The 54,943-nt window shown below is 70.4% G+C and carries 54 protein-coding genes (2 of these 54 only partly in view); 33 read left to right on the top strand and 21 right to left on the bottom strand.

Going from position 1 to position 54,943, the window contains the following annotated elements; genetic code table 11:
* Both ACOZ90_RS02080 and ACOZ90_RS02075 read right to left on the bottom strand, forming a co-directional pair.
* Positions 1-219, bottom strand: the 5' end (the start) of a protein-coding gene (locus ACOZ90_RS02080; protein ID WP_422891960.1) for an EAL domain-containing protein. It extends 1,479 nt beyond the left edge of the window; the window shows 219 of its 1,698 coding nt (coding positions 1-219); its start codon is at positions 217-219; the stop codon falls past the left edge of the window.
* A gap of 76 nt (positions 220-295) precedes the next feature.
* Positions 296-1,246 carry a PLP-dependent cysteine synthase family protein gene (locus ACOZ90_RS02075; RefSeq protein WP_422891959.1) on the bottom strand — a complete coding sequence of 317 codons (951 nt, stop codon included), beginning with the start codon at positions 1,244-1,246 and terminating at the stop codon, positions 296-298.
* A 136-nt stretch (positions 1,247-1,382) separates the two neighbouring features.
* On the opposite strand from ACOZ90_RS02075, the gene ACOZ90_RS02070 reads away from it, so the two are divergent.
* Positions 1,383-1,724, top strand: a complete 342-nt coding sequence (locus ACOZ90_RS02070; protein WP_422891958.1) for a DUF2249 domain-containing protein — start codon at positions 1,383-1,385, stop codon at positions 1,722-1,724.
* 45 nt (positions 1,725-1,769) lie between these two features.
* Here the strand turns inward: ACOZ90_RS02070 and ACOZ90_RS02065 are convergent, their stop codons facing one another.
* Positions 1,770-1,928, bottom strand: a complete 159-nt coding sequence (locus ACOZ90_RS02065; RefSeq protein WP_422891957.1) for a hypothetical protein — start codon at positions 1,926-1,928, stop codon at positions 1,770-1,772.
* Positions 1,929-2,014: 86 nt separating this feature from the next.
* Between ACOZ90_RS02065 and ACOZ90_RS02060 the strand changes: the two genes are divergently transcribed.
* Positions 2,015-2,965, top strand: coding sequence for an acyltransferase (locus ACOZ90_RS02060; protein ID WP_422891956.1), 951 nt, complete (start codon positions 2,015-2,017; stop codon positions 2,963-2,965).
* Here ACOZ90_RS02060 and ACOZ90_RS02055 read toward each other — a convergent pair.
* Positions 2,928-3,146 carry a DUF6522 family protein gene (locus ACOZ90_RS02055; RefSeq protein ID WP_422891955.1) on the bottom strand — a complete coding sequence of 73 codons (219 nt, stop codon included), beginning with the start codon at positions 3,144-3,146 and terminating at the stop codon, positions 2,928-2,930. The genes ACOZ90_RS02060 and ACOZ90_RS02055 overlap by 38 nt on opposite strands.
* 142 nt (positions 3,147-3,288) lie before the next feature.
* On the opposite strand from ACOZ90_RS02055, the gene ACOZ90_RS02050 reads away from it, so the two are divergent.
* Positions 3,289-3,528 (top strand): hypothetical protein, encoded by a 240-nt coding sequence (locus tag ACOZ90_RS02050; protein ID WP_422891954.1) that lies wholly within the window; start codon positions 3,289-3,291, stop codon positions 3,526-3,528.
* A gap of 2 nt (positions 3,529-3,530) precedes the next feature.
* Here ACOZ90_RS02050 and ACOZ90_RS02045 read toward each other — a convergent pair whose 3' ends face one another.
* On the bottom strand, positions 3,531-3,791 hold the full coding sequence (locus tag ACOZ90_RS02045) for a hypothetical protein (RefSeq protein WP_422891953.1): 261 nt from the start codon (positions 3,789-3,791) through the stop codon (positions 3,531-3,533).
* Between the two features lie 320 nt (positions 3,792-4,111).
* Between ACOZ90_RS02045 and ACOZ90_RS02040 the strand changes: the two genes are divergently transcribed.
* Genes ACOZ90_RS02040 through ACOZ90_RS02030 form a run of 3 tightly spaced genes read left to right on the top strand, consistent with a single transcriptional unit; the run spans position 4,112 to position 5,881 of the window.
* On the top strand, positions 4,112-4,663 hold the full coding sequence (locus ACOZ90_RS02040; RefSeq protein WP_422891952.1) for an RNA polymerase sigma factor: 552 nt from the start codon (positions 4,112-4,114) through the stop codon (positions 4,661-4,663).
* Complete coding sequence (locus tag ACOZ90_RS02035; RefSeq protein WP_422891951.1) at positions 4,650-5,060, top strand: hypothetical protein; 411 nt, start codon at positions 4,650-4,652, stop codon at positions 5,058-5,060. The genes ACOZ90_RS02040 and ACOZ90_RS02035 overlap by 14 nt, the downstream gene beginning before the upstream one ends.
* Before the next feature lie 5 nt (positions 5,061-5,065).
* Positions 5,066-5,881 (top strand): PDZ domain-containing protein, encoded by an 816-nt coding sequence (locus ACOZ90_RS02030; RefSeq protein WP_422891950.1) that lies wholly within the window; start codon positions 5,066-5,068, stop codon positions 5,879-5,881.
* A gap of 18 nt (positions 5,882-5,899) precedes the next feature.
* Here ACOZ90_RS02030 and ACOZ90_RS02025 read toward each other — a convergent pair whose 3' ends face one another.
* Positions 5,900-6,589: a YkgJ family cysteine cluster protein gene (locus ACOZ90_RS02025; protein ID WP_422891949.1), complete on the bottom strand. Its 690-nt coding sequence runs from the start codon at positions 6,587-6,589 to the stop codon at positions 5,900-5,902.
* Positions 6,590-6,726: 137 nt separating this feature from the next.
* Between ACOZ90_RS02025 and ACOZ90_RS02020 the strand changes: the two genes are divergently transcribed.
* Entirely contained in the window at positions 6,727-8,847 is a 2,121-nt protein-coding gene (locus ACOZ90_RS02020) for a M13 family metallopeptidase (RefSeq protein ID WP_422891948.1), read from the top strand.
* Between the two features lie 72 nt (positions 8,848-8,919).
* Here ACOZ90_RS02020 and ACOZ90_RS02015 read toward each other — a convergent pair whose 3' ends face one another.
* The 9 genes from ACOZ90_RS02015 to tssJ form a co-directional block, all read right to left on the bottom strand.
* A complete protein-coding gene (locus tag ACOZ90_RS02015; RefSeq protein WP_422891947.1) occupies positions 8,920-9,318 on the bottom strand; it encodes a hypothetical protein in 399 nt (132 codons plus the stop codon).
* A 51-nt stretch (positions 9,319-9,369) separates the two neighbouring features.
* Positions 9,370-11,202: a DUF885 domain-containing protein gene (locus tag ACOZ90_RS02010; protein WP_422891946.1), complete on the bottom strand. Its 1,833-nt coding sequence runs from the start codon at positions 11,200-11,202 to the stop codon at positions 9,370-9,372.
* A 41-nt stretch (positions 11,203-11,243) separates the two neighbouring features.
* A complete protein-coding gene (locus tag ACOZ90_RS02005; protein WP_422891945.1) occupies positions 11,244-13,025 on the bottom strand; it encodes a Mur ligase family protein in 1,782 nt (593 codons plus the stop codon).
* 9 nt (positions 13,026-13,034) lie between these two features.
* Positions 13,035-15,824: a cyanophycin synthetase gene (gene cphA, locus ACOZ90_RS02000; RefSeq protein WP_422891944.1), complete on the bottom strand. Its 2,790-nt coding sequence runs from the start codon at positions 15,822-15,824 to the stop codon at positions 13,035-13,037.
* 12 nt (positions 15,825-15,836) lie between these two features.
* Positions 15,837-16,676, bottom strand: a complete 840-nt coding sequence (locus ACOZ90_RS01995; RefSeq protein ID WP_422891943.1) for a cyanophycinase — start codon at positions 16,674-16,676, stop codon at positions 15,837-15,839.
* A 106-nt stretch (positions 16,677-16,782) separates the two neighbouring features.
* On the bottom strand, positions 16,783-17,958 hold the full coding sequence (gene iadA / locus ACOZ90_RS01990; protein ID WP_422891942.1) for a beta-aspartyl-peptidase: 1,176 nt from the start codon (positions 17,956-17,958) through the stop codon (positions 16,783-16,785).
* Positions 17,959-18,009: 51 nt separating this feature from the next.
* On the bottom strand, positions 18,010-18,798 hold the full coding sequence (locus ACOZ90_RS01985) for a DotU family type IV/VI secretion system protein (protein WP_422891941.1): 789 nt from the start codon (positions 18,796-18,798) through the stop codon (positions 18,010-18,012).
* A complete protein-coding gene (gene tssK, locus ACOZ90_RS01980) occupies positions 18,795-20,132 on the bottom strand; it encodes a type VI secretion system baseplate subunit TssK (protein ID WP_422892002.1) in 1,338 nt (445 codons plus the stop codon). The genes ACOZ90_RS01985 and tssK overlap by 4 nt, the downstream gene beginning before the upstream one ends.
* A gap of 99 nt (positions 20,133-20,231) precedes the next feature.
* The gene (gene tssJ, locus ACOZ90_RS01975) at positions 20,232-20,888 is read right to left on the bottom strand and encodes a type VI secretion system lipoprotein TssJ (RefSeq protein WP_422891940.1); all 657 of its coding nucleotides are present in this window, start codon (positions 20,886-20,888) and stop codon (positions 20,232-20,234) included.
* 414 nt (positions 20,889-21,302) lie between these two features.
* Here tssJ and ACOZ90_RS01970 point away from each other — a divergent pair, with 414 nt between their 5' ends.
* The 15 genes from ACOZ90_RS01970 (at position 21,303) to ACOZ90_RS01900 (ending at position 35,849) form a co-directional block, all read left to right on the top strand.
* Positions 21,303-21,845, top strand: a complete 543-nt coding sequence (locus tag ACOZ90_RS01970; RefSeq protein ID WP_422891939.1) for a hypothetical protein — start codon at positions 21,303-21,305, stop codon at positions 21,843-21,845.
* A 36-nt stretch (positions 21,846-21,881) separates the two neighbouring features.
* The gene (tssB, locus tag ACOZ90_RS01965) at positions 21,882-22,385 is read left to right on the top strand and encodes a type VI secretion system contractile sheath small subunit (RefSeq protein ID WP_422891938.1); all 504 of its coding nucleotides are present in this window, start codon (positions 21,882-21,884) and stop codon (positions 22,383-22,385) included.
* Between the two features lie 3 nt (positions 22,386-22,388).
* Positions 22,389-23,876, top strand: a complete 1,488-nt coding sequence (gene tssC / locus ACOZ90_RS01960) for a type VI secretion system contractile sheath large subunit (protein WP_422891937.1) — start codon at positions 22,389-22,391, stop codon at positions 23,874-23,876.
* Between the two features lie 139 nt (positions 23,877-24,015).
* A complete protein-coding gene (locus ACOZ90_RS01955; protein ID WP_422891936.1) occupies positions 24,016-24,513 on the top strand; it encodes an Hcp family type VI secretion system effector in 498 nt (165 codons plus the stop codon).
* A gap of 110 nt (positions 24,514-24,623) precedes the next feature.
* Positions 24,624-25,109 carry a type VI secretion system baseplate subunit TssE gene (gene tssE, locus ACOZ90_RS01950; protein ID WP_422891935.1) on the top strand — a complete coding sequence of 162 codons (486 nt, stop codon included), beginning with the start codon at positions 24,624-24,626 and terminating at the stop codon, positions 25,107-25,109.
* Positions 25,110-25,114: 5 nt separating this feature from the next.
* On the top strand, positions 25,115-26,950 hold the full coding sequence (tssF, locus tag ACOZ90_RS01945) for a type VI secretion system baseplate subunit TssF (protein ID WP_422891934.1): 1,836 nt from the start codon (positions 25,115-25,117) through the stop codon (positions 26,948-26,950).
* Positions 26,914-28,002, top strand: a complete 1,089-nt coding sequence (gene tssG / locus ACOZ90_RS01940) for a type VI secretion system baseplate subunit TssG (RefSeq protein ID WP_422891933.1) — start codon at positions 26,914-26,916, stop codon at positions 28,000-28,002. The genes tssF and tssG overlap by 37 nt, the downstream gene beginning before the upstream one ends.
* Before the next feature lie 23 nt (positions 28,003-28,025).
* The gene (gene tssH, locus ACOZ90_RS01935) at positions 28,026-30,677 is read left to right on the top strand and encodes a type VI secretion system ATPase TssH (RefSeq protein WP_422891932.1); all 2,652 of its coding nucleotides are present in this window, start codon (positions 28,026-28,028) and stop codon (positions 30,675-30,677) included.
* A gap of 38 nt (positions 30,678-30,715) precedes the next feature.
* A complete protein-coding gene (locus tag ACOZ90_RS01930) occupies positions 30,716-31,066 on the top strand; it encodes a hypothetical protein (RefSeq protein ID WP_422891931.1) in 351 nt (116 codons plus the stop codon).
* Positions 31,063-31,647 (top strand): GNAT family N-acetyltransferase, encoded by a 585-nt coding sequence (locus tag ACOZ90_RS01925; protein WP_422891930.1) that lies wholly within the window; start codon positions 31,063-31,065, stop codon positions 31,645-31,647. Before ACOZ90_RS01930 ends, ACOZ90_RS01925 begins: the two co-directional genes overlap by 4 nt.
* A 59-nt stretch (positions 31,648-31,706) precedes the next feature.
* Positions 31,707-32,522, top strand: coding sequence for an SAM-dependent methyltransferase (locus ACOZ90_RS01920; RefSeq protein WP_422891929.1), 816 nt, complete (start codon positions 31,707-31,709; stop codon positions 32,520-32,522).
* 13 nt (positions 32,523-32,535) lie between these two features.
* Positions 32,536-32,838, top strand: a complete 303-nt coding sequence (locus ACOZ90_RS01915) for a hypothetical protein (RefSeq protein ID WP_422891928.1) — start codon at positions 32,536-32,538, stop codon at positions 32,836-32,838.
* A 32-nt stretch (positions 32,839-32,870) separates the two neighbouring features.
* Entirely contained in the window at positions 32,871-34,676 is a 1,806-nt protein-coding gene (locus ACOZ90_RS01910; RefSeq protein WP_422891927.1) for a GGDEF domain-containing protein, read from the top strand.
* A 70-nt stretch (positions 34,677-34,746) separates the two neighbouring features.
* Entirely contained in the window at positions 34,747-35,208 is a 462-nt protein-coding gene (locus ACOZ90_RS01905) for a DMT family transporter (protein WP_422891926.1), read from the top strand.
* A complete protein-coding gene (locus ACOZ90_RS01900) occupies positions 35,208-35,849 on the top strand; it encodes an HD domain-containing protein (protein ID WP_422891925.1) in 642 nt (213 codons plus the stop codon). Before ACOZ90_RS01905 ends, ACOZ90_RS01900 begins: the two co-directional genes overlap by 1 nt.
* A 43-nt stretch (positions 35,850-35,892) precedes the next feature.
* Here the strand turns inward: ACOZ90_RS01900 and ACOZ90_RS01895 are convergent, their stop codons facing one another.
* Positions 35,893-36,354, bottom strand: a complete 462-nt coding sequence (locus tag ACOZ90_RS01895; RefSeq protein WP_422891924.1) for an FKBP-type peptidyl-prolyl cis-trans isomerase — start codon at positions 36,352-36,354, stop codon at positions 35,893-35,895.
* Positions 36,355-36,527: 173 nt separating this feature from the next.
* Here ACOZ90_RS01895 and ACOZ90_RS01890 point away from each other — a divergent pair, with 173 nt between their 5' ends.
* From ACOZ90_RS01890 to ACOZ90_RS01875, 4 genes are all read left to right on the top strand, one after another.
* Positions 36,528-38,567, top strand: a complete 2,040-nt coding sequence (locus ACOZ90_RS01890; RefSeq protein ID WP_422891923.1) for a S9 family peptidase — start codon at positions 36,528-36,530, stop codon at positions 38,565-38,567.
* Positions 38,567-38,932 carry a DUF6164 family protein gene (locus ACOZ90_RS01885; RefSeq protein WP_422891922.1) on the top strand — a complete coding sequence of 122 codons (366 nt, stop codon included), beginning with the start codon at positions 38,567-38,569 and terminating at the stop codon, positions 38,930-38,932. Before ACOZ90_RS01890 ends, ACOZ90_RS01885 begins: the two co-directional genes overlap by 1 nt.
* A gap of 137 nt (positions 38,933-39,069) precedes the next feature.
* Positions 39,070-40,629: a leucyl aminopeptidase gene (locus ACOZ90_RS01880; protein WP_422891921.1), complete on the top strand. Its 1,560-nt coding sequence runs from the start codon at positions 39,070-39,072 to the stop codon at positions 40,627-40,629.
* A 48-nt stretch (positions 40,630-40,677) separates the two neighbouring features.
* The gene (locus ACOZ90_RS01875) at positions 40,678-41,073 is read left to right on the top strand and encodes a hypothetical protein (RefSeq protein WP_422891920.1); all 396 of its coding nucleotides are present in this window, start codon (positions 40,678-40,680) and stop codon (positions 41,071-41,073) included.
* Positions 41,074-41,124: 51 nt separating this feature from the next.
* On the opposite strand, the gene ACOZ90_RS01870 is transcribed toward ACOZ90_RS01875, so the two are convergent.
* Entirely contained in the window at positions 41,125-42,894 is a 1,770-nt protein-coding gene (locus ACOZ90_RS01870) for a DEAD/DEAH box helicase (protein WP_422891919.1), read from the bottom strand.
* A gap of 150 nt (positions 42,895-43,044) precedes the next feature.
* Between ACOZ90_RS01870 and ACOZ90_RS01865 the strand changes: the two genes are divergently transcribed.
* A complete protein-coding gene (locus ACOZ90_RS01865; protein ID WP_422891918.1) occupies positions 43,045-44,607 on the top strand; it encodes a protein adenylyltransferase SelO in 1,563 nt (520 codons plus the stop codon).
* A gap of 48 nt (positions 44,608-44,655) precedes the next feature.
* Here the strand turns inward: ACOZ90_RS01865 and safA are convergent, their stop codons facing one another.
* Positions 44,656-45,477, bottom strand: coding sequence for a SafA/ExsA family spore coat assembly protein (safA, locus tag ACOZ90_RS01860; RefSeq protein WP_422891917.1), 822 nt, complete (start codon positions 45,475-45,477; stop codon positions 44,656-44,658).
* Between the two features lie 127 nt (positions 45,478-45,604).
* Here safA and ACOZ90_RS01855 point away from each other — a divergent pair, with 127 nt between their 5' ends.
* Positions 45,605-47,518: an ATP-binding cassette domain-containing protein gene (locus ACOZ90_RS01855; RefSeq protein WP_422891916.1), complete on the top strand. Its 1,914-nt coding sequence runs from the start codon at positions 45,605-45,607 to the stop codon at positions 47,516-47,518.
* On the opposite strand, the gene ACOZ90_RS01850 is transcribed toward ACOZ90_RS01855, so the two are convergent.
* The gene (locus tag ACOZ90_RS01850) at positions 47,519-48,268 is read right to left on the bottom strand and encodes an MliC family protein (RefSeq protein ID WP_422891915.1); all 750 of its coding nucleotides are present in this window, start codon (positions 48,266-48,268) and stop codon (positions 47,519-47,521) included. It abuts the gene before it with no gap.
* A 70-nt stretch (positions 48,269-48,338) separates the two neighbouring features.
* Positions 48,339-50,126 carry a M14 family metallopeptidase gene (locus ACOZ90_RS01845; RefSeq protein WP_422891914.1) on the bottom strand — a complete coding sequence of 596 codons (1,788 nt, stop codon included), beginning with the start codon at positions 50,124-50,126 and terminating at the stop codon, positions 48,339-48,341.
* A 137-nt stretch (positions 50,127-50,263) separates the two neighbouring features.
* Here ACOZ90_RS01845 and ACOZ90_RS01840 point away from each other — a divergent pair, with 137 nt between their 5' ends.
* The 5 genes from ACOZ90_RS01840 to cfa all read left to right on the top strand — a co-directional run bounded on the left by ACOZ90_RS01840 (position 50,264) and on the right by cfa (position 54,478).
* Positions 50,264-50,866: a rhomboid family intramembrane serine protease gene (locus ACOZ90_RS01840; RefSeq protein ID WP_422892001.1), complete on the top strand. Its 603-nt coding sequence runs from the start codon at positions 50,264-50,266 to the stop codon at positions 50,864-50,866.
* Positions 50,867-50,956: 90 nt separating this feature from the next.
* Entirely contained in the window at positions 50,957-51,802 is an 846-nt protein-coding gene (locus tag ACOZ90_RS01835) for a hypothetical protein (protein ID WP_422891913.1), read from the top strand.
* A gap of 295 nt (positions 51,803-52,097) precedes the next feature.
* A complete protein-coding gene (locus ACOZ90_RS01830) occupies positions 52,098-52,307 on the top strand; it encodes a cold-shock protein (protein ID WP_422891912.1) in 210 nt (69 codons plus the stop codon).
* 166 nt (positions 52,308-52,473) lie between these two features.
* Positions 52,474-53,292, top strand: a complete 819-nt coding sequence (locus tag ACOZ90_RS01825; protein WP_422891911.1) for a DUF3298 and DUF4163 domain-containing protein — start codon at positions 52,474-52,476, stop codon at positions 53,290-53,292.
* A gap of 64 nt (positions 53,293-53,356) precedes the next feature.
* A complete protein-coding gene (cfa, locus tag ACOZ90_RS01820; protein ID WP_422891910.1) occupies positions 53,357-54,478 on the top strand; it encodes a cyclopropane fatty acyl phospholipid synthase in 1,122 nt (373 codons plus the stop codon).
* Here cfa and ACOZ90_RS01815 read toward each other — a convergent pair.
* Positions 54,460-54,943: the 3' portion of an NAD-dependent protein deacetylase gene (locus ACOZ90_RS01815; RefSeq protein ID WP_422891909.1), read on the bottom strand. The gene runs 407 nt beyond the window's last position; only the last 484 of its 891 coding nucleotides appear in the window; its start codon lies beyond the right edge, outside the window — the gene reads right to left on this strand; it ends in the stop codon at positions 54,460-54,462. The two genes, cfa and ACOZ90_RS01815, sit on opposite strands and share 19 nt — an antisense overlap.

The following is a 54,943-nucleotide window of genomic DNA, read 5'->3' as shown; positions in this document are numbered from 1 at the left end:
TGCCAGGGCCACGTCGAAGCCGTCGGCCTCGCCGTCCGCATTGATGAAGTGGTAGGGCGGGTAGCCGGCGTCGCCGCCCATCCGCAGGGCCTGTCCGGACTGGGCTTGCGCGGCCGCGGGAAACGCCAGCAGCAACAGCAGCCATGCGGCGGACACGCGACCCGGCCAGCGTCGCGCGCAGCTGCGCATGAAGCCCTCGTGCATCCCCTGCCAAACCATGGAGCCATCCCTCCCGGCCGCAGGGATATCTTTAGCACGAACCCCGGGGCTTGTCCCCGGGCCGGCTCCATGGCGCTCAGTGGAGCGGGGGAGCCTGGGCGTCGCCGGACGGCTGCATGTAGAAATCGTGCAGGTATTTCTCGCCCTTGTCGGCGAGCACGGTGACCACCGTCTCCAGCTCGGGGAAGCGCTCGCGGATGCGGCGGGCGGCGATCAGGTGGGCGCCGGAGCTGGGGCCGCAGAGCAGGCCGCGCCTGCTGGCCAACCTGCGCATTTCCTCCACCGCATCCGTGCTCGACACGCTGAGGAAGTCGCTGACCATCTCCCGGTGGCGGGCGAAGATGCCGGGCACGAAGCCGTCGGAAATGCCCTCGATGCCGTGCAGGTCGACCTCCCCGCACAGCAGCGTCTTGGATTCGGACGGCTCCATCGCGAACAGGCGCACGTCCGGGTTGGCCGCGCGGAAGGCCTGGCCGACCCCGATCAGGGTGCCGCCGGTGCCCACCCCGTGGACGAAGGCGTCGGGCGTGCGGCCGTCGGGAAGCTGGGCCAGGATCTCTGGGCCGAGGATCTCGCGGTTCTCCTGCACGTTCCATTCCGACTCGAACTGGCCGGGGAAGAAGAACCCCGGCTGTTGGCCCAGTTCGCGCGCCCGGTCGAGTGCCTCGTTGACGTGGAAGTTGCCGCTCAGCAGCACCTCGGCGCCGTAGGCGCGCGAGATCGCCACCCGCTCGCTGGTCAGCCCCTCGGGCATGACCACGATCATGCGGTAGCCCTTGACCGCGGCCACCATGGAGAACGCGTTGCCGGTGTTGCCGCTGGTGGCCTCCACGATGGTGTCGCCGGGCTTGAGCAGGCCTTCCTTCTCCGCGCGATCGATGATGTAGCTGGCGATGCGCGCCTTGATCGAGCCGGAGGGGTTGAGGAACTCGCACTTGGCGAAGATGCCGTCCTCCAGCTCCAGCAGGGGCGTGTCGTGGACGGCGTCGAGGATGGATCGGGACACGCCGGTGTAGCGGGTCGGCATGGTGCGGCTCCTTCGGCAAGGGCGGGCGCCGGCAGCGGGCGCGGCGCGGCTGCGGTGGCAGCGTGCGTGGATGGCGTGCGGGGATTATGGGCGGCGTGAAGTGCCGTCCGGGTGATCCAGGTCAAGGAGGCGGGCGTTGGCACCGGCCATCCTTGCCGGGTCATCCACCAGCAGGAACACCATGGGCGCCATCGACACGCTTTCCATCCAGCTTCATCCCTTCGACGCGCGCGGCATCGCCAGGCGTTTCCGCCACGCGGCCATCTTCGGCGCCCTGGATGCGCTGCAGCCGGGCGAGGGCATGCGCTTCGTCAACGACCACGACCCGCTGCCGCTGCTGGCCCAGCTGCAGGATCGCTACGGCGAGGGGCTGGTGATCGAGTACCGGCAGAAGGAGCCGGGCGCGGTGGTGATCGACTTCGGCAAGGCCGAGGTGCATGTCTCCGGCGGCAGCACCTGCTGCGGCGGCTGCACCTGAGCCGCGCCTGCGGCGCGGCAGGCGGGGTGGCCGCACTGGCCGGGTTCAGTGCGATGGTTCGGCAGTGCCGGTGTCCGGGCCGCTTGCGGCTTCCCTGTCGGCGCGCTTGCGGGCGGCTTTTTCTTCCTTTTTCTTCTTCTTGGCGAGTTCGCGCTGGCGTTTTTCGAACGAGTAGTTTGGTTTGGCCAAGGGATTCCTGTGCATGTGGGAGTGGCTGACAGTGTAGCCCTCCCGGTGCCCTGACGCGGCGCGGCGTGCGGTAACCTTTGCGCCTTCCAGGAAACAGGGGTGTGCGGGTGTCCTTGCCGGGCTGGTTGCGCATAGCGCTGGTGCTGTCGCTGGTGGTGCTCAATACGCTTGTCCATGCGCTGCCGCTGTTCGTGGTGGCGCTGGTCAAGCTGCTGCTGCCGTTCAACGGCGCCAGGCGGGCCTGCAACGCCGCGCTGACCTGGCTGGCCGAGCGCTGGATCAGCGTCAACAGCCTCATGATCGAGCGCTTCACCTCCACCCGCTTCGAGGTCGAAGTGCCGGACGGGCTGCAGGTGGACGGTCACTACCTGGTGCTGGCCAACCACCAGAGCTGGGTGGACATCCTGGTGCTGCAGAAGGTGTTCAACCGGCGCATTCCGCTGCTGCGGTTCTTCCTCAAGCGGCAGCTGTTCTGGGTACCGGTGCTGGGGCTGGCCTGGTGGGCGCTGGATTTCCCCTTCATGGGCCGCTACACCCACCGCCAGATCGCCCGCAACCCGGAGCTGGGCAAGCGCGACATGGAGGCCACGCGGCGGGCCTGCATGAAGTTCCACGACATCCCGGTGTCGATCATGAACTTCGTCGAAGGCACGCGGTTCACCGCCGGAAAGCACGCGCGCCAGGATTCGTCGTACCGGCACCTGCTCAAGCCGCGCTCGGGCGGGGTGGCGTTCGTGCTCGACGCCATGGGCGCCGGGCTGCAGGGACTGCTGGACGTGACAATCGCCTATCCCGGCGGCCGGCCGACCATGGCCGACCTGATGGCGGGCAGGGTGCCGGAGATCCGGGTGCTGGTGCGCGAGCGGCCGATCCCCGCCGAGATGGCGGAGGGTGATTACCAGCAGGATCGCCCGTTCCGGGCCCGCTTCCAGCAGTGGATGAACGGGCTGTGGGAGCAGAAGGACGAGGACATGGCGCGCCTGCTGGACGGGGCCGCGGGGCGCGGGCAGGCGCTCAGACCCGGTTCGCCCGGCCGAAACGGTCGACGATGAAGCGCGCCTTGCGGTCTTCGTAGTAGAAGGTCGCGCGATGGCTGCCGGCGTCCTCGCCGGTGCCGCGTTCGCACAGCACCTTGACCTTGCGGATCTCCATCAGCCGCCGAAACTCGTCGGTGGCAAGGCCCAGTTCGCGCGCAACCAGCGCGCCGTCGATTTCAACGGAAGGATCGGACATGGCACGGATGGTGCCGCGGTGGGCGGCGGGGCGCCCTGACCTGGGTCAACCGGCGGGCGATCCGCGGCGGGCCTGATCCAGGTCATGGCGGGCCCGCGGGGCGGGGCGTACGATCAGGGATCATCCCTGCCGGGGCATGCCCATGGAATTCCACATCGCAAAAGACCCGCACATGCCCGACATCGGCGTGATCGAAGGTGCGATCCTCGACCAGGATCCCGCCGCGGTGGTGGATCTGGACGCGGCCGGGGGCACCGTGCGCCTGTCGACCTGGCTGGAGTCCCGGCAGCTGCTGGAAGTGCTGGAGGGGGCCGGCTGGAGCCTGCAGCCGGCCCGTATCGAACAGCAGCCCTCGGTCTGTTGCGGGGGCTGCGGCGGCTGAGGTCAGGCGCGCTTCTTGACCGGCGCCTTCTTGGTGGCGGCCTTGGCCTTCGACGCCGTGGCCATCGGGCCCATGCTCTGGAACACCTTGGTATTGCCCAGGACTTCGATCTTGCCCCCGCCCTTGCGGAAGGCGGCGAGGTCGGCGGCGATGCGCTCGCTGGTCAGCGCGTTGGCGCTTTCGGCCTTCCTGGACGACGAGCGCGTGCGGGCGCGCTTGGCGGAGGGCTGGCGGGTCTGGGGCTTGGCGTTCGTGCTGGACATTGCGTCTCCTGTCGGTGGCGTGCGTGGGGGCATGCCTCGGTGAAGGCCCTTCGGGCGCCACGCACGTTGCGTGCGCGGCGTTGCGCCGTCGCCGGGAAGGGCGCGGCCGGGCCGGTGGTGCGTGAGCAGCCGCCCGGGATGACCCACCGGGCGGAGCAGCCTTCGCGCTGCATGGTGATCCCTCACCGCATGCAGCGGGCTATTGTAGCATTTTTAGCCGGATTATGCGCGCATCGGGCGCCAGAGTTCCGCAGATGTGCAAAATCGGGCCCGTCAGCCGATGCTGCGACCTTCCCGTACTGCCGGCCGTAACCACTCCCATGGACGACACCACCCGGGTGGACATCGCCGAGGAAGCCCGCCTGGTGCGCAGGGCCCGCTGGGGCAGCCGCGAGGCGTTCGAAACCCTGTACTCGCGCCACGCGGGGGCGATCCACGCGCTTGCGCTGCGGCTGACCGGCAACCCGGCCACCGCCGAGGACGTGACCCAGGAGACCTTCCTCCAGCTGCTGCGGTTCATGGACGCCATGGCCCCGGATCGGCCGCTGCGGCCGTGGCTGAAGCGGGTCGCGGCCAATGCCGCCATTGACCGGCTGCGCCGCGAGCGCAGGATGGTGGAGTTCGATGACGCCATCGCCGCCGATTCCGCTGCGGAGGAGGCCGGCCAGCCGGACGATGGTTCGCTGGGGCTGCTGCAACGCTTTCCGCCCGAGGTGCGTACCGTTGTATGGCTGCGGGTGGTGGAAGGCTGGACGCACCGCGAACTGGCCGGGCGGTTCGGCCACAGCGAGAGCTGGTCGAAATCACTGGTGTCCCGCGCGCTGGCGCGGATGCGCGAAATGATCGAGGTCGAGGACGATGGACGAGCTTGAAAAACAGGCGAAGCGGTACCTGCAGACGCTGGGCGAGCCTACGTTGCCGGACGGCCTCTGGCAGCGGGTGGATGGCGCGCGCCGGCAGCGGATGCGGCGCCGGCTCGGCGGCGTGGCCATGGCCTCGGTGGCGGCCGCTGCGCTCGGGTTCGCGCTTGTGGTTCCCGGCGGGCCGGCGGCGGATGGCCCGCTGCTCGCCGAAGGCGCTCCGGAGGCCGCGGAGCAAGCCGCGCCCGGCGTTGACGCCGACAGTATCCGCACCGTGCACGTGATCGACCGGGCCCTGCAGGCGGCCTACGAACGCAACGCCACGGATGATGAAATCGAGCCGCTTTGGCGGGCCCGGCAGGCACTGATGGCCGCCGCCACGCCGACGGCTGCCAAGGGCAAAGGGTGAACACCATGAAAACCATTCAAGTACTGATCCTCGCCGGCCTGGTGGCGCTGTGCATGCCCGGTGCCAGGGCTGCGCCGGGCGTGGTGGCACCAGCGCCGGCGCTGGCGGGCGTGACGGCCGTGCCGGCCGTCTCGCAGTGGAGCCTGGGGCTGGTGATCGACGGGCGCCGCGGCACGCAGGATGGCGTACAGGTGCTGGCGCTGTCGCCGGGTGGCGCTGCCGAGCGGGCCGGCGTGCAGGTGGGCGACCGCCTGCTGGCGGTCAACGGCAAGTCCCTGGTGGGCGCGCGGGTCTCGAACGATCTGTTCGAAAACGCCGTGGCCAACGGTGGCGGCGAGATCCGGCTGGAGGTCGAGCGCGACGGGACGCCGCTGACCCTGTCCGGCCGTATGGATGAAGTCACGGCCGTGACCAGGAGCGAGGTGGCGGCGCAGGCCGGCTGCGGCTACCTGAGTACGATCGGCGCCCCGCCGCGGGTCAGCAGGAACATCTTCCGCGCGGAAATCACCCAGATCAACGGCGACAGCACGCCGCTGGATCCGCAGAACCGCTACCGGGTTCCGGCCGGACGCCATGTGGTGGTGGTGCGCGAGTTCATCGACCGGCACCTCATTTCGGCCGGTGATGCCCAGCGGATCCGGCGCGTGCAGAGCCGCGAGGGTGCGCGTGCTTACAAGGTGCTGGTGGTCGACGTCGAGCCGGGCATGCGCTACTCGGTGGGCGCCGAACTGCTGCCCGAACGGATGAGTCCGGACGGGATCCGTGCCCACGAATGGTGGCAGCCGGTGGTCTGGGAATCGCGCCCGGAAGCGTGCCGCTGAGGGCCGCGGGCCAGGCGCTCAGCCGCGCAGGGCGCTGCGGAACGCCGCCTCGCCGCGCAGGAAGCGGGTTTCGGCCCCGGGGTCGGACAGGGCCTCGTCCAGGGCGGTGACCAGTTCGTACTGGCTCCGATCCAGCCCGGCCTGGCCAAGCACGTCGGCCAGGCCCTGCTGCACGCCTTCGTTGATGCGGGCCACCATCGCGCTTTGCGGATGGGTGAGGCCGGCATCGCCCGGGTTGTTGAACGAGGCCGTGCAGGCGTCCACGTCGAGGGAGTGGTAGGCGCGGCAGTTGAACGGCCGCGCCGCGTACATGCTGCAGGCGCCGTCGACGAGCAGCGGGCAGGGGACGTTGGTGGCCAGCAGGCGTTCACGCGGGATCGCGTGCAGGCGGGCTGCGGTTGCCGAGACCTGGCCAGCGAGCTCCTCCAGCGCCGCCGGGGCCAGCTGCCGGCGGATGTAGCGGGCCAGGCCGAACACCTCGGCCGGCGTGGCCATCACCCGCAGGTGGCAGCACATCGCGCAGCCGCGGGCACAGGCCGGCGTTGCGTGCAGGCGGCGCACCCGGGCCAGCTGTTCGTCCAGGGTGCGGCGGGCGTGGCGCTGCAGCCGCTCCATCCCGGCAGCGTCCGCAGCCGAGGCGTCCGCCGAACGCACCGCCTGGCGGGCCCGTTCACGCAGCGCGGCTTCACCCTGCGGTTCGTTTTGCACGCGTTGATCCCGGCACGGGGGGCGTTTGATGGTAGTCGCGGGGATTCGCAGCCGTCCAGCGCAGGGGTTACCTTAGGCAGTTGTGCTGGCGCCGCATGCGGCGGCACCTTCCCGTATCCACACCGGAGAACCCGATCTTGAAGAAGACCCTGCTTTTCGCCGCCACCGGCCTGGCCCTGTCGATGGCCGCCCCGGTTGCGGCCCATGATGCCCGCTGCCTCGACCAGGCCTGCAGCGCCCAGGTGCTGTTCGCCGACGGTGCCGACGGCTCCGCCAGCGCGGGCCAGGTGGTTGCCGCGCCCCGCATGGGCACCTGGGGCATCGACACCGCCGGCATGGATACCAGCGTGTCCCCGGGCGAGGATTTCTTCGCCTACGTGAGCGGCAACTGGGCCGAGAACACCGAGATCCCGTCCGACCGCTCCAGCTACGGCTCGTTCCTGGCGCTGCGCGACCTGTCCGAGGCGCGGGTGCGGCAGCTGGTGGAAGGCTATGAGCTGGGCGACCCGGCCACCGACGGCGACGCGGCCAAGATCGCGGCGCTGTACCAAGGCTTCATGGACGAGGCGGCGATCGAGGCGCGCGGCGCGCAGCCGCTGCAGCCGTACCTGGAGGCGATCCGCTCGGTCTCCAGCAAGGAGGAGATGGCGCACCTGATGGGCGCGCAGAACGGCGGCCTGACCCGTAGCTTCTTCAGCGTCGGCGTGTCCGACGACCAGCGCAACCCCGACGTCTACGCCCTGTACATGAGCCAGTCAGGCCTGGGCCTGGGCGACCGCGAGATGTACCTGCGCGACAACTTCGCGCCCCAGCGCGAGCGCTACGTGGCCTACATCGCGCAGCTGCTGGAGCTGGCCGGCTGGGACGCGCCGCAGGCCAGCGCCGAGGCCGTCATGGCGATGGAGACCCGGATCGCCGAGGCCCACTGGACGCGCGCCGAGAGCCGCGACCGCGACAAGACCTACAACCCGCTGGAGATGGGTGGGTTCGAGGCCCAGGCCCCGGGCTTCCCGTGGCAGCGCTTCTTCGCTGCCGCCGGCGTCACCCACGCGCCGGTGGTGGTGATGCGCCAGGACACCGCGATTCCGAAGCTGGCGGAGATCTTCGCCGATACCGACCTGGACACGCTGAAGGCCTGGCAGGCGTTCCACACCACCGACCGCGCCGCCTCGCTGCTGTCGAGCGACTTCGTCGACGCCCAGTTCGAGTTCCGCGAGAAGTTCCTGTCGGGCACCCCCGAGCAGCGCGAGCGCTGGAAGCGCGGCGTGTCGTTTGCCGAATCGACCATGGGCGAAGCCATCGGCCGTGACTACGTCGGGCTGTACTTCCCGCCCGACGCCAAGGCCAAGATGGACGACCTGGTGGCCAACGTGAAGGCGGCCATGGGCGCGCGCCTGGATCAGCTGGAGTGGATGGGCGACGACACCAAGGCCGAGGCCCACGCCAAGCTGGAGAACTTCGGCCTGAAGATCGGCCATCCGGACGAGTGGCGCGACTACAGCGAGCTGGAAGTGCGCAACGGCGACCTGTTCGGCAATGCCGAGCGTTCGCGCCGGTTCGAGTGGGACTACCGCCGCGCGCGCATCGGCCAGCCGGTGGACAAGGCCGAGTGGGCGATGACCCCGCAGACCGTCAACGCCTACTACAGCTCGGTCAAGAACGAGATCGTGTTCCCGGCCGCGATCCTGCAGCCGCCGTTCTTCGACCCGGACGCCGATCCGGCGGTGAACTACGGCGGCATCGGCGGCGTGATCGGCCACGAGATCATCCACGGCTTCGACGACCAGGGGCGCAAGTCCGACGGCGCCGGGCTGCTGCGTGACTGGTGGACGGCCGAGGACGCGGCCAAGTTCGAGGAGCAGGCGACCAGGCTGGGCGCGCAGTACGAGGCCTACGAGTTCCCGCAGCTGCCGGGCATGCACATCAACGGCCGCACCTCGATGGGCGAGAACATCGGCGACCTGGGTGGCCTGACCATCTCGCTGGAAGCCTACCGTCGCTCGCTGGACGGTGAAGAGGCACCGGTGATCGATGGCTTCACCGGCGAACAGCGCTTCTTCATGGGCTGGGCGCAGGTGTGGCGGATCCTGTGGCGTGACGATGCGCTGCGCCAGCAGCTGGTCAACGGCACCCACTCGCCGGGCCACATCCGCGCGTTCGCGCCGCTGCGCAACATCGATGCGTGGTACGAGGCATTCGGCGTCACCGAGTCCGATCCGCTGTGGATCGCGCCGGAGGAGCGCGTGCGGATCTGGTGATCCCCTGCGCCATGCGTTGAAAGGGAAGGGCGGCCATTGGCCGCCCTTTCTGTTTCCGTACTTGCCGCGGCGTTACGGCTGGTAGCACTCGCCGGAAGCGTCGTGCTCGATCTGGATCAGCTCGCCGCCGGCGCCGCCCCAGACGTTGCCGCCGGTGAAGATCAGGCAGCCGTGGCCGCGATAGAGCACCTGCAAGCGGCGAGCGTCGTTGCCGAAGTAGAACGGGATCCAGCGCTTGCCGCTCTCATAGCTGTGGAAGCGGTCGGGGGTGCCGTCCATGAGGTCCTGCACCTCGGACTGGTCCATGCCGATCTGGAGCTGCGCGAACGGGCTGCCTTCCACCGCAGTGCCGACGACCTCGCCGGTGAACGAGCCGTCCCTGGATTCGACTTCGCGGACTTCCTGGGCGGTGGTGCTTGCGGGCCAGGCCAGGCAGGCGGCGAGGGCGGTGGCAAGAGCGATCCTGTGCATGTTGATCTCCTTCTTGATGGTGGTTGGGTGGTTGGGTGCTGCTGCGGCCGGTCAGCCGCCTGATGCTTCGATATAGGCGTCGATCTCGCGTTCGAGCAGGCTCAGCGGCACGGTGCCGGTGAGCAGCACGCGGTTGTGGAAGCGGCGCGGGTCGAAGTCTTCGCCCAGCGCGTCGCGGGCCTTGTCGCGCAGGCGGATCATCTCCAGCTGGCCGATCTTGTACGAAGTCGCCTGGCCGGGCATGACCACGTAGCGGTCGACTTCCGAGGGCGGGATGCCGTAGTCGATCGCCTGCTGGCGGCTCCAGCCCTTGGCGTGCAGGCCGGTATCGACCACCAGCCGGCGAGCGCGGAACAGCTCGGCGTCCAGCTGGCCAAGCAGGCCCTGCGGATCGCCCTCGTACCAGCCTTCCTCGGCGGCCAGGCGCTCGGCGTACAGCGCCCAGCCCTCGCTGAAGGCGGAAATGCCGCCCAGGGCCCGGGTCTGGCGGAACTTCGGCAGGGCGCTGTTCTCCACCGACAGCGCGACCTGGAAGTGATGGCCGGGCACGGCCTCGTGGTAGACCAGCGTGCGCAGGCCGAACCTGGTCAGGCGGTTTTCGCGCAGCGGCATCTGGTAGACGCCCGGGCGCGAGCCGTCCAGTGGCGGCGCGGTGTAGCTGGCCGCGGCGCTTTCCCAGCGGAACTCGGGGTAGGGCTGGGCGATCACCGGCGTCTGCGGGCGGATGTCGAACAGTTCGTCGGCGCGGCGCTCGGCATCGCGCATCATGGTCTCGATGTCGGCCATGATCTGTGCCCGGCCCTCGTCGTTGACGGGGTAGGCCAGATCCTGCCGCAGCTGGGCGATGCGTTCGCTGACGCTGCCTTCGGTGCGGCCGATCGAGCGCAGGATTTCGTCCATCTCGCCCTCGATGCGCTCGACCTCGGACAGGCCCAGGGCGTGGATCTGTTCTGCGTCCAGGCTGGTCGAGGTGAAGCGGGCCAGGTGGTAGGCGTAAGCGTCCGCACCGTCCTCGAAGCGCGACAGGCCGGGCTCGTCCGTCGACTGCGGCAGCTGTGATTCCAGCACCGCGATGGCCTCGCGCCAGGCCGGATAGACCTCGTCGGCCACCAGCGCGGTGGCCTGCTCGACAAAGCCGGCGCGCCGCGCTTCATCCAGCGACTCGACCCCCTCCAGGCGCGTGGCGAAGGTGGTGACCAGCGGGTTGTCCGCCGGCTCGGGCGCGATGAACCGCGTCATCTGGGCGATGGTGGCCTCCAGGATGAAGCGCGGTGGCAGGGTGCCGCGCCCGGCCAGGTCGGCGGCGCGCTGCGCGGCCTCGCCCATGCGCTCGTCGAACAGGCCCAGGCGGGCGATGTAGTTGTCGGCATCCTGCGCGCTGGTGACCGGATGCACCACGGTCATCAGGTTGGGCAGGCCGACGTTGGCGCCGCCGAACTGGTTGAGCGGGAACTGCAGGTGGCTGAACTTCTCGCCGTCCACGATCACCTGCAGCTGCCAGGCCATCAGCTCGGCGGACACGCGCTCGGTATCGTCCATGGCGGCCAGGTCGAAGCGGGCCAGCTGCTCCAGGCCGCGGCGCGCCATCTCCACCGATTCGCGCTGGAACGCTTCGGTCACCGGGGTCAGCTGGCGATCCATCTGCGCCTGGCGTTCGTCGTCGAAGTAGCGGCTGGCGGTGGCCGAGGAGGGCCGGCGCAGCATCCATTCGTCGCTGAAGGATTCGAAGAATGCGCCGATGTCGTTGGTCTCGGCGGTTTCCGTGTCCGAACGCGCCTGGGCGGCGTCACCCGGGCCGGACGGCGCGGGCGCGCAGCCGCCGAGCAGGGCCGCGGCGATGGCGGCGGTGAGCAGGAGGGTCGGGAGCTTGCGGTGGGTGGCCAATGCGGTCTCCAGTGCGGGCGGGCTTGGGCGCCGCCGGGTCATCATTCGGGAAGGGGGTGTCCGGGCATCCAGCCCTGGGCCTGCAGCCGATCCAGCAGGTCGCAGACCCGGCCGCGGTTGGCGGCGTTGTGCACGGGCAGCACCAGGCTGTCGCCCGGGCCGGCGCCGGCCAGGATCAGCCGCGCCGCGTCGGTTTCATCCAGGCATTCGACGACGGCCCCGTCGGCGACCCCGTGGCTGGCCAGCGATGCGCGCAGCAGCCTGGCCACGGCGCCGCTTTCACGGCCGCGCATGTAGCCCTCCATGTCCTTGAGCACGACGCGGTCGGGGCGGTAGGCGGCGGCAGTGGCGGCGAGGTCGGCGATCGCCTCGTCGGTGCGGTTGCCGGCCTGGCCCAGCAGCAGGTGGAGCCGGCCGCCCGGATCGTGGGCCTGGCGGGCCAGCGCCAGCAGCTGGCCCAGACCATCGGGGTTGTGGGCGTAGTCCACGTAGGCCTGGACGCCGCCGCCCAGCGTCCAGCGCTGCAGGCGGCCCGGATTGTCGGCATGCGAGCCGCCGAAGCCGGCGAGCACGCTGCGGATGGTATCCGGGTCGACTCCCAGGCAGCTTGCGGCGAGCGCGGCGGCCGCGCTGTTCTGCACGTTGTGCGTGGCCAGCCCGCCCAGGGTCAGCGGCATGTCCGCGACCGCGCCCAGGTCATGCGCCTGGCGACCGTCGAACAGCCGCAGCCGCCCGCCGGCCACGCCCGCGCTGCGCCGGCCGTCGGCGCGGGCCTGGCGCAGCAGGGCGTGTTCGTCATCCAGCGAGAACCACGCCAGCGGCGCATCCATCGCCGCGGCGTGGCTGCGCAGCAGCGCGTTGTCGGCGTTGAGCACCAGCGTGCCGCCCGGATCGATGGCGCGCGCCACGGTCAGCTTCACCCGTGCCAGCGCGTCCAGGTCGTGGATGCCGTATTCGCCGAAATGGTCCGGGCTGACGTTGGTGACCACGGCCACGTCGGCGCGTGGCACGCCCAGCCCGCGGCGCAGCAGGCCGCCGCGGGCGGTCTCCAGGATCGCCGCCTGCGCCTGGCGGTTGCGCAGCAGGCTGCGCGCGCCGCCGGGGCCCGACCAGTCACCCTCGTCGATCAGGGCGCCGTCCAGGTAGATGCCGTCGGTGCAGCTGTGGGCGGTCGACCAGCCGTGGGCGCGGGCCATGGCGGTCAGCAGGCGCACCGTGGTGGTCTTGCCGTTGGAGCCGGTGACCAGCGCCACGGGAATGGCGTGCAGGTCGTCCCAGGGCACCTCGCCAACCCGCGGCAGGGCGGGGTTGTCCCAGGTCAGGCTGCCGGTGCCGGTGCCGATGGACAGCTGCTCGTCGTCCAGCAGCAGCGGCAGGCCGCGCGCCTGCGCGGCCTCGCGCAGCGCGGGCAGGCGCGGCAGGGCCTCGGCCGCCGCGGCGAGCCGGTGCACGCGCAGGGCGGCGCCTTCATCGCCCGGCGGCGCGTGGCCGGGCTGGCTCATGGGCGCGCCGGTCGGCATGCCGGCCTCCGCCAGCGTGGCCAGCCAGGCCCATTCGTTGATTTCGGTCGCGGTGTACAGCTGGTCGCCCGGGGCGGCAAAGGCCAGGCTGGCGCCGCTGAGGTGCCCGCGCACCACGACCGGCCCGCCGGGCCAGCCGAGCGCGGCGCGCGCGCGTTCGATGCGCTGCTTCCAGCCTTCCAGCAGGGCCTGTGGAACCGGCGCGCCGATCCCCGTCTCCAGCGCCGCGCCCGGCTCGGCGAAGTACACGCTGGGGCCGGTCAGCCGGCGCGAATCGTCAAGAGGCGGTTCGGGAGTGGCCATCGGGGCGGCTCAATCGCTTTCCTCGTCGGGCACGAACACCAGCCCGCGTTCCTCGCGCACCAGCCCTTCCATGGTGAAGTCCGGCTCCTCCATGTCCGCCGTCCGCGGCGGTGGCGGCTCCGCCGGCCGCTCCGGCGCGGCCGCGCCGCCCTCCGCCCTGAACTTGGTGATCTGCTTCCAGGAGCGGGCGAGCGCATCGGCGAACACCATCAGCAGGTCGCCGGACTCGCCCATGCGCAGGGCGGCATCGATCGCCTCCTGCTCGTCGGGGATCACGGAGATCGCATCCGCGGCCACGCCGGCCTCACGCAGCGCGCGGGCGATGATGTTGGGCACCTCGTCGCCGTCGCGTCCGCGCAGGTTGTCATCGCGGCGGCAGACGTAGTGGTCGAAGCGCCCGGCCACGGCCTGGGCGATCGCCACCAGGTCTTCGTCGCGGCGGTCGCCCGGCCCGGCAACCACCACGATCCGGCGCCCGTCCACGTCCAGGCGCTGGGCCAGGTCGGCCATCACCCCCACCGCGTGCGCGTTGTGGGCGTAGTCGAACAGCACCTTGAACGGATGTTCGGAGAACACGTTCATGCGGCCCGGCGCCTGGAAGAAGGTGGTGTCGAAGGTGCGCAGCCCGTGGCGGATGTCGTCGAGCTTCATGCCCAGCGCGAACGCCATCGCCGCGGCGAACATCGCGTTCTGCACGTTGTGCATCGCGCGGCCTTCCAGCGTGGCCGGGATCAGGTGCGTCCACAGCAGCGGGATGTGGCTCCCCTTGTCGTACAGGGTGATCATGTGCCCGTTCACCCCGTCCTCCAGCGCGCAGGCGCGGCCGCCGGCGCGCACGTGCTCGCGCACCAGCCGGTGGCCCGGGTTGGTGGTGACGTAGCAGATGTTGCGGGCTTCGGTGTACCCGGACATGCGCAGCACGTTGGGGTCGTCGGCGTTGAGCACCGCGCACTCGCGCGCCACCTCCACCACGATGCGCTTGACCTCGGCCAGCTGCTCCAGGGTGTCGATGCCCTTCATGCCCAGGTGGTCGGCCTGGACGTTGATCACCGCGGCCACGTCCACCCCGGGCACGCCCATGCCGGCGCGCAGCAGGCCGCCGCGGGCGGTTTCCAGCACCGCCAGGTCGATGGTCGGATCGCCCAGCACCATGCGCGCGGAGACCGGGCCGGTCATGTCGCCCTCGACCGTGCGCTGGCCGTCGATGTACACGCCCTCGGTGCTGGTCAGGCCCGGGGTGTGGCCGGCCATCTTGGCGATGTGGGCCAGCATGCGCGAGGTGGTGGTCTTGCCGTTGGTGCCGCTGATCGCGGCGATCGGCACCCGCGAGGGCGTGCCCGGCGGGAACAGCATGTCGATCACCGGCCCGGCGGCGTCGCGCGGCGTGCCCTCGCTGGGCGCCACGTGCATGCGGAAGCCGGGCGCGGCGTTGACCTCGCAGATCGCGCCGCCGATGCGGCGATAGCTCTCGGTGATGTCGGGGCTGATGAAGTCCACGCCGCCCACGTCCAGGCCGATCGCGCGCACCGCGCGCACCGCCATCTCGCGGTTGTCGGGATGGATGACGTCGGTGACGTCGGTGGCGGTGCCGCCGGTGGACAGGTTGGCGGTGGAGCGCAGGAACACCACCTCGTCCGCCTCCGGAACCGACTCCGCCGTGTATCCGGCGCGCTCCATCATCAGGTTGGCTTCGCGATCCAGCTCCAGCCGTGTCAGCACCTTCTCGTGGCCGACGCCGCGGCGCGGATCCTGGTTCACGATGTCGACCAGTTCGGCGATGGTGCTCGTGCCGTCGCCGATCACGTGGCCGGGGGTGCGCCGGGTGGCGGCCACCAGCTCGCCGTTGATCACCAGCAGGCGGTGGTCGTCGCCGGGCTGGAAGGTCTCCACGATCACCGAGCGCGAATGCTCCTGGGCGGCGGCGAAGGCGGCGCGGATGTCGTCGTCTTCGGTGATGTCGATGGTGATGCCGCGGCCGTGGTTGCCGTTCCAGGGCTTGAGCACCACCGGCCCGCCCAGCCGGCGGGCGGCCTTGAGCGCGTCGGTCTGGCGCGAGACCAGGATCTGCCGGGGCACGGGCAGGCCGTGGGCGGCGAGGATCCTGTTGGTTTCCTCCTTGTCGCCGGCCAGCTCCACCGAGATGTAGGGCGTGCGGCCGGTGATGGTGGCCTGGATGCGCTGCTGGTAGCGGCCGTGGCCGAACTGCACCAGCGAGTGCTCGTTGAGCCGCAGCCACGGGATGCCGCGCTCCTCGGCCGCGCGCACCAGCGAGGCGGTGGACGGCCCGAGCGCCCGGCGCTGGGCGTAGCGGATGAAGTCGTCGCGCGCCTCCTCCCACTCCCAGCCTTCCGGCAGGCTGCCCTCGGGGCGCAGCTGCTCCGGCAGCAGCGAGAACAGCAGGCGCATCGCCAGCTCGGCCGCGGCGATGCCTTCCTCGCGCTGGGCGTATTCGTAGACCACGGTGTAGACGCCGGGACGGCCGTCGACGCTGCGGGTGCGGCCGAAGGTGACTTCCGAGCCGGCGATGTTCTGCAGCTCGATCGCCACGTGCTCGAACACGTGCCCCAGCCAGGTGCCCTCGTCCTCGCGCATGCGGCGCAGGAAGCCGCCCGGCTCGCGGTAGGAGCAGCCGTGCTCGGCCAGGCCGGGCACGGCGGCCACCAGGCCGTCGATGAAGGCCGGCCCCAGGCGCGCGGTGGGCCACTGCTCCAGCTCGCCCAGATCCACCACCAGCCGGATCACCGGGAAGTGCGCGTGCAGCGAGGGGCCAACGTAGACGGAGCGTTCGAGGATGCGCATGGCGGTGTCCGGTCAGGTCTTGCGGGTGGCCAGCCTGCCGGCCGAGGCCCGGCGGGTGTGCAGGTTGAAGGTGGCGCCCGCGACCAATATATGCACGTGCAGGCCCAGCATGCACACCGGATCGTCCTCGCCGGCGTGGGCGATGGAAGAGAACTGCAGGTCGTGGGCATCGATCACGGTGACGCTGCCGCTGCCCTCCACCTCCAGGGTCTCGTCCGGCGCGAGCAGGGCGGCGGTATCCTCGTCCAGGCCGATGCCGATTGCGAACGGGTTGTAGGACAGCGCCGCGCACAGCCGGCCAAGCCGGTCGCGCTGGCGGAAGTGCTGGTCGATGATGAAGCGGTTGGTCAGCCCGAAGCCCGGCGCCAGGCGCACGCTGCTGGCGCGTGGTGAAGAGCCCTCGTTGCCGAACGCGATCATGTGCTCGCTCAGGATCCCCGCGCCGGCGCTGGTACCGGCCACGGTCACGCCCTGGGCGTTGCGCAGGCGCACGGTGCGCGCCACATCGGTGCCGCCCAGGATGGTCGACAGGCGGAGCTGGTTGCCGCCGGTGAAGAAGATGCCGCTGGCCTGCGCCAGGCGCTCGATCCGGCCCGGCTCCTGGCAATCGCGGCGGGTGTCGAAGTCCAGCACCTCCACGCGCGCCACGCCCATCGCGTTGAACAGCTCCTCGTAGCGCAGCCCGGTTTCCTTCAGCCGGCTGGCGGTGGGGATGACCACGATATCGGCATCCTCGCCGCCGCTGAGCGCGACGAAGCGCTCGAGGATCCGCGGGTTGGTGTCTTTTTCTTCCGCGCCGCCGATCGGGATGATCCAGCCGCGTTGCTCCCCGCTGGCGGGTTTGCTTGGCATCAATAGGCTCCTTCAGCTGTCCTGGCCGATGCCATGGCCCGCCGCGACGCCGGCCGCGGCCGCGCGCCGGGCCGGATTGCGCCGGCACCGCCCCCTGTTGCGGGCATCAATCGCCCTTTTGCTCGAACATACCATGCAGCACGACGGTGCCATCGCGCACGTGCGCACGGCCGCCGGCGAACACATCCGAGGCCGCGTTCACGGCATCCAGCGCCACCAGGTCCGCGTCCGCACCCGCCTGGATCCGTCCCTTGCCCGGCAGCCGCAGCAGCGCGGCGACGTTGCTGGTGAACGCAGGCAGCGCATCTTCCAGCGCCACTCCGCGGCCGAGCAGTTCGTCGATGGTTTCCTGCAGCGCGCCGGAGTGGCCCACGTCCATGCCGGCCACGCGGCCTTCGGCATCGAAGCAGGGCAGGCAGCCGCCGGCGTCCGAGCTGACCGTGACCCGCTCGCGCGGGGCGCCGGATTCCAGGTAGCGCACCAGCGCGTCGGCCGCGCTCCATGCATCCTCGCCGTCTTCCACCGGGAACGCCGTGATGTCGATCGTGCAGCCCCGCCGGGCCAGCTCGAGTGCCTCCTCGAACAGTCCCTTGCGGCGGTTGACGTGGGTGGGGTTGAACACCCGCGCCGGCAGCTCGGATTCGTCCAGCGCCCGCCGCACCAGCTCCAGCCCGCGCGGGCCGTCGCCCAGGTGCAGGTGCACGATGCCGGCCTTGCCGGTCATCAGCCCCGCCACGTGGGCCTCGGACGCAATGCGCAGCAGCTCGTCCAGCGTTGGCTGGCTGGAGCGATGGTCGCTGATCGCCAGCTCGCCCACGCCGATCAGGCAGTCCACGAACACCAGGTCGGCGCGCACGCTGCCCGTCAGCGTCGTCGGCGGCAGGTGGTAGCCGCCGGCGTAGCCGTATGCCGACAGCCCCTCCTCGCGCAGCGCATTGACTTGCGCAACGAGCTCCCGGCTGCCGCGGGCCACATCGTCCGTCCCCAGCAGCCCGACCACCGTGGTCACCCCGGCCAGGGTGTAGCGCGAAAGCATCGGCGCAGGCACCCGGCTCGCAAACCCCGCCTCGCCGCCGCCGCCGGTGACGTGCACGTGGCCGTCGATCAGCCCGGGCAGCAGGCGCCGGCCTTGCAGGTCGATGGTGTCGGCGCCGAAGGCGGCGGGCAGGTCGGGCGCATCGGTGCCGATCCACAGGATCCTGCCGCCGCCAAGCAGCAGGTCGCGCGTGCCCAGGTGTTCGGGGGCGTAGACGTCCGCGTTGCGGATGAGGGTCGTATTCACCCCGGAAGAGTGGCCAGCACCCCCGGAATCGTCAAGCGGCGCGGCGCCTGCTCAGGGCAGGGTGATGGTGACGTGGGCGGTGCGTTCGGGCATCTGCACCACGTTCTCGAACGCGGCCAGCTGGCGGTCGGTCTGGCTGCCGAACCAGGCGTTCAGGCCGAAGTATCCGACCAGGCCGAACGCCGCCACCAGCACCGCCGGCAGCCACAGCGGAACCACGCGCCTCAGCGTGTGCTTCACGCTGTCCGGCGGCGGCCAGTGCGGGGCGAAGCCGGTGCGCTTGCCCTTCAGGTAGACGATCTCGTCCCCCAGGCGGGCGGTGAGGTAGCCGAGCTTTTCCGGCCCTTCCAGCCGGTACTTGCCCTCGAAACCCAGCAGCAGGCAGTAGTGGTAGACCTCCAGCGAGGGCAGCCGCGGCGCGCCCTGGGCACGCAGTTCTTCAAGGCGGTCGAAGAAGTGCTCGCCGGCCAGGTGGTCGCCGAACAGGCGCAGCTGCAGCGGCTGCAGCTCCCAGGCGTCGCGCAGCGGCGAAGGCTGGCCGAGGATGGCTTCGTCCATCGCCGCGCAGAACGCGTACTTGGCCGCGTACACGTCCTCCGAGGCGATGCCCATCTTCATCGCGCTGCGCTCGACCCCGTCCAGGAAGCGCTGCACCGACTGCACGAAGGTCTCCGCGTCGGCCGGCATCTGGCCACGCTTGACCAGCAGCAGAAGGTAGAAGCCGTCGGACATCAGGTCGGCCAGGTTGCGCGGCGCCGGGGCACCGCCGGCAGGGGCGGCGGCCTGCTGCGGGGTCAGCGACGGCATCGAGCCGGGGACGGGGGGCAGGTTGCTGTTCATGGCGCCACCGCGATCAGTTCGAGCTTGAGTTCACGCACGCCGCCGGGCACGTAGATCATCATCGACTGCGCCTTGAGCATGCGTTCGTACAGCGGCCCGCGCGCCTCCACCGCGAAGTAGTGGCTGCCCGGGCGCACCGGGATCGCGGCCGGCACCTGCGCGGCGTGCACCAGCTTGACCCCGGGCAGCGCCGAGAGCACGCACTTCTCCACGTCGTCCGGCGCGCCGACCTTGAAGCGCACCGGCACCGTCTGGATCAGCTCCTGGCCCGGCATGTCCGCGGCCACGCCCAGGTAGAAGGCGCAGTTCTCGTCGATGCGCTGCGAGTCGATGCGGCCGACGTGGAAGGAGGGCTTCACTTCCTGCAGCGCAATCTGGAAATAGCGCGCCGAGATCACCGTATCCAGCAGCTCGCGGATCATGTCGAACAGCGGGTCGAAGCCGGCCTCCGGCGCGTCGTGGTCGTAGCGCGGCAGGTCGGCGGGCGCGTAGGCCTTGGAGAAGGTGAGCAGGCCGCCGGCCAGGCGCAGCAGCTCCTGGTGCAGGCGCTCGGGGTGCAGCCCCGCGTGGTGGAACAGGTGCGAGAGGGTCGCGAACGACGACGTGGCCGTGTGCAGCAGCCAGAACGAGGCGATGTCGCCGGAGCGGAACTCGATGATGTGCGCCGACTGCTGCCGGTGCACGCCGTAGAGCGCATCGACCTTGGCCTGCAGCGCGTCCAGCAGCCCGCGCAGCTGCTGCTGCAGGCGCGCCGAGGCGCCGATGTGCAGGGCCGGGGCGATGAAATCGTCGTCCAGTTCGAAGCCGCCGGTGGAGGTGCGCCGCACCCGCGCCACCGGGATGCTGACGTAGGCGTCGCGCGGCCGGTCTTCGGTGAGCAGGCGCACGGCCTTGCCCAGGTAGGCCAGCTCGGCCTCGGCGGCGTCGCTGAACAGGTCGGGCGTGGGCAGGTTGCGCTGGGTGAAGCGCGCGGACGGGCCGTTTTCAGCGCCGTTGCCGCAGTTGCCGCCGTGGTCGCGCACCAGCGGCAGCGCCAGGTACACCGTGCTCGATTGCACGCCCTCGGGCAGCGAGGACAGCGCGATGGCGTCGGGCAGCGCGTCGTGCGAGGGCGCGTCGTAGCTTTCGCCGTCGGGGAACACCGCCGAGGCATCGAGCACGCGCAGCGTGCCGGTGGCCAGGCTGCGGGTATCGAAGGAAATGCGGCGCACGCCCCAGGGGTAGGGATGCAGGCTGCGTGCCAGATCCTGCAGGCGGGCCTCGTGGTACGCGTCCTGGCGCTGGAAATGCTGCGGGCGCAGGAACAGTCCCTCGCCCCAGAACACCTTCGACATCCGACTCACGTGCGACACGCCCAAATCCCTTTGTCTGATCCCGCCCGTCCTGGCGGGGAGTGGAACTTAACCACGCGCGGGCCGCGCAGGCAACCCGTCTCAGCCGCTGCAGCGCGCCGCGACCAGGCTGGCGGCATCGCCGGGGACGCTGGACGCCAGCGCCGGGCTGCCGCTGCTCAGCGCGCAGGCGTGCAGGCCCACGGTGATGCCGTCGCGCTCGACGTCCCCATGGCGGGCATCGAAGGCGAAGCGCCAGCGGCTGCTGGCCGGGGCGCGGAACAACGCCACCACGGCCACGTGGGTGGTCTCGGCCGACAGGCGTTCGTCGAACTGCTGGCGCATGCCGGGCGTGAGCACCACCTCGCGCGCCTGCACCAGCTCGCTGCCCAGCGCCGCCTGCTCGCGCGTTTCGTCCATGAATGCGTCGAACGGAGTCTGTTCGAAGCGCTGGATGCCGCGCAGGTGATAGATCCGCACCACCGTGGCCAGGGCCCGGTCACCGTTGCCGGCGTTGAGGTTGTCACCGGCGTACAGGCGCAGCGGCAGGGTGCGGATGCCGGCGCGCTCGTCGTGGTCGATCTCGCGCAGCCCCACCGATTCGAGCGTGCGGTTGAAGGCCTTGCCGACCCCGCCGCCGCCGCTCGCGCAGCCGGCCAGCACGGCCGCCAGCAGGGGCAGGGCGAGGATCCGGAGCAGGGAGAGGAAGGCGGAACGGCGCGCGCGTGACGGCGCGAAGCCTGCGAGTTGAGTGTCCATACTTGAATCGCCTGTTTCGCTGGTTTTTAATATCCGGGCCCGATCATGGCGATCGGCACCGAGGGAACGGGGGGCAGGCGACACATCCGGGATCGCCTGTCCGTTTGGGGCGTCATTCTTGACGCGGCACGGAAAGGCTACTATACCCACACCGGAATACAGCATGGATATGGCGCATGCGGGTGCCTTGCACCGCGGCATGCACCGGGCACGCGCGACAGGATCAGGTCGCGTTGATGGAACCGATTCAGGATTGATTCGACGGTCAAGATGACCGCAGGGAGTGGTACAGGGATGGGTGATACAGGGATGCTGCGCGCAACGCGCTGCGGGTTTGGCAAGGTTGCCCGCGTTCTGGCCGCACTGGCGCTGATGTCGATGCTCGGCGCATGTGCAACCGCACCGAAGCCCGCCATGCCGGACTATGCCGGGCTGATGTCGCAGGCCGAGTCGGCGATCGAAGCCGGCCAGGTCGACCACGCGCTCTCCGCGCTCGCCGACGCCGGCCGCGCCGACCCGACCCGCAAGGAACCATGGGTGCGCACCGCGCAGCTGCAGTTCGACCGCACCCACTACGCCCACGCCATCGTCGCCGCCGAAGAAGTCCTGCAGCGCGATCCGGACGACCTGGTTGCCGACGGCATCCTCACCGTGAGCGGCTTCCGCATCGCCACCGGCTCGCTGCAGCGGCTGCAGGGGCGCGATGCGCTGCCTTCGGCCACCGCGCGCCGCGAGGCCGAGATGCTGGCCGGCACCCTGCGCAACACCATGGGCGAGGCGATCTTCGCCGCCGAAGAGGAGCCGGCGCCGCCGCCGCGCCGCCGCGCACCGGCCCGCCGCGTCCAGGCGGCCGCGCCCGCAGCCACCCCGTCCACGCCCGCCGCGCCGGCTTCCGGTGCCGGCTCCGGCGAGCGCCCCGCTTCGTCCAACCCGTTCGAGCGGATCGGCGGCAACTGAGCGTCGCCAACACACACATCGTCAAGGAGACGACAGATGTCCAAGAAGGATAGCGTCCAGAAGCGCCTGCAAAAGGTGCGCCCGCCGCGCGTGCAGCTCACCTACGACGTCGAGAAGGGCGACGCGATCGAGGAGAAGGAGCTGCCGTTCGTGGTCGGCGTGCTCGGCGACTTCAGCGGCAACCCGGAGCAGCCGCTGCCGCGGGTCAAGGATCGCCGCTTCGTCAACGTCGACCTCGACAACTTCGACGAGGTGATGGAGGGGATGGCCCCGCGCACGGTGTACCGCGTGCCCAACCGGATCAGCGACGAGGGCGGCGAGTTCGGCGTGGAGCTGAAGTTCAAGTCGATCGACGACTTCCGCCCCGAGGCGGTGGTGGAGCAGGTCGAGCCGCTGCGGCGGCTGCTGGAATCGCGCTCCAAGCTGGCCGACCTGCGCAACAAGCTGGCCGGCAACGAGAAGCTTGAGGATCTGCTCAACGACGTGCTCAACAACACCGAACAGCTCAAGGAGCTGGGCGCCGGCGACAACCAGGAGTAAATCATGTCCGCACAAGCCACCACCGCCACCGAATCCGCCGCCGTCGCCGAGGCCGGCCTGCTCGACCAGATCGTGGAGCAGAGCAAGGTTGCCCGCTCCGACGCCGAGCACGCGCGCGCGAAGGACATCATTTCCGAGCTGGCCAGGGAGGTGCTGGACGGCACGGTGGTCGTGTCGGACAACCTCAACCTGACCCTGGACGCGCGCGTGGCCGAGCTGGACCGGATCATCTCCGAGCAGCTGAGCGCCATCATGCACGCGCCCGAGTTCCAGCAGCTGGAGAGCAGCTGGCGCGGCCTGCACTACCTGTGCCAGCAGACCTCCACCGGCACCATGCTCAAGGTCAAGGTGCTCAACGCGCCGAAGAAGGATCTGGTGCGCGACTTCAAGTCGGCCATCGATTTCGACCAGAGCGCGCTGTTCAAGAAGGTCTACGAGGAGGAGTTCGGCACCTTCGGCGGGTCGCCGTTCGGGGCGCTGATCGGCGACTACTACATCGGCCGCCAGCCCGAGGACATGTACTTCGTCGAGCAGATGTCGCACGTGGCTGCGGCCTCGCACGCGCCGTTCATCAGCGCGGCGTCGGAGGACATGTTCGGCCTGGAGAGCTACGCCGACCTGGGCAAGCCGCGTGACCTGGCCAAGGTGTTCGACACCGTCGAGTACGCCAAGTGGAAGTCGTTCCGCGACGGCGAGGACAGCCGCTACGTGGGCCTGACCATGCCGCGCTTCCTGGGCCGGCTGCCGTACAACCCCAAGGACGGCACCACGGTGGAGGGCTTCAACTTCGTGGAGGAGGTGGAGGCCAGCGACCACAACCGCTACCTGTGGTGCAACACCGCCTACGCCATGGGCGCGCGCCTGACCCGCGCGTTCGAGGACTACGGCTGGTGCGCGGCCATCCGCGGCGTGGAGGGCGGCGGCCTGGTCGAAGACCTGCCCACCCACACCTTCCGCACCGACGACGGCGAGGTCGCGCTCAAGTGCCCCACCGAGATCGCGATCACCGACCGCCGCGAGAAGGAGCTCAGCGACCTGGGCTTCATCCCGCTGGTGCACTGCAAGAACACCGACTACGCGGCGTTCTTCGGCGCCCAGTCGGCGCAGAAGGCCAAAAAGTACGACTCCGACGCGGCCAACGCCAACGCCATCCTCTCCACCCAGCTGCAGTACATCTTCGCGGTGTCGCGGATCGCGCATTACCTCAAGGCGATGATGCGCGAAAAGATCGGCAGCTTCGCTTCGGCGGGCAACGTGGAGGAGTTCCTCAACCGCTGGATCGCCCAGTACGTCCTGCTGGACGACAACGCGACCCAGGAGGCCAAGGCGCAGTACCCGCTGCGCGAGGCCTCCATCCAGGTTTCGGAAGTGCCGGGCAAGCCCGGCGTCTACCGCGCGGTGGCCTTTGTCAGGCCGCATTTCCAGCTCGATGAGCTGTCTGTTTCGCTGCGGCTGGTGGCCGAACTGCCGGCCGGTGCCAAGAAGTCGTAGCGCTTTGAAGCGTCAAGGGGCGGAGACCCCGCAGTTGCAGTGACGCGGCCGTCCGCATGGACGGTGGCAAGCCGCGGCCGGGCGGAAGATCCGGCCGCATCAATCTCACGGAAGAACGGAACAAAAGGAAAACCAGATCATGCAGCACGCATTCCTCAGCATCGATACCATCAAGGGCGAGTCGCGCGACGACAAGCACAAGGACTGGATCGAGATCAAGTCGTTCTCGCAGGATCTCCTGCAGCCGCGCTCGGCGACCGCGTCGACCTCGGGTGGCCAGACGGCCGCGCGGGTCAACATGTCGCCGGTGGAGATCGTGAAGTCGATCGACCTGGCCACCACCGCGCTCAACCAGGCGGCGGCCAATGGCACCACCTTCCCCAAGGCCCGCATCGAGTTCATGCGCGCCGACAAGGACGGCAATGCCATCAACTACTACGCCATCGAACTGCTCAACGTGCTCGTCCATCGCGTCACCACCTCGGTGGATGACGAGGGCATGCCGCAGGAAGTGGTGCAGCTCAGCTTCGGCGCCATCCGCTGGACGTACAACCAGCAGAAGCCGGAGGGCGGCGTGGGCGGCAAGACCGTGGCCCAGTGGAGCAACACCAAGAACGTTCCCAACTACTTGACCTGATCCACCTTGCGGTGGCGCCCCGGCGCCACCGCATTTCCCGGCGGCTGGCGGCGTGCGCACGGAACGCGCGGCCTTGCACCGGCCACCTGCAACCCTGGCAAGCGCGGTACATGAAGGGATTCGAACCGAGCCTGATCGAAAAGCTCCTCGACGACGCCCCCGACAAGGCCGGCACGGGCGGCCTGTCGCGGGCGCTGTCGGTCGAGCAGTACAAGGAGTCCGTGGCCCGCGACCTGGAGGGCCTGCTCAACAGCCGCTCGGCCTTCTCCGGCGAAGACCTGGACGAGTTCCCCAACTGCCGGCAGTCGCTGATGACCTACGGGCTGTGCGACTTCTCCTCGATGAGCCTGGCCAGCGCGTACGACCGCGCGGAAATCTGCCGTTCGCTGGAGCAGGCGATCGGCCGCCACGAGCCGCGCCTGACCGGCGTGCAGGTGCGCCTGGACTCCGACGGCCGCCTGGGCGGCGGGCTGCACTTCACCATCCACGCGCTGCTGGACCTGCAGCCGGCGCGCGAGCCGGTCAGCTTCGATGCGCTGCTGCAGCCGACCACGCTGCAGTACTCGGTCAGCCGCATGCGCCGGCAGGCGGCCTGAGCACGATGCAGGATCTGCTCCCGCACTACGAACGCGAGCTCGCCTTCCTGCGCCGCTACGGGCGCGAGTTCGCCGAGAAGTACCCCAAGATCGCGGGACGGCTGCTGGTGTCGGCCGATGGCAGCCAGGATCCGCACGTGGAGCGGCTGATCGAGTCGTTCGCCCTGCTCAGCGCGCGGGTGTCCAAGAAGCTGGAGGACGACTACCCCGAGTTCACCGATGCGCTGCTGGAGGTGATGTACCCGCACTACCTGCGGCCGTTCCCTTCGTGCTCCATCGCCCGCTTCGACATGGGCGCGGCCGCGGTCAAGCTCAGCGCGCCGGTGCGCGTGGCGCGCGGCACCCAGCTGCAGACGCGCGCGGTGAAGGGCGTGAACTGCCGGTTCCGCACCGCCTATGACGTCGACCTGCTGCCGCTGGCGCTGTCCTGGGCCGAATACCGCGCCGTTGCCGACGCGCCGATGGCGACTTCGCTGCCGCCGGGCGCGGGCGGGCGGATCTCGCTGGAATTCGAGCTGCTATCCGACCAGGTGTCCTTTGCCGGCCTGGGGGTCGATGCGCTGCGGCTGTTCGTCAACGGCGAGCCCTCGTTCTGCGCCGCCCTGCGCGACGCGCTGGCGCTGCAGGTCATGGGCGCCTGGGTCGAGTCCGATGGCGACGGCCGCTGGCGGGCGCTGCCCGAGGTGCCGCTGGCACCGGTGGGGTTTGCCGAAGACGAGTCGCTGGTGGATTTCCCGGCGCGCTCGCACCCGGCCTATCGGCTGCTGACCGAGCTGTTCGCGTTTCCGGAGAAGTTCGGCTTCTTCGACCTGCGGCTGGCGCCGGTGGTGGCCGGGGCCAGCCGCAGGTTCACCGTTCACCTGGTGCTTCGCGGCACCCGCGCGGACGAGTCGGCGGGCCGGCTGCTGGAAGGGCTGGGGCGCGACAACGTGCTTCTGGGCTGCACGCCGGTGGTCAACCTGTTCGCGCGCCACGGGGAGCCCATCCGCGTGACCCACCGCACCGCCACCTATCCGGTGGTGGCCGACGCCCGCCGCGCCTTCGCCTACGAGGTGCATTCGATCGATTCGGTACGGCGCATCCGGCAGACGCCGCAGGGCGAGCAGGTGCAGGAGTTCCGCCCGTTCTATTCGCTGCACCACGGCGAGGATCCCGACCGCAGCGGGCACTACTGGCTCTCGCGCCGCGACGAGCTGGTGGCCAGGCAGAGTCCCGGCTACGAGACCGAGCTGTCGTTCGTGGATCTGGATTTCAACCCGGTCACGCCGCGGACGGACGTGGTCGGGGTGGAGCTGACCTGCAGCAACCGCGACCTGCCGGCGCAGCTGGCGTACGGCGTGCCGGGCGGCGACCTGGTGATGGAAGGCGGCAGCCCGGCGCGCAGCATCGCGCTGCTGCGCAAGCCCACGCCGTCACGGCGCTTCGCGCGCGGGCGCGCGGCGCACTGGCGGCTGGTCTCGCACCTGTCGCTCAACCACCTGTCGCTGACCCAGGCTGGGCTGCCGGCGCTCAAGGAGATGCTGCGGCTGTACGACCTGTCTTCCAGCAGCGTGTCCGGCCAGCAGATCGACGGCATCGTGGGCATGGAGCACAGCCCGACCACGGCGTGGCTGTCGGGCGCGCACTTCGGCTCGGTGGTGCGCGGGATCGAGATCCGCATGAGCATCGACGAGGCGGCGTTCGTGGGCACCGGGGTGGCCGCGTTCGCGCAGGTCATGGATCGGTTCTTCGGCCTGTACGTGCACGCCAACAGTTTCACCCGGCTGGTGCTTGTTTCCAGCCACAACGGGGAGGTGCTGGTCCAATGCGACCCGCGAAGCGGCGAATCGACCCTGGCCTGATCCAGCAGCTGCTGGCCCAGCCGCACCGCTTCGGATTCTTCCAGGCGATGCGGCTGCTGGAGCAGATGGCCGCGAGGCAGGGGGACGGCGGCCGGGACGCGATCGCGCGGCGGGTGCGCTTCCGCAACACGCTGTCGCTGGCGTTTCCGGCGGCCGAACTCGAGGATGCGCGGGCCACGGACGCCGATGGCCAGGCGCTGGATTCGCCCGAAGCCATCGAGCAGGCGGCGCTTGACGGGCAGATCGGCCAGGTGACGGTCACGCCCGCGTTCATGGGGCTGCTGGGCACGGTGGGCGCGCTGCCCACGCACTACACCGAGTTCCTGCACGTGCGTGAGACCTGGCACCGCGACCGCGCCGCGCGCGCGTTCCTGGACATCTTTACCAACCGCGCGGTGGCCCTGCATTACGCGGCCTGGAAGAAGTACCGGCTGGCGATGCAGTACGAGCTGGATCGGCGCGAGCGCTTCCTGCCGCTGATGCTGTCGCTGACCGGCGTGGGCATGGAGGGGCTGCGCGACCGCCTGGCCGAGGGCGAGGGCGCGGTGTTCGACCAGGCCATCGCCCATTACGCGGGCGCGGTACGCCAGCGGCCGGTCTCGGCGCGGCTGCTGCAGCAGGTGCTGTCGGAGTACTTTCGGGTCGAGGTGACGGTGGAGCAGTTCGTCGGGGCCTGGTACCGGGTGCCGGGGCACCAGGCCACGCGGCTGGGCGTGGCCAACGCCGGCCTGGGCAGCACGGCGCTGGCCGGTGACCGGGTGTGGCAGCGCGACCTGCGGATGCGGCTGCTGATCGGCCCGCTGGATCGCGGGCACTTCGACGATTTCCTACCCGGCGGCGGCGCGGCCGAGGCGCTGAGGCGGTGGCTGACCCTGCTGACCGGATCGTGCCTGGAGTACGAGGTGCGGCTGGTGCTCAAGGCCGAGGACGTGCGCGGCGCCGGCATCGGCGCGGGCCACGGCGCGCGGCTGGGCTGGGACAGCTATGTATCGACACGGCCTTCGGCCACGGCCCGCTCGGACGCGGGCTACGGAATCCATACCTTGCAGTAACCACAGGGAGCAGCACGCCAGACATGGCCATCAATCTCAAGACTCTGATCGGCAAACTCAACGACACCTGCCGCCAGGCGGCCGAGCGCGCCGCCAGCCTGTGCATGGCGCGCGGCAACTGGGAGGTGGATCTGGAGCACCTGTTCCTGGCGCTGATGGAGCAGCCGCGCAGCGACCTGGCGCTGGTGGTGCGTCGCAGCGGCATCGCCCCGGGCACGCTGGAGCAGGACCTGTCGGCCGAGATCGACCGTTTCCGCACCGGCAATACCCGCACCCCGGTGTTCTCCCAGCACCTGCCGGCGCTGTTCGAGCACGCCTGGCTGCTGGCCTCGCTGGACGCCGGCACCACCCGCATCCGCAGCGGCCACCTGCTGCTGGCGCTGCTGACCCAGCCGGAGCTGGCGCAGCTGGCCGAACGCGGCTCCAGGCAGTTCGCACGCATCCGCAAGGAGGAGCTCAAGCACGACTTCGCCGGCCTGACCGAGGGCTCGCAGGAAGCGGCCCAGGCGGTCGACTTCGCCGATGCCCAGGCACCGGCGGGCGAAGGCGAGGCGCTGCCGGGCGAAGGCGGGCTGTCGAAGACGCCGGCGCTGGATCAGTTCACCACCAACCTCACCCAGCGCGCCCGCGACGGCCACATCGATCCGGTGATCGGCCGCGACGCCGAGATCCGCCAGCTGGTCGACATCCTGCTGCGGCGGCGCCAGAACAACCCGATCCTCACCGGCGAGGCCGGCGTGGGCAAGACCGCGGTGGTGGAGGGCCTGGCCCGCCGCATCGCCGAGGGCGACGTGCCGCAGGTGTTGCAGGGCGTCGAGCTGCACGTGCTGGACATGGGCCTGCTGCAGGCCGGGGCCAGCGTGAAGGGCGAGTTCGAGAACCGGCTCAAGAACGTGATCGACGAGGTCAGGAAGAGCCCGCATCCGATCATCCTGTTCATCGACGAGGCCCACACCATGATCGGCGCGGGCGGTTCGGCCGGGCAGAACGACGCCGCCAACCTGCTCAAGCCGGCGCTGGCGCGCGGCGAGCTGCGCACCATCGCCGCCACCACCTGGGCCGAATACAAGAAGTACTTCGAAAAGGACGCCGCGCTGGCGCGGCGCTTCCAGGTGGTCAAGGTGGAGGAGCCGAGCGAGGAGCTGGCCGCGGCGATGCTGCGCGGCATGGTGCCGCTGATGGAGGAGCACTTCGGCATCCGGGTGCTGGACGAGGCGATCACCGAGGCGGTGCGGCTTTCGCACCGCTACATCAGCGGCCGCCAGTTGCCGGACAAGGCGGTGGGCGTGCTGGATACGGCCTGTGCCAAGGTCGCGCTGGGCCAGAGCGCCACGCCGGCGGTGATCGAGGACACCCGCCGGCACCTGGAGCGGCTGGAGGTGGAAATCGCCGCGCTGGAGCGCGAGGCGGCCGGTGGCGAGCGCGGGCACGGGGAAAAGCTGGAAGAGCTGCGCGCCCTGCGCAAGCAGGCCCGCGGGGTGCTGGCGGACAGCGAAGAGCGCCTGACCAGCGAGAACGCGCTGGCCGGGCGGATTGGCGCGCTGCGCGAGCAGATGGAATCCGCCGCGAAGGGCGACGCCAGCAGCAGCCACGCCGAGCTTGACCGCCTGCTGGCGGAACTGCGCGAGCTGCAGGGCGAGGCCCCGATGGTGCCGCTGCAGGTGGACGGCACGGTGGTCGCGGGGATTGTTTCGGCGTGGACGGGCATCCCGCTGGGGCGCATGGTCAAGGACGAGATCCGCACCGTGCGCAACCTGGCCGGGCTGCTCGCCGAGCGGGTGATCGGCCAGGATCACGCGCTGGAGGCGATCGCCCAGCGCGTGCGCACGGCAACGGCCAGGCTGGAGGATCCGGACAAGCCGCGCGGCGTGTTCATGTTCGTCGGCCCCTCGGGCGTGGGCAAGACCGAGACCGCGCTGGCGCTGGCCGACATCCTCTACGGCGGCGAGCGCAAGCTGGTCACCATCAACATGAGCGAATACCAGGAAGCGCACAGCGTCTCCGGCCTCAAGGGCTCGCCGCCGGGCTACGTCGGCTACGGCGAGGGCGGGGTGCTGACCGAGGCGGTGCGCCGCAATCCCTACAGCGTGCTGCTGCTGGACGAGGTGGAGAAGGCCCATCCGGACGTGCTGGAGATGTTCTTCCAGGTGTTCGACAAGGGCGTGATGGATGACGCCGAAGGGCGCGAGATCGACTTTCGCAACACCCTGATCATCCTCACTTCCAACGTCGGCTCGCCGCAGATCATGCAGGCCTGCCTCAACAGGCCCGCCGAGGAGATCCCCGATGCCGAGGCGCTGGGCGAAGCGCTGCGGCCGGTGCTGATGAAGCACTTCAAGCCGGCCTTCCTCGGCCGCCTGAAGGTGGTGCCGTACTACCCGATCAGCGACGACGTGCTGGCCAGCATCATCGAGCTCAAGCTGGGCCGTATCCGCGACCGGGTGCAGGCCAACCACAAGGCGGGCTTTGGCTGGAGCGACGGGCTGGTGGAGGCGGTGCTGGCGCGCTGCACCGAGGTCGACTCGGGCGCGCGCAACGTCGACCACATCCTCAATGGTACGCTGCTGCCCGAGATTGCCGGCAGCGTGCTGGGCAGCATGGCCGAAGGCGGCAGGATCGAGCGGATCGACGTGTCCGTGGACGACAGCGGAAGTTTTCAATACAGGGTGGCATGACGCCGCCCGGTGGCAACCAGGAAGCAAAGGAGAACAGCATGGATTTCTACGGATTGGACAGAGAACAGACGATTGCCAACTGCGACAGCATCGCGGTGGGCCTGGCGAGCCGGGACACGCGCGAGGTCTGCGCCTGGAACCGGGTGCGCCCCGAACACATTGTGGATCTGCTGGATCAGGCGGCAGCCGAGGCCCGTGGCGACGCGCGCAACCTCGGCAAGCTGCTGTCGCAGTTCAGCTGGCGCATCCATCCCGCCGACCCGGCGGCAGCGGGTGGCAAGCGCATCGTCAACAACGTGCGTGACATCACCATCGCCGCGGTTGGCCGCACCTTCCAGCTGCACTGCACCGAGAGCCCGTCGCTGCGGCTGGAGCGCATCACCGCGTGAACCAGGCGACCGGTCGGGCGGGTACCGGGGACGAGGTCGTTCCCGGCCTGCCTGTCCGGTTCCGCACCGATCGGCTGCAACTGCGGCCGCTGGCTGACGGCGACAGGGCGCTCTACGTCGAGCTGTACACCGATGCGGACGTCATGCGCCACGTGGGGGCGCCGCTGTCGCCGCAGGCGGCCGGGCGCGGCTTCGAGGCGGTGCAGCGGCAGATGGGCCAGGCGCCGCCCCGGGCGTGGTACTGGGTCGCGTGCGTGCGCGACTCCGGCCGTGAAGCCGGCCTGCTGGCGCTGATGTTCGACCGCGGCCGGGAGTCGGCCGAGTTCGGCATGATGATGCCGGCGTGGGCCCGGGGCAGCGGCTACGCAACCGAGGCGGTGGGTGCGCTGGTGGCGCATGCCCTCGGCGGGGAAGGGGCTACTGCAGCCGGTTCCAGCCTGCAGCGCCTGCATACCCGGCACGCGCCGGGACACGCCGCCGGGGCGCGGGTCATGGCCAAGCTGGGGTTCATTGCCGGGCCGGCGGAGCAGGGGATGTCGCACTGGTATCTGGATCGGGCCGGCCGGGGCACGCAACGGTGAATTTTGCAACCGTCGCCAGACCGGGATAGATTGGGGTTCTCCGCGGGGGAGTTGGGGCCATGGCAGGCGAGAAGGGAAGCCTAGCGTGCGTGGGGTTGGGCATGCTGCTCGGCGCCCAGCTGGGCCCGCGTGCGCGCAGCCATATCGAGCAGGCCGACGTGGTGTTCTCCGCCGCCTCCGATCCCGTCGCCGACCTGTGGGTGCGGCAGATGCACCCGGACGTGCGCAGCCTGCAGCCCCTGTATGCAGAGGGAAAGCCCCGCGAGGACACCTACCGCGCGATGATCGCGGCGATGCTCGCCGAAGTACGGGCCGGTCGCAGGGTCTGCGGCGCCTTCTACGGCCATCCCGGGGTGTTCGCACAGGTACCGCACCGCGCGATCGCGCAGGCGCGCGCAGAGGGGTTCGAAGCGCATATGGAGCCCGGCGTGTCGGCCGAGGACTGCCTGTACGCGGATCTGGGGATCGATCCGGGCCGGCATGGCTGCCAGCACTACGAAGCCAGCCAGTTCATGTTCTATCGCAGGCGGATCGATCCGTCCGCCTGCCTGGTGCTGTGGCAGGTCGGCGTGGCCGGTGACCGCTCGCTTCGACGTACAAGTACGGGATCGGGTTACCGGCAGCTGCTGGTGGAACGGCTGGTCGAGGACTATCCGGCCGGGCACGAAGTCATCCTGTACGAAGCGGCCACCCTGCCGATCGCCGCGCCCAGGATCGAGCGGATGCGGCTGGATCGGCTGCCGGAAGCCACCCTGGGCATGCACACCACCCTGGTGGTGCCGCCTGCCCGGGCGCTAGAACGCGACGAGGACATGCTGGCCAGGGTCGCGCGGCTGGACATCGAGGAAACCACCCCGGCCGTGGCCGGAATCTGAAAAAGGGGCTCACATGCAGGACGCAATCCGTTTTCTGGAAAGGCTGGGGCAGGACGTGGCGGTCGGCAGCAACGCATATGCCGCGCTGCTGGACGCGGAGGTCGCCGAAGGGGCTGCGAGGCGGGCGCTGCTGGAGCGCGACGTCGGGGCGCTGAACGCGCTGTCCGGGGGTACCGCACCATGGTTCTGCATGGTCGCGACGCCGGACGGCGACGAGTCCGAACGGCCGCAGGAGGCCCCGGACGGGGAGCGCGAGGACCGGGGCGACACGGACCCAGATCCCGAGCGGCGGGAAGCCCCGGACTCCCCGGACTGACCTGGGCGGCTTCGGAAACCGGATGCACTGACATGAACCGTTTCCGCACGTCGATATGGATTCTGCTGGCGCTGTGCTGGGCCAGCCCCGGCGTGTCCGCCAACCCGTCGATCGAGGCGATGCTGCAGCAGGCCGACGGGATCCGCACCTCCGACCTGCACGGCTTCAACCGCCTGCTCGACCGCCTCGACGGCCTGGCGGCCCAGGCCACCGACCCCCAGCGCGAGCGGCTGCGGCTGCTGCATGCGTACCGCGCGCTGATGCGCGGTGACGCCGATGGCGCGATCCTGATCCTGGAGGAGCTGTCCGCGACGGTCGACGATCCGGTGACCCGCTACCGGGTCGGCGCGCTGCAGGCGAACACCTTTGCCATCAACCGCCGCTTCGAGGAAGGCCTGAGGGTGCTCGAATCGCTGCTGCCCGCCAGCGACGGGGTCGAGGACGTGGCCGCCCGCCACCAGGGCCTGCTGGCCGCGGGAATCCTCTACAACCAGGTCGGCGAGTTCGACCTGGGCATGCGCAGCGCGCAGCGGGTGCTGTCCGAAGGCTCCTCCGGCCGCAACCTGTGCCTTGCCCGCAACCTGGTGCTGGAAGCGCGGCTGGGCGAGGGCCAGCGCGTGGAGGACGCGCGGATACGTGACGCGATTTCCAGCTGCGAGGCGGAGTCGGAAACCATCCTGGCCGGCTTCGCGAATTCCTACCTCGCACGCAACCTGCACGCTGCGGGCGAAACGGGCGGGGCGATCGAAGTCCTGGAGGCCTACCTGCCGAGGGTCGAGGACGCCGCCTATCCGCTGCTGATCGGCGAATACCATTCGATGCTCGCCGAGTACCGCATGAAACAGGGCGATATCGCGGCGGCCGAGCACCACGCCGGCAGGGCCATCGAACACGTCACCTCGCTGACCAACACCCTGTCGCTGGTGGTCGCGTTCCGCACCCTGTATGAAGCCGCCCTGCAGCAGGGCGACCACGAGGCTGCCCTGGCGATGTACCGCAGGTACGCGGACGCCGACGGGGCCTACCTGCAGGAGGTCAGGGCCCGGGAGATGGCCTACAGGATCGTCCGCCACGAGGCGCGGCAGCAGGCCCAGCAGATCGAACTGCTCAACGAGCGCAACACCGTGCTCGACCTGCAGAAGCGGGTGAGCGAGCAGCGCTCGCAGAACCGTGGCCTGCTGATCCTGCTGCTGGCCTTGGCGCTGGCCACGATTGCGGCCTGGGCCTACCGCACCAAGCGGATCCAGATGCGCCTGCGGCGGATGACCGAGGTGGACATGCTTACCGGCATCAGCAACCGCCACCATTTTTCCGAGGCCGCGCACCGCTCGCTGGCCCGGTGCCTGCGCGACGATGAGCCGGTGGCGCTGGTGATGTTCGACCTGGATCACTTCAAGCAGGTCAACGACCGCTTCGGCCATGCGGCCGGTGACTGGGCGCTCAAGCAGGTTGCGCTGGTGTGTGGCCCGCTGTGCCGGCCGGTGGATTCGTTCGGCAGGCTGGGCGGGGAGGAGTTCGCGATCCTGCTGCCCGGGCTCTCGCTGCGCGACGGCATCCGCCTGGCCGAGGATGCGCGGGCGCGGCTGGAAGCCATCGACTCCAGCGGCAGCGGTTTCCGGATGCGGGTCAGCGCCAGCTTCGGGGTCACCGATACCGGCCTGTCGGGCTTCGAGTTCAACCGGCTGCTGTCACACGCCGACCGGGCGCTGTACCGGGCCAAGCGCGGCGGGCGCAACCAGGTGTGCGGATACCGGCCCGAGGAGGTGGCCCACCTGGCGGTGGTGCCGGGGCGCGACAATTCCGACAAGGGGCAGGGCGCACAGGCCCTGCAGTCCTGACCGCGGCGCCGTCACCGGCCCGCGGGCCGGTGGGGATTAGACTCCGGGGCGGTTCCCCATGGAGTCGTGCATGAACGGATGGTTGATTGGTGGCATCGCCGCGGCGGCGGCGGTCGGCGTCCTGCTGCCGCTGCAGGCGCTGATCAATGCCCGCCTGGCGCAGGACACCACCGGCGCGCTGTTCGCGTCCTTTGTCTCGTTCGCGGTGGGCACGGCGATGCTGGCGCTGGCGCTGCTGGCCACGCGCACGCCGCTGCCGGACATGCGGACGCTGGCCACCCAGCCCGCGTGGGTGTGGGCAGGCGGGCTGATCGGCGCCCTGTACGTGCTGTGCGCGACGCTGCTGGTGCCGAAGCTGGGAGCGGCCGGGATGATCTGCCTGGTGGTGGCCGGACAGATGATCGGCTCGCTGCTGTTCGACCACTTCGGGGTGCTCGGCCAGGTGCGGCCGGCGGATGCGTGGCGGGTGCTGGGCGCGGTGCTGGTGGCGGTGGGCGCGGTGCTGGTGGTGCGGCCGGGGCAGGCGGCGTGATGGCGGCCGGCGATGGCCCAGCCCTGGACGGGCCGCTTGCGCTGCCGCCGGGGCAGCTGGAGGCGCTGCGCCAGGCTTATCGCGCGCCGCCGCGGGCGTACCACGACTGGAGCCACGTGCAGGAAGTGCTGCGGCACTACGCCGACGTGGCGGCCGGCCCCGGCTGGGCGCGCCCGGTGGAGGCCTGGCTTGCGGTGCTGTACCACGATGCGATCTACGAAGCGGGCCGACGCGACAATGAGCTGCGTTCGGCGAAGCTTGCGGTGGAGCAGGCCGGGCGCTGGCTGCCCGAGGCAGGCGTTGATGCGGCCAGGGTGGCCGGGCTGATCGAGCTGACCGCGCGCCATGGGCAGCACGCCCCGGACGACTTCGGCGATGGCCCGGATGCCGATGACACCCGCCATTTCCTGGACTGCGACATGGCGATCCTGGGCGCGGACGCGGCGGCCTTCGATGCCTATGACCGCGCCATTGCCCAGGAGTACCGGGTGCACGTGCCGGGCTGGCTGTTCCGGCGCAATCGCCGGCGCTTCCTGCGATCGCTGCTGGAACGCCCGTGGATCTTCCTCAGCGAGCTGTTCCACCAGCGCTATGACGCCCGCGCCCGGGACAACCTCCAGCGAACGCTGGCCCGGATGTAGGAGCGCGCCATGCGCGCTCCTGCAAGGGGCCGGTGGTCACTCCTCAGGCAGGCTGGCCGTTCTGCTTTTCTTCGTCGGAGGCTTCGCGCACGTCCGTCACTTCGACCGCGAAGTGCAGGTTGCGGCCGGCCAGCGGATGGTTGCCGTCGATCTTCACCTGCTCCTCGCCAACCTCGACCACGGTCACCAGCATCGCGCCGCCCTGGCTCTGGGCGCGGAACTGCATGCCGGGTTCAACCTTTTCCACGCCCTGGAAGGCGTTGCGCGGCACCGTCTGGATCAGGGCGTCGTTGCGCTGGCCGTAGCCTTCTTCGGGCGCGACGTCGACCTTCAGCGAGTCCCCGGCGCTCTTGCCCTCGAGCGCGCGCTCCAGGCCCGGGACGATGTTGCCCACGCCGTGCAGGTAGCTGAGCGGCTGATCCGGCGGCGAGCGGTCGATGACCTGTCCGTCGTCATCGGTGAGGGTGTAGTTGAAGCTGGCGACGCGATTGGCGGCGATCTCCATGGAGCATCTCCTTGGATGGATTGATGGATGGAAGGAGGGGATGACGCCGGAAGCAGACACGGCGCGAAGAGACATGGAACCTTTTCAGGCTAGACGCCCGCCGGGCGATGCGCAACCTCGCCCGGGCCGGGTGGCTGTGGCAAAGTGCCGGGATTCCGGATGGAGGGAACACCATGGGGCGTTGGCGTCTGTTGTTGCTGGCAATCGCGTTCATTCCGCTGCTGGGCGCAGCGCAGGCGCGCGGGGGCATGACCCTGGAGCAGGTGGCCCAGACCCGAACGGTCGCCCGCGCCGCGGTGAGCCCGGGCGGGGGTGAAATCGCCTACGTGCTGGCGGTGCCCAGGCGCCCGGGGGTGGACGCGGACGGCCGTGCGCATACCGAGCTGCACGTGGTCGATCGCGCCGGCAACAGCCGCGGATTCGTCACCGGGGAGACCACCGTCGGGGCCATCGAATGGTTCCCGGACGGCCGCAACATCGCCTTCCTGTCCCGCCGCGACGGCAAGGCCACCACCGGGCTGTACCGGATTCCGCTGCACGGCGGCGAGGCCCAGCGCGTGGCCGGGCTGGAGACCAGCGTGTCCGGGTTCAGCCTGTCGCCCGACGGCCGCCAGGCGGCGCTGCTGTCGCAGGAACAGGCCGGTGCCGAACTGAAGGCGCTGCGCGACAAGGGCTTCAGCCAGAAGGTCTACGAGGAGGACTGGCGGCCGGTCGGCCTGTGGATTGCAGACCTGTCGGATCCGGAGGGCGAGCCGCGCCGGGTCGAACTGGAAGGCAGCGTGCAGTCGGTGCACTGGAGCCCGGCCGGCGACCGCCTGGCGCTGGTGGTCACGCCGCGCCAGCTGACCGACGACACCCTGGTGTTCGCGCGGGTGCGCATCGTCGACCTGCAGGGCCGAGAGCTGGGCCGGGTGGACAACCCCGGCAAGCTCGGCCAGCTGGCCTGGAGCCCGGACGGCGCCCACCTGGCGATCATTTCCGCCGCCGACGAGAACGATCCGCGCGAGGGCCGCCTGACCGTGGTCGGCAGCAGCGGCGGCGAGCAGCGCGACCTGCTGCCGGGACTGGAGGGGCACGTGTGGAGCGTGGCCTGGCAGGACGCCGGCACCCTGCTGTACGTGAGCCACGAGGGCGTGCAGACGCGGCTGGGTGCGATCGCTCCCGACGGCAGCGGCGACCGCACCGTGCTGGCGGCCGAGGGCCCGGTCTGGAACTCGATCACCGCGGCGGCCAACGGTGAGCTGGCCCTGGTGGGCCAGTCGCCGGAGCATCCGGCCGAAGTGTTCCACCTGGCGGCAGGCCAGGAGCAGGCGCGGCGGCTGACCGATTCCAACCCGTGGCTGGCCGACGTGCGCCTGGCCCGGCAGGAGGTGGTGCGCTACACCGCCCGCGACGGGCTGGAGCTGGAAGGACTGCTGGTGCATCCGCTCGAGCGCAGTGGCAGCGAACGGGTGCCGCTGATCCTGGTGGTGCACGGCGGGCCGGAGTCGCATTATTCCAACGGCTGGCTGACCGGCTATTCGCAGCCGGCCCAGCCCGCCGCCGCGCGTGGATTTGCGAGCTTTTTCCCCAACTACCGGGCCAGCACCGGCCGCGGGGTGGCGTTCTCCAAGCTTGATCGCGGGCGTCCGGGCATGGAGCAGTTCGACGACCTGGTGGACGGCGTCGACCACCTCATCGACATCGGGCTGGTGGATCGCGACCGGGTGGGGATCACCGGCGGGTCGTACGGCGGCTACGCCAGCGCCTGGGGCGCGACCTGGTACAGCGAGCGCTTCGCCGCCTCGGTGATGTTCGTGGGCATTTCCGACCAGGCCAGCCTGGTCACCAGCGGCGACATCCCGTGGGAGCAGTACCTGGTGCACATGGGCACCTGGCCGTGGGAGAACCCGGAGATGTTCCGCCAGGCCAGCCCGGTTACCCACGCCGCGAAGTCGCGCACGCCCACGCTCATCCTCCACGGCGAGGACGATCCGCGGGTGCCGGTGGGCCAGTCCTACATGATGTACCGCTACCTCAAGCTGGCCGGCCAGGCGCCGGTGCGGCTGGTGCTGTACCCGGGCGAAGGCCACGGCAATGCCCGCGCCGCCTCGCGCTGGGACTACTCGCTGCGGCTGATGCGGTGGATGGAGCACTACCTCGACGGCCCCGGCGGCGATGCGCCGCCTTATGAAATCGACTACCGGCTGCCGGAGGCCGACGCGGATTCCTGATGGCGAAGATGCTGCTCAACCTGAGGAACGTGCCCGACGACGAGGCCGACGACGTGCGCGCGTTCCTCGACACCCACCGGATCGCCTGGTACGAGACCCAGCCCGGGCTGTTCGGCATCTCGCTCGGCGCGATCTGGGTCAAGCACGATTCCGACTTCCCGGAGGCCAAGCGGCTGATGGCCGACTACCAGGAAGGCCGGGTGTGGAAGATGCGCGCCGAGCACGATGCGGCCCGGCGCGACGGCACCGCCGAGACCTTCGGCTCGCTGCTGCGCGAGCGCCCGGGATGGGTGTTGATCCGGGTGCTGGGGATCATCCTGCTGCTGGCGCTGATGGCGCTGCCCGGCTACCTGCTCTGGCGCTGATCCCGGCCGGGCATGACCATCGGCACGGCCCGGGCCGGGCCCACTGTTATAAGGTTTCATGTTCGCGTTTCACCCTCTGGACGGCCTCGGGCATGTGATCCGTGCGGCCGTCCTTGTCCACGCCTGCCGGAGTTTCCATGTCCCGACGTCGCCTTGCTTCCCTGTTTTCAGCCGCCTTCCTGATGGTGTGCGTGGCGCTGCCCGCCGCGGCCCAGCGCCAGATCAGCTTTGACGCCTACGCGCTGCCCGAGTCGGGCACGGTGGTGATCCCGGTGCGCGAGGGCAACGTTGCCAGCGGCGCGTTTGCCGACCTGGATGCGGCCACCGATGGAGCGCTGTCGCGCGCCGTGGCGGCGGCCGAGTTCAAGGGCCGCGCCGAGAGTCGCCTGGATCTGCCGGGCCTGGCCGGCTTCGACCGCGTGCTGCTGCTGGGCGTGGGCAAGGACGAGGTGACCGTCCGCGTGATGGAGGACTTCGGCGGCCTGATCGGCCAGCACGCCGCGCGCAGCTCGGCGCCGCGCATCGAGGTGCTGTGGCGCGGCGACGAGGCGGATGCGGCCTCGCACATCGCCTTCGGCGCGGCGCTGGGGGGCTACCGCTTCGACAAGTACCGCAGCCGCGGCGGCGACGACGATGAGTCGCCGCGCGCCGGGCAGGGCGACCTGGTGATCCGCACCCAGGCGGGCGCGGGCGCCGCGACGCACTATGAGTCGCAGTGGCAGCCGGTGGCCGAGGCGGTGTCGTTCTCGCGCGACCTGGTGACCGAGCCGGGCAACGTGGTGTGGCCGGAAGTGTTCGTCGAGCGCGCACGCGAGGCCCTGGCCGGGCTGCCGAACGTGAGCATCGAGGTGCTGGACGTGGCCGCGATGGAGCGCCTGGGCATGGGCAGCATCCTGGCCGTGGGCCAGGGCAGCCAGCGCCCGCCGCGGATGATGGTGGTGCGCTATGACGGCGGCGCCGCCGGCGACAAGCCGCTGGCCTTCGTCGGCAAGGGCATCACCTTCGATACCGGCGGCATCTCGATCAAGGGTGGCAGCGGGATGTGGCGGATGAAGTACGACATGACCGGCGCCGCCGTGGTCACCGGCGCGATCAAGGCGCTGGCCGGCCGCCGTGCCCCGGTCAACGCCGTCGCCGTCGCCGCGCTGGCCGAGAACATGCCTTCGGGCACGGCCTCGCGCCCGGGCGACGTCGTTCGCAGCGCTTCGGGCAAGACCATCGAGATCATGAGCACCGACGCCGAGGGCCGCATGGTTCTGGTGGACGGCCTGTGGTACGCGCAGGATCGGCATGATCCGGCCGTGGTGATCGACATCGCCACCCTGACCGGTTCCGTGGTGGGCGCGCTGGGCGGTGATTACGCGGGCCTGTTCAGCCGCGACGACGCGCTGGCCGGGCAGCTGCTGGCCGCCGGTGAAAGCTCGGGCGACCTGCTGTGGCGGCTGCCGCTGCATCCGACCTACGGCAAGGGCCTGAGCTCGCCGATCGCCGACCTGCGCAACGGCGGCGGCAGCCCCGGTGCCGGCACCGCCGCCCACTTCCTGGGCGAGTGGATCGACAAGGATCGGCCGTGGGCGCACCTGGACATCGCCGGCATGGCCTGGATCGAGAGCGGCGGCAAGCCGACCTCGCCGGCCGGCGCCACCGCCTTCGGCGTGCGCCTGTTCGACCGCTGGGTGCGCGAAAACCACGAGTGATCCCGCGCGGCGCCGGCCAACGTGCCGGCGCCGCCTACAATTGCGGACATGGAAGCGAACTGGATCGGGCTGGTGCTGGTGGTGCTGGGTGCGTACCTGGCCTTCGTGGTGCTCGGCGCAGCGCTCCGGCTGCTGATGTGGCTGCTGGTGCTGGTGGGGGCGTACTGGTTCCTGGCACCGATGCTGGGCTGGCCGACGCTGTCGGACCTGGTGTACGTGTTCGGCCCCGATTTCGGCGGCCGGCGGATTGAAGAGGTGCTCACGCCCGCGGCCGTCGCCGACGGGATCGGCGAGCGGGTGGTGGACGGCGTGGTGGAGCGGCTGCAGTCGCAGTCGGCCGAACTGCCGGAATGGCCGGAGCCGGTGGAGGAGCCGGTCGGCCAGCCGGAGCGCTGGAGCGGGGAAGAGGACGCGGCGCCGGTGTCCGGGGATGAGCTCCGCTAGGACGGTCGCGCGGTCTCGCGCGCAAGCCGCGTTTCCATGCGGGCGGGCCGTTCAGCCCCTGGGCTTGCCCACCGGCTTGCGCGGATGCGCGGGCTTGCCGCGGTGCGGCTTGCGCTGGAACGGCCGCTTGCCGCGGAGCGCGGCGGCGGTATCGGACGGATCGGCGCGGCGCATGCGCAGCTGCTGGCCGCCCACGCGCACCTTCTTGAGGTGTTCGAGGATCTCGCGCGGCATGCCTTCGGGCAGATCCACCAGGCTGTAGTCGTCGCGGATGTCGATGCGGCCGATGTAGCGGCTCTCCAGGTCGGCCTCGTTGGCGATCGCGCCGACGATGTTGCCCGGCTGCACGCCGTGCGCGTGGCCGGCCTCGATGCGGAAGGTCTCCATGCCGACTTCGGGCGGGCGGGTGCCGACTTCCTGCGCGGGCCGCGGCCTGCGCGCCGGCCGATCCGCCTGCTCCGGGCGTTCGAAGCGCGCGGGCTTCGGGCGCTCCTTGGGCGGCTCCAGCAGCAGCGGGGTATCGCCCTGCAGCTGCCTGGCCAGGGCGGCGGCGATCTCGATCGCCGGCACGTCGTGCTCGCTTTCGTAGCGCTCCACCAGCTCGCGGTACTGGCCCAGGTCGTCCGCCTGCAGGCCGCTACCGATGCGTTCCATGAACTTCGCCACCCGGCGCTCGTTCACCGCCTCCACGCTGGGCAGCTCCATCTGCTCGATGGGCTGGCGGGTGGCGCGCTCGATCGCGCGCAGCATGCCGCGCTCGCGCGGGGTGACGAACAGGATCGCCTCGCCGCTGCGGCCAGCGCGGCCGGTGCGGCCAATCCGGTGCACGTAGCTTTCGGTGTCGTAGGGGATGTCGTAGTTGAGCACGTGGCTGATCCGCTCCACGTCCAGCCCGCGCGCGGCCACGTCGGTGGCCACCAGCACGTCGATGCGGCCGTCCTTGAGCTGGGCGATGATGCGCTCGCGCTGCTTCTGCTCCAGGTCGCCGTTGATCGCGGCCGCGGCCAGCCCGCGGGCGGCGAGCTTGTCGGCCAGCTCCTCGGTACCCAGCTTGGTGCGGGCGAACACGATCATGGCGTCGAAGGGTTCGGCCTCCAGGATCCGGGTGAGCGCGTCGAGCTTGTGCACGCCGCTGACCATCCAGTAGCGCTGGCGGATGCTGGTGGCGGTGGTGGTGGTGGCCTTGATCGACACCTCCACCGGATCCTTCAGGTAGGTCTGGGCGATGCGCTTGATCTGGGCCGGCATGGTGGCCGAGAACAGGGCGACCTGGCGCGTTTCCGGGGTCTTCTTCAGCACCGTCTCGACGTCGTCGATGAAGCCCATGCGCAGCATCTCGTCGGCCTCGTCCAGCACCAGGCAGCGCAGTTCGGACAGATCCAGGGTGCCGCGTTCGAGGTGGTCGATCACCCGCCCGGGAGTGCCGACCACCACCTGCACGCCGCGGCGCAGCGCCGACAGCTGCTGGCCGTAGCCCTGGCCGCCGTAGACCGGCAGCACCTGGAAGCCGGGCAGGTGCTTTGAATAGGTCTGGAATGCCTCGGCGACCTGGATGGCCAGCTCGCGGGTCGGGGCCAGCACCAGCGCCTGGGGCTTGCGCGCGCTGGCATCCAGCTGCGCCAGGATGGGCAGGGCGAAGGCGGCGGTCTTGCCGGTGCCTGTCTGGGCCTGGCCGAGCACGTCGCGGCCCTGCAGCAGCGGCGGGATGGTGGCGGCCTGGATCGGCGAGGGGGATTCGTAGCCGACGTCGGCCAGCGCCCGCATCAGCGGCTCGGGCAGGGCAAGGTCGGAAAAACGGATGTTGGGGGTGTCAGCGCTCATCGGCGTGGGTGCATCGGCGCCGGGGGAGCGGCCGTTCTGGCCGCGTCATTTTACGCGCAGCGCGTGAATGCGGGCGGAGCCGGTGATTTCGCGGCCCGTGTGTGCTGGCCGGCAGCGGCCGGTCAGCGGGCGGGTGGTAGGGTGCCGGCGATGCATCCGCTCGGATTCGACAACGCGTTCCTGCGCGAGCTTCCCGGTGATCCGGAGGCTGGGCCGCGGCTGCGCCAAGTGCACGGGGCGGCCTGGTCGCGGGTGGAGCCCACGCCGGTGGCGGCGCCGCGGCTGGTGGCGCATTCGCCGCAGATGGCGCAAGCGCTGGGGTTTTCAGAGGCCGAGGTGGCGTCGCCGGAGTTCGCCCTGCTGTTCGGAGGCAACGCCGTCCTGCCGGGGATGGAGCCGTTCGCAGCCAATTACGGTGGTCACCAGTTCGGCAACTGGGCAGGCCAGCTTGGTGACGGGCGGGCGATCAGCCTGGGCGAGGCGGTTACCGCCGCAGGCGAGCGCTGGGAGCTGCAGCTCAAGGGCGCGGGCAGGACGCCGTACTCGCGCATGGGCGATGGCCGGGCGGTGCTGCGCTCCTCGATCCGCGAGTTCGTCTGCAGCGAGGCCATGCACCAGCTGGGCGTGCCAACCACGCGCGCGCTGAGCCTGGTCGCCACCGGCGAGGCGGTGGAGCGCGACATGTTCTATGACGGCCACCCGCGCAACGAGCCGGGGGCGGTGGTGTGCCGGATGGCGCCGTCGTTCATCCGCTTCGGCACCTTCGAGCTGCCGTACGCACGCGGGGACACCGGACTGCTGCAGGGGCTTGTCAACTTCTGCATCCGGCGCGACTTTCCGCACCTGCGGGGCGGCGGCGAGAGGCTGTACGCGGACTGGTTCAGGCAGGTGTGCGAGCGTACGGCGGTGCTGGTGGCGCACTGGATGCGGGTGGGCTTCGTCCACGGCGTGCTCAACACCGACAACATGTCGATCCTGGGGCTGACGATCGATTACGGGCCCTACGGCTGGATCGAGGATTTCAATCCCGACTGGACGCCCAACACCACCGACGCGCAGGGGCGGCGCTACCGCTTCGGCTGGCAGCCGCGGGTGGCGCACTGGAACCTCTCGCGGCTGGCGCAGGCGCTGTCGCCGCTGTTCGCCGATGCGGCGCCGCTGCAGGCGGGGCTGGATCGCTACGCCGAGGCGTTCAACGATGCCGACCGCGACATGCAGGCGCGCAAGCTGGGCCTGTCGCAGTGGCGTGGGGAAGAGGACGACGGGCTGCTGGCGCAGCTGCGCACGCTGATGGCGCAGGGCGAGGTGGACATGACGCTGTTCTTCCGTGGCCTGTCTTCCCTTGATCCGCAGGCGCCCTCGCTGCGGGGGCTGGAGCATGCCTTCTACGACTCCGCGAAGCTGGAAGCGGCCCGCGGGGAATTCGATGACTGGCTGGGCCGTTACGCGGCCCGGGTGCAGGAGGATCCGCTGCCGCCCGCGCGGCGCAGTGAATTGATGGAGGCCGCCAATCCGCTCTACGTGCCGCGCAACTGGCTGCTCCAGCAGGCGATCGACCGCGCCGAGCAGGGTGACGACGGCGGGGTGCACGCGCTGATGCAGGTACTGGGCGAACCGTACCGGGAGCAGCCGGGACGCGAGGCGTATGCCGCCCGCCGGCCGGAGTGGGCGCGGGAGCGGGCGGGGTGTTCGATGCTTTCGTGCAGTTCCTGAAGGCGTCGCGATTCAGGGAATCTCGAATCCGGAATCGTCCGCGGGTGCTCAGGCCAGGGCGGCCTGCGCACGCGCGTAATAAGCCTGGCGGTCGGCCAGTCCGTTGGTGCCGCCGTTGATCAGGCGCGTGACCTGCACGAAGTCGCCGCTGTTGGCGGCCTCGTTGATGTCGCGGCTTGTCCAGTACCAGGCGGCGATGCGCGCGGCGTTTTCGGGCTGCGCGGCCAGAGCCGGATTGTTGACCAGATCCAGGCCAAGCGCTTCGCCGGCCTGGGCATAGTTGTAGCGACCGGTCACCTGGATGTAGCCGCGGCCCTTGTAGCGCACGCCGTCGCCGGGCTGGGTGTTGCCCAGATCCGAACGGCCCTCGTACGCGGCGCCGCTGGCGATCTCTTCCATGTACCGGAAGCCGCCGCTCTCGTGCGCGAGCTGGGCGATGAACATGGCCTGCTGCTGCGGCGTGTTGATGTTGGCCTCGGCCATGGCGGCGTTGAGGTTCTGCGCGATTGCCGGCGCCTGGCCCGCATCCAGGGTGGGGACGATCTGCATCAGCTGTTCGGCGCTGACGCCGTTGGCGGAGCCGGCGCCGGTGAGCGGGTCGGCTCCGGAAACGGGAGTTGCGGCGAAGCTGGCAGGGGACGCCTCGTGCCCGCCGCCGCCAGCGCCACCACCGCCGGGGATCTGGATCTGGTCGCCGGGATAGATCAGATCCGGGTTGAGCACCTGCGGATTGGCCTGGATCAGCGCCTGCAGGGAAACGCCGGCCTGCGCGGCGATCGCCCACATGGTGTCGCCGAAGACCACCCGGTGGGCGGAACTGTCGGCGGGCAGGGTGGGCGCGATGCTGTTGCTGACGGGGGAAACGGCCATGCGGTTGCTCCTTCGGGGGGGCCTCCATCCATGCGGGAGGCGCCAGGATCCAGTGCCCCGATTCAAACCAATGAACGCCGCGGCCGCCAGCTAGGGCTTGCCCTACCGGCCCCGGTAGAATGGACGCATGTCCCTGATCACACTTGAAGGCGTCGACGTCAGCGTCGGCGGGCCGCTGCTGCTCGAACAGGTGGGCCTGTCGATCGGCGCCGGCGAGCGGGTGGCCCTGATCGGCCGCAACGGCGCCGGCAAATCCACCCTGATGCGGGTGATGTCCGGCGAGCTGGCCCCCGACGATGGTCAGGTGCGGGTGGCCGACGGTGCCCGCGTGGCGCGGCTGGAGCAGGAGGTGCCGGCGGGCGCGGCGGGCAGCGTGTTCGACGTGGTCGCTGCGGGCGCGGGCGAGCTGGGCGCGGTGCTGGCCGAGTTCCACCGCCTGGCACATGCCGACCCGGTCGATACCGACGCCCTGGCCGCTGCCCAGGCGCGGATCGAGGCGGCCGGCGGCTGGGGCCTGGATCAGCGGGTGGAATCCACCCTGGATCGGCTGGGCCTGGACGGCGAAGCCGAGTTCACCCGCCTGTCCGGCGGCCTCAAGCGCCGGGTGCTGCTGGCCCGCGCGCTGGTGTCCGAGCCCGCGGTGCTGCTGCTGGACGAGCCCACCAACCACCTGGACATCGCCGCCATCCACTGGCTGGAGGAGTTCCTGCGCAACTGGCCGGGCGCGCTGGTCTTCGTCACCCATGACCGCCGCTTCCTGCGCGCGCTGGCCACCCGCATCATCGAGATCGACCGCGGCCAGGCGACCGACTGGCCGGGCGACTGGGACAACTACCAGCGCCGGCGCGAGGAGCGCCTGAACGCGGAGGCGCAGCAGAACGCGCGCTTCGACAAACTGCTGGCCCAGGAGGAAGCGTGGATCCGGCAGGGCATCAAGGCCCGCCGCACCCGCGACGAGGGCCGGGTGCGGCGCCTGCAGTCGATGCGCCTGGAGCGCGCCGCGCGACGCGAGCAGACGGGCAACGTGCGCATGCAGGCGGCGCAGGGCGAGGCCTCGGGGAAGAAGGTCGTCGAGCTGAAGGACGTGTCGTTCTCGTACGGCGAACGGGCGCTGGTGCGCGATCTCTCCACCACCATCCTGCGCGGCGACCGGATCGGGCTGATCGGCGCCAACGGCAGCGGCAAGACCACCCTGCTGCGCCTGCTGCTGGGCGAGCTTGAGCCGCAGCAGGGGACGGTGCGCATCGGCACCCGGCTGCAGGTGGCGTACTTCGACCAGTACCGCGACACCCTGCGTGAGGACTGGAACGCGCTGGAGAACGTGGCCGAGGGCCGCGAATTCGTGGAGATCAACGGCGCCCGCAAGCACGCCATCGGCTACCTGCAGGACTTCCTGTTCACCCCCGAACGCGCGCGCGCGCCGATCACCCGGCTCTCGGGCGGCGAGCGCAACCGGCTGCTGCTGGCCAAGCTGTTCGCGCAGCCGTCCAACCTGCTGGTGCTCGACGAGCCCACCAACGACCTGGACGTGGAAACCCTGGAGCTGCTGGAGGAGCTGCTCGCCGACTACCCCGGCACCCTGCTGCTGGTCAGCCACGACCGCGACTTCCTCGACAACGTGGTGACCTCGGTGCTGGCGATGGAAGGCAATGGGCGGGTAGGCGAGTACGTCGGCGGCTACAGCGACTGGCTGCGCCAGGGCGACGCGTCGTGGCTGCGCGCGCAGCCCGACCCGGGCACCGCGCAGGCCCTGGCGCGGAAAAACCCCGCGCCGCCGCCCGCCGCTCCCGCGCCCGCTCCGGCACCGGCACGGAAAAAGCTCGGCTACCGCGAGACGCGCGAGCTGGAGCAGCTGCCGGCCACGATCGAAGCGCTGGAAACGCGCGTGGCCGCACTCACCGCGGCCATGGGCGACCCCGGCTTCTTCCGCCAGCAGGCCGACGCCGTGACCGCCCACAACGCCGAGCTTGCCCAGGCGCAGGCCGAACTCGACCAGGCCTACGCGCGCTGGGAAGCGCTGGAGAGCGCCTCGGGCGGCTGATCAGTCAGCCGACAGCCAGGCGCCGCAGCCTTCGTAGCGCTGCCCGTCGACGACCAGGCTGGCGGCGGTGCGGAAGCGCTCGCCGCTCATCGGGTCGGCGCATTCGCGCTCCTCTACCGTGAGCTCGATGTCGGCACCGTCCGCGGCCTGGCCGCGCCAGCTGTCGCCCTCGCGTTGCAGGCCTGCGGCTTCGAGCAGGCGCTGGCCATAGTCCAGGTGCGCGGTCAGCGATGGCCCCTGGTCGCCTTCGCCTTCCATCACCTCCACCAGCCAGCCAGGCTCCTGGCCGACGGCGCGATAGTCCACCCCGCTGTCGGCCGCCGTGTCCCACGGCGAGGCGCGGTCGCTGCGGGTGCAGTCACGGCGTGGCTCCCCGGCCAGGGTCAGGCTGGCGCTGTCCATGCCCTTGCCCCAGAACTCGTTGCCGGCATCGTCGGCGTAGCGCGCGCCGGAAGCCGATACCGCGATCGGCAGCTCCAGGCGCCGGCCGGAGAAGGACAGCCGCACTACGTCGGCCTGCTGGTCGAAGGTGGCGCCGAGCGCGAGTTCCCCGCACTGGAAGTTGAACCGCTCCCCGGAGGCGGGCCCGTCGAGCGGCCCGGGCGCCGCGGCTTCGGTTGCCGGGGCCTCGGAGGCGGTGTCCGGCATGGAGTCCGGCGTGGGCGGCGCGGACGGCTGGCAGGCCGCCAGCACCGCGGCCAGCGTCGCCGCGGGCAGCAGGCGGATGGATGGGATTGATCCTGCAGGCATGGAAATGCTCCCTGGTTCTACGGTCGGGGCGCGTCAGCGCACCCTGGCGAGCATAACCCCGGGCACCGGATCAGGGCGTCCAGTCGGCGCGGTAGACCGGGTACAGGCCCAGGCGCTCGTCCCAGGACGGGTGGCGGCGATGGAAGAACTCCAGGCGGGCGCGCGCGCTGCCGGCAAAGGCCTCGTCCTCGCGCAGGCGCTGCTCGAACTCGCGCCTGAGCGCCGGGTCGGCCGCCAGCATCTCGCGGGCGACCGCTTCGGCCACGTAGGCCTCCATGTATTCCTTGCGTTCGAAGTGGGCGTTGAAGCGGCCCCAGGCCGCGTGCGAGTCCGGCGCCTGCGGCTCGAACAGCGCCATCACCAGCCGCGCGCCCGGCTGTGCGATCGGCACGAACAGGCTCCCGGCCGGGACGTCGCGGCGTTCGCCCGCCCACCGGCCTTCGAACGCCATGCGCTGGTGGCCTTCCATCGACGCAGCCGCGGGCGTCCAGCCGCTGGCGCGGAAGGTGTCCAGCTCCGCCTGCTCCAGGGCGTCGGGCAGCCGGGTGTAGCGCACGCCGTGCAGCTCAAGATGGGGGGCGACCCAGTCGGCGTGGGCGGCGGGGACGACGTAGCCGCCGCGCGGCGCCTGCGCGGTGCGCGAGGGCACCAGTTCGTCGCGCAGCGGCACGTGCCAGACCTGCGGGGTGGTTTCGTCGTAGCGGGTCATCGGGGCGCCGGAGACATCCGACGGGGTGCGCGACCAGGCGTAGCCGCGGAAGTCGATCATGCGGACGCGCTCGGTGGCCTCGTAGTCCAGCGCGACGGTTTGCCCGCCCAGGCCGGCGGCGCGGGCGTCGGCCTGGCGTGCGGCCCGCAGCCAGTCGCTGCCGTGGCGGGCGACGTGGTCGAGCACCGAGGCGATGGTGTTGCGGGTGGTGCGCACGCGCTCGGGATACGCCTTCCACGAGTGCGTCTCCACCAGCATCGACAGCCGGTTGCGCAGCAGGAAGTAGCCGGTGGAAAAACGCGGCGGGTACACGCCGTCGACGAAGCCGGACTCCGGGTTGTCGTATTCCGCCAGAGACGGATAGAACGGCAGCGGCAGCGAGCCCTGCGCGGCGAGGTCGTCCATCACGCCGTCGCGGAAGTCGCGGCCGATCGCGCGCAGCGCCTCGTCGCCGGCGTGCAGCGGCTCGACCTGGATCGCGATGTCGTGTTCGAACTGCGCCCCGTTGGTGGCGTGCAGATCCACCTGCACCAGCGGATCCCAGGCGTTGACCAGGCGCAGCATCGCCTGCATCTCGGGTGAATCGGCCTTTGCGTAGTCGCGGTTGAGGTTGAGGTTCTGCGCGGTGGCGCGCCAGCCCGACTCGCGCGGGCCGCGCTGGTTGGGGCGGCTCCAGGCTTCGAAGCGCTCGTGGCCGTCGACGTTGAACACCGGCACGAACAGCCACACCAGGTGTTGCAGGCTGTCGGTGGCCGCGCCGCCCTCGAGCATCTCGCGCAGGAGCAGGAACCCGGCGTCCTTGCCATCGGCCTCGCCGGGGTGGATGCCGCCCTGCACCAGCACCACCGGATGGCCGCCCTCGCGGGCCCGCGCGGCATCCAGCGCGCCGGTGCGGGTGATGGCGAGCGCCTTCATCGGCCGGCCCTCCGGACTGGTGCCGAAATCGAAGCAGCGCACCATGTCCGGACGGGCCGCGGCGAACGCATCGCACATCGCGATGACTTCGTCGTAGCGCCCGGTCTCGGCGAAGCCGCTGCGTTCGGCGTGGGTGACCAGCGGCTGCGTGGGCGCCGCGGACGCCGGAGCGCTAAACGCCAGCGCCAGCAGCAGGACGGGGAGGGCGCGAAGGGTGGACTTGGACTGGGACATCGGCCGGGCCTGCGGGGAACAAGCCGGGAATGATGCCTGTTTCCGCCCGGCGCGACAGCCGCAAGCCACCCTGCCGGACGGCGCCGGCCCTGTAACATGCACCCGCCTGCATCCTGCGAACGCCGCCCATGGAATCGATCGTCACCCTTGCCATCATCGGCGTCACCGTGTTCGTGTCCTGGCGCGCGTTCAACGACCGGAGCCTGATGGCGCGGCTGATCCTGTGGCCGCCGGCGATCAACCGCCACCGCCAGTACGAGCGCCTGGTCACCCACGGCTTCATCCACGCCGACTGGATGCACCTGCTGTTCAACATGATCACCCTGTTCTTCTTCGGCCGGGTGATGGAGCAGTTCTTCTCCCAGCGCATCGGCTCGCTGGGGTACCTGGCCTTCTACCTGTCGGCGATCCTGGTGGCGATCCTGCCCACCTACATGCGCCACCAGAAGGATGCGAATTACCGCAGCCTCGGGGCCTCGGGCGCGGTGTCGGCGGTGCTGTTCTCCTTCGTGCTGCTGGCGCCGTGGGAGAAGCTGTTCATCTTCCCGATCCCGATCGGCATCCCCGCGTTCGTGTTCGCCGCCTTCTACATCGGCTACAGCATCTGGATGGATCGCCAGGGCGGGGACAACGTCAACCACAGCGCCCACCTGTGGGGTGCTGTCTACGGCATGCTGTTCACGGTGCTGCTGGAGCCGCGGGTGGCCACCACGTTCCTGGAGCGCCTGCTCAATCCCTGAGGACGATCATCACGCCTGCAGGCCGGCTGTGATATTGCAGTGGCAGGCAAACGTGAGCGGCCCGGGGCCGTGGAACCCACAGGAGGAACGATGCAGATCACCCGTGCAAAAGCGACCGCCCTGCTCAACAAGGGCGAGATGCAGCTTTACGACGACAGCAGGCAGAACGCGCTGCGGGGCTTCACCGCGTCCCAGCTCGATACCCGCATTACCCGCGCCCGCAGCGCCCGCGACCGCAGCCGCGACCTGGTGCGCCGGCAGAAGCTGGCCTCGCGCGCGCGCACCGGCAGCAAGCGCGGAGCCAGCGGAACCGCCAACCAGCGCAGCAAGGACAAGGCCGCGATCATGGCCGACATCCTCAAGCGCTTTGAAGCCGGACTGAAGGACGCGAAGAAGCGCGAGAAGGAAGAGGCTGCCGCCGAGCGGAAGAAGGCGGCCGTGGCGAAGAAGACCGCCAAGAAGGCCACAAAGAAGATCGCCAAGAAGGCCGCAAAGAAGACGGTGGCGAAGAAGGCGGCCAAGAAGGTTGCCAAGAAGGCCGTCAGGAAAGCCGCCAGCAAGGCCACGAAGAAGGTCGCAAAGAAGACCGTCGGTAAAACGGCGAAAAAGACTGCGAAGAAGGTCGCCAGGAACGCCGCCAGAAAGGCCGCAAAGAAGACCCCCGCGGCGAAAAAGAAGGTCACCCCGAAGCAGGCGCTGCGCAGCACCCGCAAGGTGCTGGAGGCCAAGCAGGAGCAGGCGCGCCAGCCCAGGCCCTGGCAGGATGCCACCGCCCACGGCGGGCAGGTCGGCTCGGAGGGATTCCAGAGCGCCGCCGCCGCCCACCGGGCCGAGGAGCTGCAGGCCGCGGCCAGCCGCATGCCGGCCATCCACGGCAGCGCCGGTACCCGCGGCCGCATCAACCAGGGCAAGCGGGACGGCAAGGGCGGCGACTGAGCCGCGGCGAAACCGCCGCGTGCGGCGGGTTTCGGGGCCGCCCGGGGCTCGCTGCACTGCAGCACCGCCCATTCACACTTGTGGGACAAAGTAGGGTATTGTGCGCTCACTGTTCAAAGCCGGGATCACGGTACATCGTGGCTCCGATGCGGTAGATCTAGAAGTTGCACGGTTGGCTCCGGCCGGTCGGGACGATCCGCTCCATCGCTTTCGCGTTACCCCTTGCTAGACAGTCGCGGCACCGCATTGCGCGGGCCGTGTCCAAACCAACACTGTGTTTCCAAGGAGTAACAACATGTCTGATCGTCAGACCGGTACCGTCAAGTGGTTCAACGACGCCAAGGGCTTCGGCTTCATCACCCCTGAGAGCGGCCAGGACGTCTTCGTCCACTTCCGTTCGATCCAGGGCACCGGCTTCAAGTCCCTGCAGGAAGGCCAGCAGGTCTCCTTCAAGGTGGTGCAGGGCCAGAAGGGCCTGCAGGCCGACGAAGTCGAGCCGATGTAATTCCGGCGCAACCGGATGTACCAGGAAAACCCGGCTTCGGCCGGGTTTTTCTTTGCCTGCCTTGTCCGATTCGTCACACCTGCCGGCCTATCCTGCCTGCTCGGTACGTACTCGTGGATATGGACAGAGGGGGTGGCGGATGAAGGCTCGGGGCTGGTTGCTGTGCATGGCCGCCGCGTTGGCGATGGCGGGGTGCGGTCAGGATGACGGGGCCGGGCCGCCGGCCACCGGCGCGGCCGAGGTGCCCGTCGGCGCGCAGGCCCCCGCGGAGCCGGTGGCCTCCGATACCGCCGTGGCGCCCACCCTTGAAGACGTGATGGAGCGCGATCCGCGCTTCCTCGTGGGCATCAGCTATCCCGAGGCCGCCCGCGCGTATCCGGGCCTTGCGGTGGAACTGGATGCGTACGCCCGCGCCGCCCGCGCCGACCTGGACGAGGCCGTCGCCAGCCTGGGCGAAGGCCGGCCGCGCGCACCGTACGACCTCGCGCTGGACTTCGCCATGCTGGTGGAAACCCCGCGCGTGGTGGCGGTGGCGGCCGACGGCAGCAGCTATACCGGCGGCGCCCACGGCAATCCGCTGGTGGCGCGCTTCGTGTGGCTGCCGGAGCGGGATCGCATGCTGACGGCGCAGGATCTGATGGCCGGCCCCGATGGCTGGCGCGCGCTTTCCGGCTACGTGCGCGAGCAGCTCAACGCCGAACTGTACGAGCGGATGGATGCCTGGGATCTCGAGCCGGATGAGCGCCAGCAGGTCTTGCGCACGTCGGGCCGGATGATCGAGGAGGGCTCCACCCCGGATCCGGACAACTTCGCCCATTTCGAGCCGCAGATGGACGCCTCGGAGCGGATCAGCGCGCTGCGCTTCGTGTTCCCGCCCTACCAGGTGGGGCCGTACTCGGACGGCACCCATTACGTGGTGGTGCCCGCGGACGTGCTGCTGCCGCACGTGTCCGAACAGTACCGGGGGCTGTTCGCCGGCGGCTGAAGCAATCTGCCGCCGCTGGTATGGTGCCCGGGACTTTCCTGCTTCGCTGATCCAAGGGGTGGGCATGGAGAACGAGGATCGTTTCGGGCGGCGCGTGCGTGCGCTGCTGGACGAGGCCGACGTGCGCATCGGCGGCGACCGCGACTGGGACATGCAGGTTCACGACAGCCGCCTGTACCCGCGCCTGCTGGGGGAGGGCTCGCTCGGCCTGGGCGAATCCTGGATGGACGGGTGGTGGGACGTGGCGTCGCTCGACGGACTGCTGCTGCGGCTGATGCAGGCCCGCCTGGACGCGCGCGTGCACGGGGCCGGCGAGGTCGCCGACGGCCTGGGCGCATGGCTGCTCAACCGCCAGCGCGGCCGGCGCAGCTACGTGGTCGGCGAGCGCCACTACGACCTGGGCAACGACCTGTACGAAGCCATGCTCGGCACGCGCCTGGTCTACAGCTGCGGCTACTGGCGCGATGCGTCCAGCCTGGACGAGGCGCAGGAAGCCAAGCTGGATCTGTGCTGCCGCAAGCTGGGGCTGGAGCCGGGCATGCGGCTTCTGGACATCGGCTGCGGCTGGGGCGAGATGCTGAAGTTCGCGGCCGAGCGCTACGGGGTCTCGGGCGTGGGGCTCACGATATCGCGCGAGCAGGCCAAGTACGCGCGCCAGCTGTGCGACGGGCTGCCGGTGGAGATCCGGCTGCAGGATTACCGCGAGCCCGGCGAACGCTTCGACCGGATCGTGTCGGTCGGCATGTTCGAGCACGTGGGGGTGCGCAACTACCGGACGTTCTTCAGGGTGGCGCGGCGCAGGCTGGAGCGCGACGGACTGATGCTGCTGCACACGATCGGCGGCAACGTGTCGCGCAACCGCACCGACCCGTGGATCGCGAAGTACATCTTTCCCAACTCGATGATCCCCTCGGCCGCGCAGGTCACGCGCGCGCTGGAGCGCAGGTTCGTGATCGAGGACTGGCACAACTTCGGCGCCGATTACGACCGCACCCTGCAGGCTTGGCGCGACAACATCGAAGCGGCGTGGGAAGGGCTTCCAGCGCACTATGACGAGCGCTTCCGGCGCATGTGGCGCTTCTACCTGGCCGGATCCATGGCCAGCTTCCGCGCCCGCCGCAACCACGCCTGGCAGATCGTGCTCTCGCCCGAAGGCGTGCCCGGCGGCTACGTTGCGCCGCGCTGAGCCGAGTCCTCCCGGGTCGCCGGCATTGCCGCGGCCGCCTGGCCGAGGGTGGCACCCACTTCGCCGTCCAGGCGCAGGGTGGCCAGCGCGTCGGCGCGGGTCGCGCCGCGGTTGAGGATGGCCAGCGGCTTGCCGCTTTCGTGGGCCAGCCGGGCGAAGCGGAAGCCGGAATAGACCATCAGCGACGAGCCGGCGACCAGCATCGCGTCGGCCTGTTCCAGCGCCCCCAGCGCCACGGCGAGGCGTTCGCGCGGAACGTTCTCGCCGAAGAACACCACGTCCGGCTTGAGCAGGCCATCGCAGGCCGGGCACCGCGGCGGGCGGTAGGCGATTTCGGCTTCGGCGGCGATGTCGGCGTCGCCGTCCGGCGCGAACGCGGCGGGGCCGGGATCCCAGCCGGGGTTGCCGTCCTCCATCAGCGCCTGCAGCGCATCGCGATCGCTGCGCGCGCCGCAGCCCAGGCAG

The sequence above is a fragment of the Luteimonas dalianensis genome, assembly GCF_049339425.1.
GTDB classification, from domain to species: Bacteria; Pseudomonadota; Gammaproteobacteria; order Xanthomonadales; family Xanthomonadaceae; genus Luteimonas; species Luteimonas dalianensis.
Note: the sequence above shows the minus strand (reverse complement) of the source record. Positions and strands in the feature narration are given on the sequence as shown.

What these genes read in the sequence shown, in the direction of transcription:
- ACOZ90_RS02075 (WP_422891959.1), bottom strand. Translation starts at nt 1,246, where the DNA reads ATGCCGACCCGCTACACCGGCGTGTCCCGATCCATCCTCGACGCCGTC.
- ACOZ90_RS02065 (WP_422891957.1), bottom strand. Translation starts at nt 1,928, where the DNA reads ATGCACAGGAATCCCTTGGCCAAACCAAACTACTCGTTCGAAAAACGC.
- ACOZ90_RS02055 (WP_422891955.1), bottom strand. Translation starts at nt 3,146, where the DNA reads ATGTCCGATCCTTCCGTTGAAATCGACGGCGCGCTGGTTGCGCGCGAA.
- ACOZ90_RS02050 (WP_422891954.1), top strand. Translation starts at nt 3,289, where the DNA reads ATGGAATTCCACATCGCAAAAGACCCGCACATGCCCGACATCGGCGTG.
- ACOZ90_RS02045 (WP_422891953.1), bottom strand. Translation starts at nt 3,791, where the DNA reads ATGTCCAGCACGAACGCCAAGCCCCAGACCCGCCAGCCCTCCGCCAAG.
- ACOZ90_RS02040 (WP_422891952.1), top strand. Translation starts at nt 4,112, where the DNA reads ATGGACGACACCACCCGGGTGGACATCGCCGAGGAAGCCCGCCTGGTG.
- ACOZ90_RS02035 (WP_422891951.1), top strand. Translation starts at nt 4,650, where the DNA reads ATGGACGAGCTTGAAAAACAGGCGAAGCGGTACCTGCAGACGCTGGGC.
- ACOZ90_RS02030 (WP_422891950.1), top strand. Translation starts at nt 5,066, where the DNA reads ATGAAAACCATTCAAGTACTGATCCTCGCCGGCCTGGTGGCGCTGTGC.
- ACOZ90_RS02015 (WP_422891947.1), bottom strand. Translation starts at nt 9,318, where the DNA reads ATGCACAGGATCGCTCTTGCCACCGCCCTCGCCGCCTGCCTGGCCTGG.
- ACOZ90_RS02005 (WP_422891945.1), bottom strand. Translation starts at nt 13,025, where the DNA reads ATGGCCACTCCCGAACCGCCTCTTGACGATTCGCGCCGGCTGACCGGC.
- cphA (WP_422891944.1), bottom strand. Translation starts at nt 15,824, where the DNA reads ATGCGCATCCTCGAACGCTCCGTCTACGTTGGCCCCTCGCTGCACGCG.
- ACOZ90_RS01995 (WP_422891943.1), bottom strand. Translation starts at nt 16,676, where the DNA reads ATGCCAAGCAAACCCGCCAGCGGGGAGCAACGCGGCTGGATCATCCCG.
- ACOZ90_RS01985 (WP_422891941.1), bottom strand. Translation starts at nt 18,798, where the DNA reads ATGAACAGCAACCTGCCCCCCGTCCCCGGCTCGATGCCGTCGCTGACC.
- tssK (WP_422892002.1), bottom strand. Translation starts at nt 20,132, where the DNA reads ATGTCGAAGGTGTTCTGGGGCGAGGGACTGTTCCTGCGCCCGCAGCAT.
- tssJ (WP_422891940.1), bottom strand. Translation starts at nt 20,888, where the DNA reads ATGGACACTCAACTCGCAGGCTTCGCGCCGTCACGCGCGCGCCGTTCC.
- ACOZ90_RS01970 (WP_422891939.1), top strand. Translation starts at nt 21,303, where the DNA reads ATGCCGGACTATGCCGGGCTGATGTCGCAGGCCGAGTCGGCGATCGAA.
- tssB (WP_422891938.1), top strand. Translation starts at nt 21,882, where the DNA reads ATGTCCAAGAAGGATAGCGTCCAGAAGCGCCTGCAAAAGGTGCGCCCG.
- tssC (WP_422891937.1), top strand. Translation starts at nt 22,389, where the DNA reads ATGTCCGCACAAGCCACCACCGCCACCGAATCCGCCGCCGTCGCCGAG.
- ACOZ90_RS01955 (WP_422891936.1), top strand. Translation starts at nt 24,016, where the DNA reads ATGCAGCACGCATTCCTCAGCATCGATACCATCAAGGGCGAGTCGCGC.
- tssE (WP_422891935.1), top strand. Translation starts at nt 24,624, where the DNA reads ATGAAGGGATTCGAACCGAGCCTGATCGAAAAGCTCCTCGACGACGCC.
- tssF (WP_422891934.1), top strand. Translation starts at nt 25,115, where the DNA reads ATGCAGGATCTGCTCCCGCACTACGAACGCGAGCTCGCCTTCCTGCGC.
- tssG (WP_422891933.1), top strand. Translation starts at nt 26,914, where the DNA reads ATGCGACCCGCGAAGCGGCGAATCGACCCTGGCCTGATCCAGCAGCTG.
- tssH (WP_422891932.1), top strand. Translation starts at nt 28,026, where the DNA reads ATGGCCATCAATCTCAAGACTCTGATCGGCAAACTCAACGACACCTGC.
- ACOZ90_RS01930 (WP_422891931.1), top strand. Translation starts at nt 30,716, where the DNA reads ATGGATTTCTACGGATTGGACAGAGAACAGACGATTGCCAACTGCGAC.
- ACOZ90_RS01920 (WP_422891929.1), top strand. Translation starts at nt 31,707, where the DNA reads ATGGCAGGCGAGAAGGGAAGCCTAGCGTGCGTGGGGTTGGGCATGCTG.
- ACOZ90_RS01915 (WP_422891928.1), top strand. Translation starts at nt 32,536, where the DNA reads ATGCAGGACGCAATCCGTTTTCTGGAAAGGCTGGGGCAGGACGTGGCG.
- ACOZ90_RS01910 (WP_422891927.1), top strand. Translation starts at nt 32,871, where the DNA reads ATGAACCGTTTCCGCACGTCGATATGGATTCTGCTGGCGCTGTGCTGG.
- ACOZ90_RS01905 (WP_422891926.1), top strand. Translation starts at nt 34,747, where the DNA reads ATGAACGGATGGTTGATTGGTGGCATCGCCGCGGCGGCGGCGGTCGGC.
- ACOZ90_RS01900 (WP_422891925.1), top strand. Translation starts at nt 35,208, where the DNA reads ATGGCGGCCGGCGATGGCCCAGCCCTGGACGGGCCGCTTGCGCTGCCG.
- ACOZ90_RS01895 (WP_422891924.1), bottom strand. Translation starts at nt 36,354, where the DNA reads ATGGAGATCGCCGCCAATCGCGTCGCCAGCTTCAACTACACCCTCACC.
- ACOZ90_RS01890 (WP_422891923.1), top strand. Translation starts at nt 36,528, where the DNA reads ATGGGGCGTTGGCGTCTGTTGTTGCTGGCAATCGCGTTCATTCCGCTG.
- ACOZ90_RS01885 (WP_422891922.1), top strand. Translation starts at nt 38,567, where the DNA reads ATGGCGAAGATGCTGCTCAACCTGAGGAACGTGCCCGACGACGAGGCC.
- ACOZ90_RS01880 (WP_422891921.1), top strand. Translation starts at nt 39,070, where the DNA reads ATGTCCCGACGTCGCCTTGCTTCCCTGTTTTCAGCCGCCTTCCTGATG.
- ACOZ90_RS01875 (WP_422891920.1), top strand. Translation starts at nt 40,678, where the DNA reads ATGGAAGCGAACTGGATCGGGCTGGTGCTGGTGGTGCTGGGTGCGTAC.
- ACOZ90_RS01870 (WP_422891919.1), bottom strand. Translation starts at nt 42,894, where the DNA reads ATGAGCGCTGACACCCCCAACATCCGTTTTTCCGACCTTGCCCTGCCC.
- ACOZ90_RS01865 (WP_422891918.1), top strand. Translation starts at nt 43,045, where the DNA reads ATGCATCCGCTCGGATTCGACAACGCGTTCCTGCGCGAGCTTCCCGGT.
- safA (WP_422891917.1), bottom strand. Translation starts at nt 45,477, where the DNA reads ATGGCCGTTTCCCCCGTCAGCAACAGCATCGCGCCCACCCTGCCCGCC.
- ACOZ90_RS01855 (WP_422891916.1), top strand. Translation starts at nt 45,605, where the DNA reads ATGTCCCTGATCACACTTGAAGGCGTCGACGTCAGCGTCGGCGGGCCG.
- ACOZ90_RS01850 (WP_422891915.1), bottom strand. Translation starts at nt 48,268, where the DNA reads ATGCCTGCAGGATCAATCCCATCCATCCGCCTGCTGCCCGCGGCGACG.
- ACOZ90_RS01845 (WP_422891914.1), bottom strand. Translation starts at nt 50,126, where the DNA reads ATGTCCCAGTCCAAGTCCACCCTTCGCGCCCTCCCCGTCCTGCTGCTG.
- ACOZ90_RS01835 (WP_422891913.1), top strand. Translation starts at nt 50,957, where the DNA reads ATGCAGATCACCCGTGCAAAAGCGACCGCCCTGCTCAACAAGGGCGAG.
- ACOZ90_RS01830 (WP_422891912.1), top strand. Translation starts at nt 52,098, where the DNA reads ATGTCTGATCGTCAGACCGGTACCGTCAAGTGGTTCAACGACGCCAAG.
- ACOZ90_RS01825 (WP_422891911.1), top strand. Translation starts at nt 52,474, where the DNA reads ATGGCCGCCGCGTTGGCGATGGCGGGGTGCGGTCAGGATGACGGGGCC.
- cfa (WP_422891910.1), top strand. Translation starts at nt 53,357, where the DNA reads ATGGAGAACGAGGATCGTTTCGGGCGGCGCGTGCGTGCGCTGCTGGAC.